41 protein-coding genes and 1 pseudogene are annotated in these 49,658 nt (G+C 60.9%); 22 read left to right on the top strand and 20 right to left on the bottom strand.

Annotation, left to right across the window (positions count from 1 at the left end; all coding sequences use genetic code 11):
- The 3 genes from AC11W3_RS21360 to iorA form a co-directional block, all read right to left on the bottom strand.
- Positions 1 to 1,241: phenylacetate--CoA ligase family protein (locus AC11W3_RS21360; protein ID WP_484093741.1), on the bottom strand; the 1,241-nt coding region annotated here is incomplete at its 3' end.
- A 449-nt stretch (positions 1,242 to 1,690) separates the two neighbouring features.
- A complete protein-coding gene (locus tag AC11W3_RS21365; protein WP_484091158.1) occupies positions 1,691 to 2,272 on the bottom strand; it encodes an indolepyruvate oxidoreductase subunit beta in 582 nt (193 codons plus the stop codon).
- Complete coding sequence (gene iorA / locus AC11W3_RS21370; RefSeq protein WP_484093742.1) at positions 2,269 to 4,023, bottom strand: indolepyruvate ferredoxin oxidoreductase subunit alpha; 1,755 nt, start codon at positions 4,021 to 4,023, stop codon at positions 2,269 to 2,271. Before iorA ends, AC11W3_RS21365 begins: the two co-directional genes overlap by 4 nt.
- A 389-nt stretch (positions 4,024 to 4,412) precedes the next feature.
- Between iorA and AC11W3_RS21375 the strand changes: the two genes are divergently transcribed.
- Both AC11W3_RS21375 and AC11W3_RS21380 read left to right on the top strand, forming a co-directional pair.
- Complete coding sequence (locus tag AC11W3_RS21375) at positions 4,413 to 4,748, top strand: phage holin family protein (RefSeq protein WP_484091156.1); 336 nt, start codon at positions 4,413 to 4,415, stop codon at positions 4,746 to 4,748.
- Positions 4,749 to 4,764: 16 nt separating this feature from the next.
- A complete protein-coding gene (locus tag AC11W3_RS21380; RefSeq protein ID WP_484093743.1) occupies positions 4,765 to 5,697 on the top strand; it encodes a DUF72 domain-containing protein in 933 nt (310 codons plus the stop codon).
- Positions 5,698 to 5,850: 153 nt separating this feature from the next.
- On the opposite strand, the gene AC11W3_RS21385 is transcribed toward AC11W3_RS21380, so the two are convergent.
- The 7 genes from AC11W3_RS21385 to AC11W3_RS21415 form a co-directional block, all read right to left on the bottom strand.
- Complete coding sequence (locus AC11W3_RS21385; protein WP_484091154.1) at positions 5,851 to 6,633, bottom strand: tRNA threonylcarbamoyladenosine dehydratase; 783 nt, start codon at positions 6,631 to 6,633, stop codon at positions 5,851 to 5,853.
- Positions 6,634 to 7,335: 702 nt separating this feature from the next.
- Complete coding sequence (gene cysE / locus AC11W3_RS21390; protein WP_484093744.1) at positions 7,336 to 8,163, bottom strand: serine O-acetyltransferase; 828 nt, start codon at positions 8,161 to 8,163, stop codon at positions 7,336 to 7,338.
- 103 nt (positions 8,164 to 8,266) lie between these two features.
- Positions 8,267 to 9,607: an MFS transporter gene (locus tag AC11W3_RS21395; protein WP_484091153.1), complete on the bottom strand. Its 1,341-nt coding sequence runs from the start codon at positions 9,605 to 9,607 to the stop codon at positions 8,267 to 8,269.
- 12 nt (positions 9,608 to 9,619) lie between these two features.
- Positions 9,620 to 11,131: a TolC family protein gene (locus AC11W3_RS21400; RefSeq protein WP_484091152.1), complete on the bottom strand. Its 1,512-nt coding sequence runs from the start codon at positions 11,129 to 11,131 to the stop codon at positions 9,620 to 9,622.
- Positions 11,128 to 12,357: an ABC transporter permease gene (locus AC11W3_RS21405; RefSeq protein WP_484091151.1), complete on the bottom strand. Its 1,230-nt coding sequence runs from the start codon at positions 12,355 to 12,357 to the stop codon at positions 11,128 to 11,130. The genes AC11W3_RS21400 and AC11W3_RS21405 overlap by 4 nt, the downstream gene beginning before the upstream one ends.
- On the bottom strand, positions 12,354 to 13,076 hold the full coding sequence (locus AC11W3_RS21410; protein WP_484091150.1) for an ABC transporter ATP-binding protein: 723 nt from the start codon (positions 13,074 to 13,076) through the stop codon (positions 12,354 to 12,356). Before AC11W3_RS21410 ends, AC11W3_RS21405 begins: the two co-directional genes overlap by 4 nt.
- A complete protein-coding gene (locus AC11W3_RS21415; RefSeq protein ID WP_484091149.1) occupies positions 13,077 to 14,345 on the bottom strand; it encodes an efflux RND transporter periplasmic adaptor subunit in 1,269 nt (422 codons plus the stop codon).
- A 368-nt stretch (positions 14,346 to 14,713) separates the two neighbouring features.
- Here AC11W3_RS21415 and AC11W3_RS21420 point away from each other — a divergent pair, with 368 nt between their 5' ends.
- Positions 14,714 to 15,652, top strand: a complete 939-nt coding sequence (locus AC11W3_RS21420; protein WP_484091148.1) for a phosphatase PAP2 family protein — start codon at positions 14,714 to 14,716, stop codon at positions 15,650 to 15,652.
- 591 nt (positions 15,653 to 16,243) lie between these two features.
- Here the strand turns inward: AC11W3_RS21420 and AC11W3_RS21425 are convergent.
- Positions 16,244 to 17,254, bottom strand: a complete 1,011-nt coding sequence (locus tag AC11W3_RS21425; RefSeq protein WP_484091147.1) for a transglutaminase-like domain-containing protein — start codon at positions 17,252 to 17,254, stop codon at positions 16,244 to 16,246.
- A 223-nt stretch (positions 17,255 to 17,477) separates the two neighbouring features.
- On the opposite strand from AC11W3_RS21425, the gene AC11W3_RS21430 reads away from it, so the two are divergent.
- Positions 17,478 to 18,404 carry a selenium metabolism-associated LysR family transcriptional regulator gene (locus AC11W3_RS21430; RefSeq protein WP_484093745.1) on the top strand — a complete coding sequence of 309 codons (927 nt, stop codon included), beginning with the start codon at positions 17,478 to 17,480 and terminating at the stop codon, positions 18,402 to 18,404.
- Between the two features lie 4 nt (positions 18,405 to 18,408).
- On the opposite strand, the pseudogene AC11W3_RS21435 reads toward AC11W3_RS21430, so the two are convergent.
- Positions 18,409 to 18,744 (bottom strand): annotated as a pseudogene (locus tag AC11W3_RS21435) (peptide chain release factor-like protein); the annotation flags it as partial.
- Between the two features lie 185 nt (positions 18,745 to 18,929).
- Here AC11W3_RS21435 and dmpI point away from each other — a divergent pair.
- From dmpI to AC11W3_RS21450, 3 genes are all read left to right on the top strand, one after another.
- A complete protein-coding gene (gene dmpI / locus AC11W3_RS21440) occupies positions 18,930 to 19,121 on the top strand; it encodes a 4-oxalocrotonate tautomerase DmpI (protein ID WP_484091145.1) in 192 nt (63 codons plus the stop codon).
- A gap of 21 nt (positions 19,122 to 19,142) precedes the next feature.
- Positions 19,143 to 19,715, top strand: coding sequence for a flavin reductase family protein (locus AC11W3_RS21445; RefSeq protein WP_484091144.1), 573 nt, complete (start codon positions 19,143 to 19,145; stop codon positions 19,713 to 19,715).
- Positions 19,716 to 19,833: 118 nt separating this feature from the next.
- A complete protein-coding gene (locus AC11W3_RS21450; protein ID WP_484091143.1) occupies positions 19,834 to 20,079 on the top strand; it encodes a hypothetical protein in 246 nt (81 codons plus the stop codon).
- Between the two features lie 48 nt (positions 20,080 to 20,127).
- Here AC11W3_RS21450 and AC11W3_RS21455 read toward each other — a convergent pair whose 3' ends face one another.
- Both AC11W3_RS21455 and AC11W3_RS21460 read right to left on the bottom strand, forming a co-directional pair.
- A complete protein-coding gene (locus AC11W3_RS21455) occupies positions 20,128 to 20,967 on the bottom strand; it encodes a glycine/sarcosine/betaine reductase selenoprotein B family protein (RefSeq protein ID WP_484091142.1) in 840 nt (279 codons plus the stop codon).
- 368 nt (positions 20,968 to 21,335) lie between these two features.
- A complete protein-coding gene (locus AC11W3_RS21460) occupies positions 21,336 to 22,232 on the bottom strand; it encodes a GerMN domain-containing protein (RefSeq protein WP_484091141.1) in 897 nt (298 codons plus the stop codon).
- A gap of 209 nt (positions 22,233 to 22,441) precedes the next feature.
- Here AC11W3_RS21460 and AC11W3_RS21465 point away from each other — a divergent pair, with 209 nt between their 5' ends.
- The 3 genes from AC11W3_RS21465 (at position 22,442) to AC11W3_RS21475 (ending at position 25,859) form a co-directional block, all read left to right on the top strand.
- Entirely contained in the window at positions 22,442 to 23,944 is a 1,503-nt protein-coding gene (locus AC11W3_RS21465) for an aldehyde dehydrogenase family protein (protein WP_484091140.1), read from the top strand.
- Positions 23,945 to 24,104: 160 nt separating this feature from the next.
- Complete coding sequence (locus AC11W3_RS21470; RefSeq protein ID WP_484091139.1) at positions 24,105 to 25,265, top strand: acyl-CoA dehydrogenase family protein; 1,161 nt, start codon at positions 24,105 to 24,107, stop codon at positions 25,263 to 25,265.
- Between the two features lie 15 nt (positions 25,266 to 25,280).
- On the top strand, positions 25,281 to 25,859 hold the full coding sequence (locus tag AC11W3_RS21475; RefSeq protein ID WP_484091138.1) for an acyl carrier protein phosphodiesterase: 579 nt from the start codon (positions 25,281 to 25,283) through the stop codon (positions 25,857 to 25,859).
- A gap of 98 nt (positions 25,860 to 25,957) precedes the next feature.
- Here AC11W3_RS21475 and AC11W3_RS21480 read toward each other — a convergent pair whose 3' ends face one another.
- Positions 25,958 to 26,263: a GYD domain-containing protein gene (locus tag AC11W3_RS21480; RefSeq protein ID WP_484091137.1), complete on the bottom strand. Its 306-nt coding sequence runs from the start codon at positions 26,261 to 26,263 to the stop codon at positions 25,958 to 25,960.
- 496 nt (positions 26,264 to 26,759) lie between these two features.
- Here AC11W3_RS21480 and ppsA point away from each other — a divergent pair, with 496 nt between their 5' ends.
- The 9 genes from ppsA to AC11W3_RS21525 all read left to right on the top strand — a co-directional run bounded on the left by ppsA (position 26,760) and on the right by AC11W3_RS21525 (position 38,612).
- A complete protein-coding gene (gene ppsA, locus AC11W3_RS21485; protein WP_484091136.1) occupies positions 26,760 to 29,195 on the top strand; it encodes a phosphoenolpyruvate synthase in 2,436 nt (811 codons plus the stop codon).
- Positions 29,196 to 29,272: 77 nt separating this feature from the next.
- A complete protein-coding gene (locus AC11W3_RS21490) occupies positions 29,273 to 29,527 on the top strand; it encodes an AbrB/MazE/SpoVT family DNA-binding domain-containing protein (protein WP_484091135.1) in 255 nt (84 codons plus the stop codon).
- Positions 29,521 to 29,844, top strand: coding sequence for a type II toxin-antitoxin system PemK/MazF family toxin (locus tag AC11W3_RS21495; RefSeq protein WP_484091239.1), 324 nt, complete (start codon positions 29,521 to 29,523; stop codon positions 29,842 to 29,844). Before AC11W3_RS21490 ends, AC11W3_RS21495 begins: the two co-directional genes overlap by 7 nt.
- Before the next feature lie 109 nt (positions 29,845 to 29,953).
- Positions 29,954 to 32,083, top strand: a complete 2,130-nt coding sequence (locus AC11W3_RS21500) for a sensor histidine kinase (RefSeq protein ID WP_484093746.1) — start codon at positions 29,954 to 29,956, stop codon at positions 32,081 to 32,083.
- A gap of 122 nt (positions 32,084 to 32,205) precedes the next feature.
- The gene (locus tag AC11W3_RS21505) at positions 32,206 to 35,601 is read left to right on the top strand and encodes a response regulator (RefSeq protein WP_484091133.1); all 3,396 of its coding nucleotides are present in this window, start codon (positions 32,206 to 32,208) and stop codon (positions 35,599 to 35,601) included.
- A gap of 11 nt (positions 35,602 to 35,612) precedes the next feature.
- Complete coding sequence (locus AC11W3_RS21510; protein ID WP_484093747.1) at positions 35,613 to 36,446, top strand: CheR family methyltransferase; 834 nt, start codon at positions 35,613 to 35,615, stop codon at positions 36,444 to 36,446.
- Positions 36,439 to 37,065, top strand: a complete 627-nt coding sequence (locus AC11W3_RS21515) for a chemotaxis protein CheB (RefSeq protein WP_484091131.1) — start codon at positions 36,439 to 36,441, stop codon at positions 37,063 to 37,065. The genes AC11W3_RS21510 and AC11W3_RS21515 overlap by 8 nt, the downstream gene beginning before the upstream one ends.
- On the top strand, positions 37,028 to 38,233 hold the full coding sequence (locus tag AC11W3_RS21520; RefSeq protein ID WP_484091130.1) for a response regulator: 1,206 nt from the start codon (positions 37,028 to 37,030) through the stop codon (positions 38,231 to 38,233). Before AC11W3_RS21515 ends, AC11W3_RS21520 begins: the two co-directional genes overlap by 38 nt.
- Position 38,234: 1 nt before the next feature.
- Positions 38,235 to 38,612: a response regulator gene (locus AC11W3_RS21525; RefSeq protein ID WP_484091129.1), complete on the top strand. Its 378-nt coding sequence runs from the start codon at positions 38,235 to 38,237 to the stop codon at positions 38,610 to 38,612.
- On the opposite strand, the gene AC11W3_RS21530 is transcribed toward AC11W3_RS21525, so the two are convergent.
- Positions 38,609 to 38,962, bottom strand: coding sequence for a hypothetical protein (locus AC11W3_RS21530; RefSeq protein ID WP_484091128.1), 354 nt, complete (start codon positions 38,960 to 38,962; stop codon positions 38,609 to 38,611). The genes AC11W3_RS21525 and AC11W3_RS21530 overlap by 4 nt on opposite strands.
- 195 nt (positions 38,963 to 39,157) lie before the next feature.
- Between AC11W3_RS21530 and AC11W3_RS21535 the strand changes: the two genes are divergently transcribed.
- Both AC11W3_RS21535 and AC11W3_RS21540 read left to right on the top strand, forming a co-directional pair.
- Complete coding sequence (locus tag AC11W3_RS21535; protein WP_484093749.1) at positions 39,158 to 40,132, top strand: zinc-dependent alcohol dehydrogenase family protein; 975 nt, start codon at positions 39,158 to 39,160, stop codon at positions 40,130 to 40,132.
- Between the two features lie 46 nt (positions 40,133 to 40,178).
- Entirely contained in the window at positions 40,179 to 40,412 is a 234-nt protein-coding gene (locus AC11W3_RS21540) for a hypothetical protein (RefSeq protein WP_484091127.1), read from the top strand.
- Here the strand turns inward: AC11W3_RS21540 and AC11W3_RS21545 are convergent.
- From AC11W3_RS21545 to cysD, 4 genes are read right to left on the bottom strand one after another with little or no spacing between them, the layout of a single operon-like run.
- The gene (locus AC11W3_RS21545; RefSeq protein WP_484091126.1) at positions 40,409 to 41,644 is read right to left on the bottom strand and encodes a BamA/TamA family outer membrane protein; all 1,236 of its coding nucleotides are present in this window, start codon (positions 41,642 to 41,644) and stop codon (positions 40,409 to 40,411) included. The two genes, AC11W3_RS21540 and AC11W3_RS21545, sit on opposite strands and share 4 nt — an antisense overlap.
- 34 nt (positions 41,645 to 41,678) lie before the next feature.
- Entirely contained in the window at positions 41,679 to 42,647 is a 969-nt protein-coding gene (locus AC11W3_RS21550) for a flippase-like domain-containing protein (RefSeq protein WP_484091125.1), read from the bottom strand.
- 43 nt (positions 42,648 to 42,690) lie between these two features.
- On the bottom strand, positions 42,691 to 43,989 hold the full coding sequence (locus tag AC11W3_RS21555) for a sulfotransferase family protein (protein ID WP_484091124.1): 1,299 nt from the start codon (positions 43,987 to 43,989) through the stop codon (positions 42,691 to 42,693).
- A gap of 31 nt (positions 43,990 to 44,020) precedes the next feature.
- Positions 44,021 to 44,818 (bottom strand): sulfate adenylyltransferase subunit CysD, encoded by a 798-nt coding sequence (gene cysD, locus AC11W3_RS21560; RefSeq protein WP_484091123.1) that lies wholly within the window; start codon positions 44,816 to 44,818, stop codon positions 44,021 to 44,023.
- 278 nt (positions 44,819 to 45,096) lie between these two features.
- Here cysD and gltB point away from each other — a divergent pair.
- Positions 45,097 to 49,658: glutamate synthase large subunit (gene gltB, locus AC11W3_RS21565; protein ID WP_484093748.1), on the top strand; the 4,562-nt coding region annotated here is incomplete at its 3' end.

Raw genomic sequence — 49,658 nt, forward strand, 5'->3', positions numbered from 1 at the left:
GGCTCAACCAGCCTGACGCGGCAGGTGACGCCCAGCATCTCCTTGATCTGCTTCTCGATCCGGGAGGAGAGCGCCTGGAGGTGCTTGACCTCGTCGGAGAAGATGTCCTCACCGACCTCGACCTGGATCTCCAGGGTGTCGAGGTTGTCCTTGCGGTCAACGATCAGCACGTAATGCGGCTCGACGCCCTCGACGCCCATGAGGATGGCCTCGATCTGTGACGGGAAGACGTTGACGCCGCGGATGATCAGCATGTCGTCGCTGCGGCCGCTCATGCGGGCGATGCGGGCGTGCGTCCTGCCGCAGACGCAGGGCTCGTAGGTGATGGAGGTGATGTCGCGGGTCCGGTAGCGGATCAGCGGGATCCCTTCCTTGGTGATGGTGGTGATGACCAGTTCGCCCTTCTCCCCCTCTCCCAGCACCTCGCCGGTGTCGGGGTTTATGATTTCGGGGATGAAGTGGTCTTCCCAGATGTGGAGACCCTTCTTCGCTTCACAGCACTCGATGGCGACACCCGGTCCCATGATCTCGGAGAGGCCGTAGATATCGACGGCGGAGATATTGAGCTTGGCTTCGATATCGGCGCGCATCGCCTCGGACCACGGCTCGGCGCCGAAGATGCCGACCCTGAGTTTCAGGTCCCTGAAGTCGATCCCTTCCTCCCGGGCAGCCTCCGCCATGAAGAGGGAGTAGGACGGGGTGCAGGTGAGGACGGTGGAACCGAAGTCCTGCATGATCATGATCTGTTTCTTGGTATTGCCGCCGGACATCGGGATAACGGAGGCACCCAGCCTCTCGGCACCGTAATGGGCGCCCAGACCGCCGGTAAAGAGGCCGTAGCCGTAGGAGTTGTGGATGATGTCGCCCTTGTGGACCCCGGCGGCCACGAACGAGCGGGCCATGAGCTCGCTCCAGGTTTCGATGTCCTTGTGGGTGTATCCTACCACGGTGGGTTTTCCGGTGGTCCCGGAGGAGGCGTGGATGCGGACGATATCCTCCATCGGCACCGCGAAGAGGCGGTACGGATAGGAGTCGCGCATATCCTGCTTGAAGGTGAAGGGAAGCCGGCGGAGGTCCTCAAGCGTCTTGATGGAATCGGCGGTGACACCGGCCTTGGCGAGAGATTCCCGGTAGAAAGGGACGCTGTCCTGTACGCGGGCAACCATGGCCTTAAGCCTCTTGAGCTGCAGTGCCTGGATAGCCTCCCGCGGCAGCGTCTCAAACTCCTCATTGAAGAACATGCTCGACTCCTGGAATCAGATTCTTAAAAAACTTAAAGCTTTACCACAGAGGACACAGGGTAACACAGAGGAAGATCAAAACTTGGTAAAGCTTTGCAAGCGACAACAGTCAGAGCCATCAACAAAAGACCTGATTAGTACCAATTTTCCGCCAGCTTCCAAAGCTGTCATTCCCGAAGCGATTCTGATCGGGAACCCAGCTCCTAAACGGCGTGAAATCTGGATCCCCGAAAAGGACATTCGGGGATGACAATCTCGTAGCGGAAGATTAGCGCTAATTAGTACAGAAGATGCCCCACCAGCGCCCCCCCCTTGTCAAAGGGAGATCCATCTCTCCCCCCCTTTGCTAAAGGGGGACTTAAAAGCAAAGTGGGAGTCGTCAAGGGTGTGCCGAAAGGCTTTCCTCTGTGTCCCTCTGTGCCCCTCTGTGGTGAGGCTGTTGATTCTCCTTAAGCCAGCGCTCTGCCAGCCTGGAATGCCTTGAGGTTGACCGCCAGCGCCTTCTTCGGGACCATGCGCTCGATCGCCTCCAGCCAGAACTTCTCCTCGATGTCGAGCCGCTTGGAGACCGCGCCAAGGAGCACCGTGTTGGCGGCGCGGGCGTTACCTGCATCGATGGCCACCTTCTGCCCGTCCACCAGGATGAAGTCAGGGAAACGCTGGCCGATCTTCTGGGCCAGATCGGCGGGATAGCTCTCCTGCCCCATCAGCACGGACGGCGGCGGAATGCAGAGGTCGTTGGCGATGACCGTGGCGCCCACCTTGAGTAGCGGCAGGGAACGGTAGCTCTCCATCAGTTCGAAGCCGAACAGGATGTCACCCTCCCCTTCAGGCACGATCGGAGAGAAGACTTCCTTTCCGTAACGGACGTGGGAAACGACGGAGCCGCCGCGCTGCGACATACCGTGGATCTCGCTCTTCTTGACGTCAAACCCGGCCAGCATGCAGGTCTCGGAGAGGATCTCGGCGGCGAGCAGGATTCCCTGACCACCTACGCCTACCAGGAGAATGTTGGTGATTTTGTCGCTCATTTCGCCCCCCCGATCGCATTGAACTTGCACAGCTGGCGGCAGACATCGCATCCGTTGCAAAGGAGCGGATCGATGTAGGCCTTGCCTTTCTTCCCTTCAGACGGAACCCACTCGATGGCGGGACAACCGATCTTGAGGCAGGCGCGGCAACCGGAGCAGGCATCGACCTCGACGGACAGGGTCTCGCCTTTGACGAAGACCCCTTCCCTCTTGATGAGGACGCAGGGCTTGTCGGTGATGATGACCGAGGTCTCTGGGCGCTCCATCTCCTCGGCGATCGCCCTCTCGCACTCCTCGAGGTCCTGCGGGTTGATCCCCCGCACATGCTTCACGCCGATGGCCTTGCACAGCATGTGCAGGTCGACGGCGTTGGCCGGGTCGTCCATCAGTGTATGGCCGGAACCGGGGTTGTCCTGGCGGCCGGTCATGGCGGTGATCCTGTTGTCGAGGATGATGACGGTGGCGGCGCCCTTGTTGTAGACCATGTCCATGAGGCCGTTGACGCCGGTATGGAGGAAGGTGGAGTCGCCGATGACGGCCACGACTTTCTTTCTCTCCTCAGGCGGAAGGACCTTGACGGCGCCGGTTGCCATGCCGATGGAGGCACCCATGCAGATGCAGGTATCCATGGCGGAGAGCGGCGGCATGAAGCCGAGCGTGTAGCAGCCGATATCGCCGGAAACGTAGGCCTTGAGCTTGTTCAGGGTGAAGAAGACGCCGCGATGCGGGCAGCCGGGGCACATATTGGGCGGGCGTCCCGGGAGCTTCTCGGGGGGGATCTGCTCGTTCTGGGGGAGATCGAACCCCTTCCTGATCCTGCCCGGGGTGAGTTCGCCGCACACGGAAAGGATGTCCTTGCCGCTCACCGCGATGCCGGCAGCTTTGATCTGGTCCTCGATGAAAGGATCGAGTTCCTCGACCACGTAGAGCTTCTCCACCTTGGAGGCGAAGTCGCGGATCAGGTCGAACGGCAGCGGAAAGACCATGCCGAGTTTCAGCACCGAGGCCTCGGGAAGGACTTCGCGGACATACTGGTAGCTGACCCCGGCGGTGATGATGCCGATCTTCCCGGAGCGCATCTCCACGCGGTTGATCGGCATGGAGCAGGCATCCTTCGACAGGGTGGCGGTCCGCTCCTCCACGATGTAGTGACGTCCGCGGGCGTTGCCGGGGAGCATCACGTACTTGGCGGGGTTCTTGACCAGTTTCGGCTCGGGGAGACCGGTCACCGGCTCGCTCAGCTCCACAATCGATTTGCTGTGGGAGATACGGGTTGTGGTGCGCAGCATGACCGGGGTGTCGTAACGCTCGGAGAGCTCGAAGGCGAGCTTGGTGAAGGTCAGGCACTCCCGGGAATCGGAGGGCTCGAGCATCGGCACCTTGGCGAACTTCGCGTAGTTGCGGTTATCCTGCTCGTTTTGCGAGGAGTGCAGCTCAGGATCGTCGGCAGTGATCAGCACCAGTCCGCCGTTGACGCCGGTGTAGGACAGGGTGAAGAGCGGATCGGCAGCCACGTTGACGCCGACATGCTTCATGGTGACGATGGCCCTGGCGCCGCCGAAAGAGGCGCCGATACCTACTTCGAGGGCGACCTTTTCGTTGGTGGCCCAGGAGGAGTTGATTTCGCGGTAGCGGATAGTGTTTTCGAGTATCTCTGTGGAAGGCGTTCCCGGATAAGCGCAGGCGACCTTGACTCCGGCCTCGTAAGCGCCCCGGGCAATGGCTTCATTGCCGGAAAGAATTTCCTTCATTTAGTACCTATTCCTTGGAGGATCATTTGTTGTCAGTCGTCGAAATATACTAGAGTTTCAAGCAACATGTCAACTGCTTTGTAGTACGGCGTCGGGCATGTTTACACTCTATCTAGCGGATTTGTCGTAGCTTTTACTGCCTCTCAAAGCCTAGAGCCTTGCCATGAAATAGTGATAATAGAAGAGAGTTTAAAGATTGGTAACTTCATTCTCGGGAAAACCGCAAGAAAGGAACGGGGGGCATTGACAGTTCAGCAGGCGCTGATTATCTTTCGGCTGCAGCCGGCGACGACAGCGCGACGACCTCTACCGCATGCTGACTGAATCGCAGGGGGCGTTTAAGGTATAATGGACCTTGCTACGGAAAGTCGCCAATCAGGAGGAAAAAGATGTCCTTCATCATACACTGGATCATACGTGCCCTGGCTATCGTCATCACCGCCTACCTGCTCCCGGGCATCCGGCTCAGCGGCTTCTTCGCGGCTCTCGTGACGGCCGTCGTGCTCGGGCTGATCAACACCTTCATCAAGCCTCTGCTTCTGATCCTCACGCTTCCGCTCAATATTCTTACCCTGGGACTTCTCACCCTGGTGATCAACGCCCTGCTCATCATGCTCACCAGCGCCGTCGTCCCCGGATTCCAGGTGGCGGGATTCTGGTGGGCGCTGCTCTTCAGCCTGGTGCTGGCGGTGATCAACTACGCGCTGGGCATGATCATGTTCTGAGCCGGTAAGCGACGCCATGCCCGGTGGAGTCATCCGCATCGGCACCTGTTCCTGGACGGAGAAAAGCCTCGTAGAGAGCGGCACATTCTACCCGCAGGAGGCCACGACACCCCACGAGCGCCTTAACTTCTACGCCAGCCACTTCGATACTGTCGAGGTCGACAGCAGCTATTACGCCATCCCCACCCGAAAAATGGCCCAGGCGTGGAGCGAGCGGACTCCGGAGAAGTTCCTCTTCCACGTCAAAGCATACGGAGCCCTGACCGGACACAGCATCAATCCCGAATTTCTCCCGGACGAGCTACGCGAGATGCTGCCGCCTTTCGAATCCGGAGAAGACGCCCTTCATGTCTCCGAGCACGCGGCTTTGCGTGCCATGGCGCAGGCCCTGGTGGCGGCACTGGAGCCGCTGAAAACGGCCCATAAGCTAGGCTTCATCATCTTCCAGTTCCCGCCCTGGTTCACCTGCAAGAACGCCAATAAGGATTACATCCTCTACTGCAAGGAACTGATGGAAGGGCTTCCGATCGCAGTCGAGTTCAGGCACGGCAGTTGGCTGACGCAGCAGCACGCGCCCGAGGTATTCGGATTCCTGAGGGAGCACAAGATAACCTTCGTCGCCTGCGATGAGCCGCAGTATGGCGATTTATCCACGGCTCCCTTTCGCCCGGAAGTGACGACATCCATGGCCTACCTGAGATTGCACGGCAGGGACCTGGAGAGCTGGGAGAATCGCGCAGATCCCCGCTTCGGTTACCTCTATAAACCGGATGAACTGAAGGCGCTCGCCATGGTAGCCACTCGGCTTTCAGCCCGGGCAAGGATGGTCTTCGTGATGTTCAACAACTGCCATGCGGGGAATGCAGTAAGGAATGCGCTACAGATGCGGGAATTACTGAAGGCGGAGGGGCTAACGGCAGGAATGCACCCTTCGACAGGCTCAGGGTGAACGGCGTACACGTTCCCCCCTCGTGAATGCAGCCAGGGCGTCCATGTCAAGCAGGGTGAAGATATCTCCCCATGTCAATCTCGGCCAGAACCTCCCCCCCTTGACAAAGGGGGGACAGGGGGGATTTGCTTTTGATTTTGCTTCTGTCGGAGATCAGGCAGCGATACTGCGCTCACCCAAAAGATCGTTGACCACCACCCCGGCCATGGTCAGCCCGAAGATGGAAGGAATATAGGAGACACTTCCCAGGATGACGCGGCGGTGCTCGCAGGAGAAGCGCTGATCATCCTTGTTGGGACAGATGCAGTCCCCCTTGCAGCCGCCATCCTTGATTTCCTGCTTCCGGTACTCCTCCATCGAGAAGACCACCTTGACCCCCTCGCTTATCCCCTGTTTTTTCAGGAGCTTCCTTACCGAGCGCGCCATCCGGCATTTGGTCGTCTGGGAAATATCAGCCACCCTGATCAGCGTAGGATCCAGCTTCGAGGCCGCTCCCATGCTGGAGATGATGGGAATGTTCCTCTCCTTGCAGGTACGGATCAGGTGCAGCTTGCTGGTGATGTGGTCGATGGCGTCGACGACATAGTCGTAATCGTCCTTCAACAGCAGTTCGCTGTTTTCGGCTTCGTAGAAATCCTGGTGGGCGATGATTTCGCTCTGCGGGCTGATCAGGCGCATCCGCTCGGCCATCACTTCCGCCTTGGCCTTGCCTACCGTGCCGTCCATGGCGTGAAGCTGGCGATTTACGTTGGTGAGGCAGATGTCGTCGAAATCGACGATGACCAGCCTGCCGATGCCTGCCCTGCAGAGAGCTTCAGCGGCGTAGCTGCCGACGCCTCCCAGTCCGAAGATGGCGACGGTGGAATTTTGCAGTTTGTTCAGTCCGGAAGGTCCGATGAGAAGTTCGGTACGGGAAAAGCGATGCAGACGTGACATGTAGATCCTTTTGCGTAGAGTTTTTGCCGGGCGCCCACCAGCGGCCGGCAGAACAGCAAAAGTATCGCACATCCGGGCTTGATCTTGGAAGAGGAAAGTGAGAGAAACCGTGAATGGTGAATGGTGAATGGTGAATGGTGAATGGTGAAGCGGGCCTGGCGTCCCCCCCTTGTCAAAGGGGGGACAGGGGGGATTTGCCGTAGCGGGAGACAGGAAAAGCTTTAGAACCATGTGCCACGGAGACACGGAGAACATCTGTGAAAACCTAAAACCTCATCGAACCAATAAAATCGCTACACCCTGACTTTACACAAAACTATTTACAGCCCCCTCATCTTGACCTACCAACCTCAATCAATGCACTCCGTTCGTGCTGAGCTGTCGAAGCACGCATATTACAGTCTTTGACAGCAAGCCCCCACCGCACTCGGTAGGTTCCTCCCACCCCTTCTCTTTCCCCTTTGCATTGCCTTTTTTAATTATCGCTAATCTTACGCTATGAGATTGTCATCCCCGAATGGCCTTATCGGGGATCCAGATTTCACGTCGTTAGGAGCTGGATTCCCGATCAGAATCGCTTCGGGAATGACAGTTTCGGAAGCTGGCGGAAGATTGGTACTGATCAGGTTGTCTTTCGACTTTCAATGCTTTTGGCCTTTGCCTTCTCAGATTTTCTCCGTGTCTCCGTGGCTAATGATTTTGTCAGATGCTGTAATCCCCCTCCAGTTGCTGGTCCATCTGCCTCGCCGGCTCCCCGGTCTTCGGGCGCCCAACCACCTTGGCCGGCACCCCCGCAACCGTCGTGTGCGGCGGCACTTCATTGAGAACCACGCTGCCCGCCGCAATTTTCGATCCCTCGCCGATCCTGATATTCCCCAGGATCTTCGCCCCCGCCCCGATCAGCACGCAGCGCCCGACCTTGGGATGGCGGTCACCACACTCCTTCCCCGTCCCTCCCAGCGTCACCTCGTGTAGCATCGACACCTCGTCAGCCACCACCGCTGTCTCACCAATGACCACACCGGTGCCGTGATCGATGAAAATCCCCTTTCCTATCGTTGCGGCGGGATGGATATCGACGGCAAAGATCTCGGATACCCGGTTCTGCAGGTAATAAGCCAGCGGCTTCCTCCCCCTGCCCCAGAGCCAGTGCGCTATCCGGTACGACTGGAGGGCGTGGAAACCCTTGTAGTGCAGGAAAGGTTGGGCGAGCCCCTGCGCGGCCGGATCTCGCTCCTGCACCGCGGACAGATCCCTTCTTACCGCCTCCCTTATCTCCTGTGACGAGTCGAGGGCCTCCGAAATGACGTCGCGCAGGGACATGGAGGAGAGATAGGGCGAGGCGAGCTTGGATGCGAGAAGGTAGGAGAGTGCATCTTCGAGGGAGTTGTGATTCAGGACGGCAGCGTAGAGGTAGCTGGCCAGCATGGCCTCTGCTTGCGCGAGGGCGAGCACTTCCTGATAAAGCTGTTGCCAAACCGGGTCTGTCCCACGCTTCGCATCGTCGGTCTCATAACGCACGCCGCACATATTTCACCTCCTACCGTTGCTCACTATCAACCGCTAAGTTTAGCGTCCTTCCTTCCGTAGGCAAACGGAAGCTGGGGCGACGGAAAAGGTAGAGCTGCTGCAATCACGGTTCTTTAGGCGGCACCGTGACTTCGGAGGCGGTCTGGATACCCTTGGCGACCTCCGGGATGATACCCAATCGGGCGTATATCGGTCGTACCTTCTCCCGCAAGGAAGGGAGCCGGTTGGAAAAGACCAGGGCTCCTGCCATGCAGGCGACTCCACCCACAAGGACGGTGTTGGGCGCGCCGATACGCCCGGCCACGGCACCGGCGAAGAGGGAGCCGAATGGTGTCATCCCCATGAAGGCCATGGTGAAGAAGCTCATCACGCGGCCGCGCTTGTCGTCGTCGACTATGGTCTGCAAAATGGTGTTGCTGGCGGCGACCTGGACCATGGCGCCGAAGCCTGCGGGAATCAGGAAGAGCAGCGAGAGCCACTGCGTTTTGGAGAAGGCGAAACCGGCGATGCCGCCGCCAAAGAGCGCGCACGACAGGACGATGAGCGTCCCGAGCCCGAGCACGGTGCGACGCGAGGCAAGATACACCGTCCCCACCAGCGCTCCGACCCCGGAAGAGGCCATCAGGAAACCGAAGGTGTGGGGACCTCCGTGCAACACGTCCTTGGCGAAGACCGGCATCAGCACCGCGTAGGGCATGCCCATCAGGCTGATCAGGGACAACAGCATCAATATGGCGCGGATGGGGGTGAACCTGAAGGCGTAACTGATTCCCTCCCGCATCTCGTAAAGGATGGAGCGGCGCTTTATCGAAACCTCGCGCGGGGCCACGCGCATCATGGCCAGCGAGATGAGGACGGCGAGATAGCTGATGCCGTTCAGCAAAAAGCAGCCACCCTCTCCCAGCACCGAGATGAGGATGCCGGCCACGGAAGGGCCGATGAGGCGGGCGGCGTTGACCATCGACGAATTGAGGGCGATGGCGTTGGCGAGGCGGTGCTTCTCCTCGACCATCTCGATCACGAAAGATTGACGGACGGGGATGTCGAAACCGTTGACCATCCCGAGCAAAAGGCTCAGCACGAGGATGTGCCAGACCTGGATGGTACCGGAGATGACGAAGTAGGAAAGGACGAAGGCCTGGATCATGGCCAGGCTTTGGGTGGCGAGGAGCAGCCGGCGGCGGTTGGTGCGGTCCGCCAGCACCCCTGCGAAGGGAGCTACCAGGAAGGTGGGGATCTGGCTGGTGAAGCCGACGGTACCCAAAAGGAGCGCCGAGCCTGTGAGGCGATAGACGAGCCAGCTCATGGCGACCTGCTGCATCCAGGTCCCGATCAGCGAGATACTCTGCCCGAAGAAGAAGAGCCGGTAGTTGCGATAGGACAGAGCCTGGAACAGCCCCTGGAAAGGACGGCCCCGGCCGTCATCACCGGTCTTCTGTTTCATGACGGCTCCTGGCTACTTCGCGGCCTGGTACAGGTGATCGGCAGCGGTGTCGGTGACCTTGATCCCCTGCCGGTCCAGAATCACCCCGGCCACCCGCCAAAGCTGGGTGATGGCGTTATTGTAGTCTACCACAGCCTGGATCTGGTTCCCCTCAGCCGTGACCAGGTCGTTCTCCACATCGAAGACGTCCTTGGTGGTGGCCAGCCCGACCTCGTTCTTCTTCCTGAAGGCCCGCAGCCTTTCCTCTGCGAACGCCCTGCCGCGGTTGGTGACGTCCAGCTGCTTGTAGCTCGAAGCCAGCAGCCTGATCGCCGCCTTGACGTCGTTTGTTATCGACGCCTCCAGGCTTTGCAGCTGGGTCTGGGACTGATCCAGGGCCAGCTTGCTCTTTATGTAGTCATTTTCCGCCGTCCGGTTGCCGATCGGATAGCTGAACTGGAGACCGACCCCCCAGACAGGGTCCTCGGCGCTGATCGTCTTCTCGTAGCTCCGGGTGAAGTCCTTTGCGAAACCGACGGTCCCCACATTGGCATTGAACGTCAGGTCGGGGAGGGTCCGGTTCCTCGCCACCCTCCGCTGCAGATCGTTGATCTTCACCGTCATCCGCTGGGCCGCCAGCTCCGGGCGGTTTTTCAGCGCCTGGGAGAGCACCTCCTCCTCCGCCACGGAATAGAGCTCCCTGGTCGGCTGACTGACTATGACGATCTCGCGCGCCGGGTCGAGCTGGAGGCTCAATCTCAGCACGTCCATCTGGTCCCTGACCGCCCGCTCGGCATCGATGACCGACTTCTCCCGGGTGGCCGAGCTGAACTCAGCGCTCAGGATCTCCATGGCGGGGAGAACCCCGGCCCTCACCCTCCCCCGGGTCTCCTCCAGGATCTTGTTGGCCAGGGCCAGCGCATTGCGCTGCACGGCCAGGTTCTCCTGAAGGTTGTACAGCTTGAAGTAGTCGTTGCGCACCTGTGCCACGGTATCGCTGAGCTTGGTCCGGAAGCGGTCCAGCGACCCTTCCTTGTTGAAGCGGGAGACCTCGATGTTCAGCTCGGTACTCTCCCTGCCGAAGTTCCTGAGCAGCGGCTGGCTGGCGGTCAGGTTGACCCCGCTCGAGTAGTAGCTGATGAAGTTGCTGAGCCAGCTGGCGGTCCCGTTGGCGCCGATGGTGCCGCCGGTGGGGAGGAGTTGGGTCGCGCCGACGTCGGCCGACCATTCGTCGACGGGAGCCGGTCGGAAGTTTGCGTTGCTGGGGTTGGTGGTCCGGTTGTAACTGAAGGCCGCGGTCAGCAGGGGATCGTAGATGCCGAGGCTGCGGCGGATTTCCGCCTCCCCGATGGCGGGGTTGAACAGCTCGACCTTGAGGTCGAGGTTCCTCTCGAAGGCGAGTCTGATGGCGTCGTTGAGTGTCAGGTTGAGCGGGGGGGCTTGCTGGGCGAAAAGCGGCACGGCGAAGCCGAGCAGCAGGCACAGGGTCACGGCGGCGGTCAGTCTGCTGGTTCTCTTCATGGTGATCCTTTCAACTCTTTTCATTCGTATCTCAGCGCCTCTATCGGGTTGAGCGAGGCGGCCTTCCTGGCCGGGTAGAAGCCGAAGAAGATCCCCACTGCGGCCGAAAAGGCGAAGGCGATAACCATGGTGTCGAGCGAGACCAGGGTCGGCCATCCCACCAGGACCGCAACCAGGCGGGCGCCGGAAACGCCGAGCAGCATCCCGATCACCCCGCCGCCGGTGGTCAAAAGCACCGCCTCGGTCAGAAACTGCAGCATGATGTCCCGCTTCTTGGCGCCGATGGCGATCCTGATGCCGATCTCGCGGGTGCGCTCGGTGACCGAGACCAGCATGATGTTCATGATGCCGATCCCGCCCACCAACAGTGAAATCGAGGCCACCGCGCCGAGGAGCATGGACATGACCTTGGAAGACTGCTCCGACACGGCCAACAGTTCCGAGAGGTTCCTGACCGTGTAGTCGACTTCGCGGGAGGGACCGACACGGTGGCGCTGGTTGAGAAGTGCGGTGACCTCCTCCTCCGCCTTGCCCAGCACGTCCGGCCCCTTGGCCTGTATCATGATGGCGCCTACCACGTTGGGAAACTGCCCCCCCAGGAGCTTGCGCTGGGCCGTCCTGAGCGGCACGTACACGACGTCGTCCTGATCCTGTCCCTGCGGCGACTGCCCCTTCCGGTCCAGGACGCCGATCACCGTGAACGGTATCTTCCTGATGCGGATGATCTTACCGACCGGGTCCGAAGCGCCGAACAGATTATCAGCGACCGTCTGCCCGATCAAGCAATTCTTCGCCGCCCCTTCCACGTCGGATTGCGAGATGTTGCGGCCTGAAACGATGGGCCAGTCCCGGACCGCGACCATCTCCGGCGTGACCCCGTTGATGACGGTGGACCAGTTCTGGTTGCCGTAGATGACTTGGCCGGAGCCCCGCACGGTGGGGGCGACCTCGGCGACTGACGGGCATTCCGCCTTGATCGCCTTCGCGTCGTCATAGGTGAGGGTCTGGGTGGCGCCGCTGCCGGTGCGCATCCCGCCGCTGGTGATCGATCCGGGGAGGACCAGCAGGAGGTTGGAGCCGATGCTGGAGATCTGGTCGGTGATCATCTTCCTCGCGCCGGCGCCGATGGCGACCATGGCGATGACGGCGGCGATGCCGATGATGATCCCCAGCATGGTCAGGAGGGCGCGCATCTTGTTGACCCGGAGGGCGCGCATGGCGATACGGAAGCTCTGCAGGAAGGTGGTCACAGTCCACCTCCCTCGTCGGTGGCGGCGCGCCTGGCGGTGTGGGGGGTGTCGCTGATCACCAGGCCGTCGCGGAAGATGATGTGCCTGCCGGTGAATTCAGCCACTTCGGGCTCGTGGGTGACCATGATGATGGTGATCCCCTGCTCATTGAGCTTCTGGAAAATGGTCATGATCTCGACCGTGGTCCTGGAGTCGAGGTTCCCCGTAGGCTCATCGGCCAGGATGATGGAGGGCTCGTTCACCAGTGCCCGGGCGATGGCTACGCGCTGCTGCTGGCCGCCGGAGAGCTGGTTCGAGTAGTGCCCCTCGCGCCCGACCAGCCCCACCCGCTCCAGCGCCGCCAAAGCCCGCGCCTTCCGGACGGCGGCGGGGACCCGTGCGTAGAGGAGCGGCAATTCGACGTTTTCGCGGGCGGTGGTCCTGGCCAGCAGGTTGAACCCCTGGAAAACGAAGCCAAGTTTCTTGTTCCTTATCTCGGCAAGCTCGTTGCCCGAAAGCTCCCCCACGTTGACCCCGTCCAGCAGGTAGTTGCCGCCGGTCGGGACGTCGAGGCACCCCAGGATGTTCATGCAGGTGGACTTGCCGCTTCCCGAGGCCCCCATGATGGAGACGAACTCGCCGGGGGCGACCGAAAAGGATACGCCCTTCATCGCCTCGACACGCTCCTCCCCCATGGTGTAGACCTTGGAGACATCCCTCAATGTGACCACCTCGCTCATCTAGAACCTCGGTCCCATCGGCGACGACATCCCCTTTTTCTTCTCCTGCGTCACCTGTTCGACGACCACCTCGTCATTTTCCTTGAGATCGCCGGAGACGAGTTCGACGAAGCTACCGTCGGAGATGCCGGTGGTGACAGAGACAGGGACGGGTTTCCCTTCCTTGAGGATATAGAGCTTCTGCCCTGCCCCTTTCCTGGCCATGGCCCTGGCGTCGCCTCCCTTGGCCCCCTGCACTCCGGTACCGCTGCCGGCAGTGTCCCGGTTCCCCGTGACTCCCTTGGCGCCCTTCCCGCTCCTGCCGTCCTTATCGCTCTTGCCGTCCTTCGGCTTGAACCGCAGGGCCGCGCTCGGAATCTTCAGCACATCGTCCTTGTTCAGGGTCTGCACCGAGACGTTTGCCGTCATCCCCGGTTTCAGCTTCAGATCCTTGTTGGTGACACCGATAACGACCACGTAGGTGACGACGTTCTGGGTGACGACCGGGGCATTCCTGATCTGGACGACCTTTCCGGTGAACTGCTGGTCGGGGTAGGCGTCGACCGTGAAGGTAGCGGTCTGGCCGAGTTTCAACCGGCTGATATCGGACTCGTCGACGCTCGTTTCGATCTGCATCTTGGTCATGTCCTGGGCTATGGTGAAAAGCGTCGGGGTCTGGAAGGAGGCGGCCACCGTCTGGCCGACATCGATGTTCCTCGACACCACGATGCCGTCGACGGGGGACCTGATGGTTGAGTAATTCAGGTTGGTCTCGGCCTGTTTGAGGGCGCCGCGGGTCTGGAGCAAGGTCGCCTCCGCCGCGGTGATCCCGGTGAGAGCAGTGTCGTAGGCGGTCTGCGAGACATCGAGATCGCTTTGGGAGATGATGCCCTGCTGCAGCAGCGGCCTGTTACGCGACAGGGTCCGTTTGGCATCCGCCAGGGTGACCCGCGCCTTGGCCAGCGCCGCCTCGGCGTTCAGAGTGTTGCCACGCGACTGCTGCACGGCGGACTGGAAGAGGGCCGGGTCGATCTGGGCGATCGGCTGCCCCTTCCTGACCGGGGAGTTGAAGTCCACGTAGAGCTTCGCGATTGTCCCGGAGACCTGGGTACCGACCTGGACGGTGACCACGGCGTTGAGGGTGCCGGTCGCCGAGACGGTAGAGAGAATGGATCCACGCTCCACCTTGACCGTCTTGTACTGCGCCTTGGGGGGCTGTTTAAAGTAATAGAACCCGGCTACTGAAAGCACTGCCAGAACGACTACCACCAGAGCTACGATTTTTTTCACCTGTCCACCTCTATGAGACATGCTGCTTGCCAGGAAGTAAGCTAACAGTAAAATGTGCAAAAAAAATGATTCGGCCAATATTTAAAATGCGTTAGTTTATCGGTCCTCCCACTACGGGTCAACGATAAAGATCAAGGACCACCACCTTTCGAAATCCCCGGCCATTGCCCCTGCCCGCCCCAGCCGCGCCCTTCCCCGTCACCTTCCAGTAGCTCCATAAAGTAATACTTCAGGTGTTAGCCGTAAATAACGGTTTTGGTGTTGTTTTTATTTCTGAGAGATATTATGATCCCGCTGCAGATTAAAAAGCCTGCGGGCGACAATCCATTAAAAGGGTGTCATGATCAAAATGATGAAAGCGTGTAAGCATGGTAAGTAAGGTAACCGCATCCCTCGCACTCCTTGGCGCAACTCTTTTCACCATTCCCGTCTACGCAGAACCCTCGACAGTCCCCCGGCCAGCTGCAGTTGGCACTCCCGGAGCACCGGCAAAGCCTGATTCCGTAGCCCCGGCGCCGGCAAAGCAGGAGCTGAAACTCGCGGCCGAGCCGGAGTCGAGTGATGTCGACACCCTCGACCTCAAATACGCCAAAAACTTCCTTGTCGACACCGGCAAGATCGTGGCGGCACCCATACACTGGGAGTCGGGGGACTGGCTCAAGGTCGGGATGGTGGTAGGTACCACCGGCGCGCTCATGCTGGTCGATGAGAAAATCAAGGACTTCGCACAGAGCCATCAAGGCGGGGTTGCCTCGAAATTCGCCATGATCGGCAACGACCAGGGGACTCCGCTCTACATCTTGCCGATGATGGGCGCCGTCTACGGTTACGGCGCCCTCACCGACGACCACAGGGCGCGGCGGGCAGCTTTGCTCGCTGTCGAAAGTTATGCGGTTTCCGGGATTTTCACCGAGGGCATCAAGACCTTGGGGGGGCGGCATCGCCCCAACACCGGAGCCTCCTCCACGACGTGGGACGGGCCTTCTCTGAAGAACGCCTCCTTCAGCTCCGGGCATACGGCGTCTGCTTTTTCGGTTGCCACAATCTTTGCCAATGAGTACCAGGACAACGCCTGGGTTCCCCCCGTTGCCTACGGTCTCGCCACCCTGACAGGTCTCTCCCGGATTTACAGCAACGAGCACTGGTCCTCCGACGTCTTCTTCGGCGGAGCGGTAGGGTACTTCACCAGCAAAGCCCTTTTGAGCTTCCACAAAGAAGACAAGAACCGGCTGCTCGGAAACCGTCTGATGGTGACGCCGTCCGTCAGCAAGGAGATGACCGGCGTTTCCATGAGCTACAAGTTCTAGCGTTCGTCTTCGTCGCAGTTACCAGTCAACCTCCTCATCACTCTTGAAGATCCTCTTCCATCCCTCCCCCCCGCGGGGAGGGCCACCATTCACCATTCACCATTCACCATTCACCATTCACCATTCACCATTCACCATTCACAACGGCTGCTTCCACGACGCCCCCTCCTTGTCAAAAGGGGGACAGGGGGGATTTGCCGTAGGAGCGGCATCGTTGCTGCGGTTCGCGCCCGGAGGGCGCTCCTACGAAAGGGAGAGCCGGCACCGCATGGCTTGCGTCCCTCACCCAGCCCTCCCGCGTGGAGAGGGTTATGCGGTCTCTGTTGGGAACGAGGTCAGTGGGTTGAATTTTTTCGTGCTTCGACAGGTTCAGCACGAACGGAGCGCACCCTCACCCTGCCCTTGTACTGTGAGCGGGGGGAGAGGGTTATGCGGTCTCGGTTGGAAAGGGGGGGCAGAGGATCGAATCTTTTCGCGCTTCGACAGGATCAGCACGAACGGAAACTCCCTCACCCCGGCCCTCTCCGGGGGGGAGAGGGGGCGGAGGAGGGAGTCTGAACGAGACTGCTGATTACTTACTTAGACTGCTGATTACTTCTCGCGGTAGGTGATCCGGTAGCTGAAGGTCTTGGGCTCGTACCAATCGATGACCTTGCCGCCCACCTCTGCATAGGGATAGCCAAAGGTGTTCAGCGGCGCACCGGCCTGCGGCGGATTGAGAATCACGTCGCGGCCGACGGCGATCTTGATGCGATAGGGATCGATGCCCCCCCAGAAGTAGTCGCGGTATTCGCGGGTTTTGGGATCCTTGAGGTCCAACTTCTCGACCAGCATGGCCTTCCGCACATCGGCGGGATCGATGGGAACCCAGCCGAAACCGGGGAGGAAGAACTCGACCCAGCAGTGCTGCCAGCCGGTGATATCCTCCTGGGACTTCTTCCCGAGGCGTATGCCAAAGATTTCCCGCGCGGGGACGCCGGCGGCCCTGGCCAGGGCAATATAGACGGAGGAAATATCGGTGCACTTGCCGCCGGGTTGCTTCAAGAGCTCGCAGACGTCGCCCTTGCCGCAGCCACGTGTTGCAGGATCACGGTACATGTTCTCACAGGTCCAGTCGTAGATCGCCTTTGCCTTGTCCAGAACGGTACGCTTGCCCTTGGTGATGGACTGGGCCAGCTTTTTAACCTCGCCGTCGGTGGGGCCCAAAGAAGTAGGCTTCAGGTACTCGGCGTAGTCGGCCGGATTCCAACGTGGCTCTTTGGTGGGCAAGTCACGCAGACGGATCTCCTCCCTCTTGACCTCGAAGGTGTAGGTCAGTTTGCGGCTGGCAGCGTTCTTGTCCCACTGGGCGTAGAGAATGGGCGTGCCACCGAACCTGTCGGTATAGACGGCGGAAGTGGCAAAGTCGCCGGAGACTTTGACATCGGTAACGGACTGGTCCCTGTCTGACACGGCGTAGGGAATCCACAACCTCGTCTCCTGTCCGGCATCCTGTTTAGTCAGGTCGACTTCGACAGTGACGACACCGCTCCTGCTCTTTGCCCATGCGGCTGGCACTACTCCCAGCGTCAGTGCTACAAAAAATAATAAGAAACGTCCCATTCAATACTCCTTTAAATTCCGATGCTGCATCAAGTTGACGTGGCTCTTTTCTGATACAGACACGGCGTATGATTAACTGTCGCTGTGGCTACAACTACTTCTTCCAACGAGAAAAGCCCCCCCCCAGAATAGCAATAACTATTAGCTAATTGACACAGGCTAGTCAAATTGATAAATTCGATCAATTCGATCCAGGCTATCGCTTTTTACAATGGAGCCAGCAATGAATCTGAAGCAACTGGAGGTTTTCATAAAGGTGGCCGAAAGCGGGAGCTTCTCGAAAGGTGCCGAGGCCACCTTCATCACCCAGTCGACTGTGAGCCAGCACATCTCTGCGCTGGAGGAGGAATTCGGCCTTAAGCTGCTGGATCGAACGGGTAAAGGGGCCTTGCCGACCGAGGCGGGAAAGCTGCTGCTCGACAGGGCTCGGCGCCTTTGTCAGGCTACCAGAGAGATCACCTGTGCGCTTGCGAGGTTCAAGGGGATCGAAGATGCCAATCTCAAGATCGCCGGAAGCAGCATCCCGGGAGAGTACATGATACCCGCCGCCCTCCCCCACCTGAACAGCAGATACCCGGGACTCACCATCAATGTTTGGCAAGGTGACAGTCGGGAGGTCCAGGAAAAGCTGCTGACAGAAGAGGTCGAGATCGGCGTGGTTGGTGGCCGCTTCGCCGATGAAACCCTTTGCTTCACTCAGTTCGCCACCGACGAGCTGGTACTGGTGGCTCCCGCGCCACACCGATGGTCCAAAGTGAAGGGGATCTGCAGCGACGAGTTGTTGAGCGAACCTCTGGTGCTGAGGGAACTTGGATCGGGAACCGGCAAGGCAGCCGCCGAGGCGCTCCGGAAGGCAGGTATAGAGCTTACCACCGGGAAGGCGCGGGTCGCGGCTCACCTCGGAAGCAACGAGGCCGTCAAGCGTGCGGTCATCGCGGGAATCGGTGTCTCTTTCGTTTCGTCGCTATCGGTACAGAGGGAACTGGCGCAGGGCGCGCTCATCCAGATACCGGTGGCCAATGTTGAAATCAGGCGGGATTTCTACCTCGCCAGCAGAAAAGGGAGGGAGCTTTCACCTGCGGCTGTAGCGTTCTGCGGGGTAATGAAGGAAGTGTATGGAGCTGGTGGGACGACAGTCGAGGGTGACTAGCCGATCAATCCATGGAGGTGGAGCGAAGTTTCTTCCTCTGCGATACCAGCTTCTTTTCAGTGAGCCTCTTTTCCTTGGCCTTGCGCGGCACCTTGGTGGCAACCCGTTTTTTCACCTTCATTTCCCGTCGCCGCAGCAACTCGGCCAGCCGTTCCAACGCCTTTTCCCGGTTCTGTAGCTGCGAGCGGCTTTCACTTGCCTGGGCCACGATCCCGGTCGGCAGATGACGGATCCGGACCGCGGAATCGGTGGTATTCCTGTGCTGTCCCCCCGGCCCCGATGCCCGGTAGTAATCGACCTTCAAATCTGTTTCCCTTATCTCCACCATATCCTGTCCTCCCGCAAAAGTGAGCGGAGTATAGCATAACCTCGCAGTTAATCGTGCGTGAGATTTTTCCGTCACCTTTCACCTTTCACCTTTCACCTTTCACCTTTCACCTTTCACCTTTCACGTTCCTTGAATTAGAGCTGATTATTTGTTAGAGTTCCCCGTCTATGACAGATGCAACTCTAGGAGGAATGAAGATGCCGGTAATAACTGTAGACATTGGGACTATCGAGACCGCTGAGAAAAAAGGTGAATTGATTAAAGCACTGACCGAAGCTGCCAGCGCTGCTACCCGGATACCGCAGGACAAGTTCATCGTGCTGATAAACGAGTTCAACAGAGATAATATCGGTATCGGCGGGAAAGCGCTGTCACAGCTTATGAAATAGACCTGGTTGCAAGGAGGAGTTATGAAGAAAAGCCTGGGAGCGTCGACGATCGCCATGCCCACACCTGTCTGGCTGGTTGGGACCTACGACAAGAACGGAAAAGCCAATATCGCCACCATCGCCTGGGGAGGAATCTGCTGCTCGGATCCCCCGGCGGTAGCGGTTTCTCTGCGGAAGTCCCGACACACCTACGAAGCCATCGTCGAGCGCAAAGCCTTCACCGTCAACGTGCCATCGCAGTCCTTTGTCAAGGCTGCCGATTACGCGGGCATCGCTTCGGGCCGCAATACGGATAAATTCGCCGCTGCGGGACTTACTCCGGTGAAGAGCGAACTGGTCGACGCACCGTACGTCGCCGAATTCCCCCTGGTCCTCGAATGCCGGCTGATCAAGACGGTCGAGATCGGGGTGCACATCCAGTTCATCGGAGAAATAGTCGACGTCAAGGCGGAGGAAGATGTCCTCAACGCCGGTGGCGATGCCGACGCATCCAAAGTCCTCCCCATCATCTATAACCCGGCGGACCGCAACTACTACGGGATCGGTGCGGTCATCGGCAAGGGATTCGATGTGGGGCGCGAACTTATGAAGTAGCCCGGCCAGAGCTGGCGGCTTTTTGTTCCTACGATATAATCGAAGCCGTGTCCCTACCTGCCCGCCGGAGACCGGCAGAGCAAGGTGCCGGGACGATTATCGAGGAACGGGGCCTGCCATGGACGATGACAAATTCAAGAAAGAGGTGCTGACCCGCCTGGACAAGATCGTTGCGCTGCTCTCAATTTCCTGCGCGGTTTCGAACGGTTCACTGGAGAAATCGAAAGCGGAGGCCGCTATTCGGCAGGTGGTGGGGTCAAGGCAGGGGGAGCCTACAGCCGCAACCCCGCCATTGGTCAATGACGAGATGCAGGAAAACTACATGATGGCGATGCAGCGATGGCAGACGGACAAGAATGCCTGACCGCGGTCAGGCAACACGTTGCACTAAAGGCTGACCGGCGCGCGCTGATCAGCCTTTATTTTCCATTCCCGGCCCCAGTTCCTTGAAGAGGTCCCAGTCGGGAGGCGCGTGCAGATCCCTCTTCCAGCGTAACTGCGCATCCCTGAGTGTCGCCGACTCCTTCGCCTCGAAGAGGAGCCGGAACGCCGAATAGAGCACGGCAAGCTGCTGATTCCTGTTTCCCGGCTCGCCGAGGGCATGGCCGAAGGGATAGCGGAGATAAAGCGCCCGCGCCGGATGGGCCCTCTCCGTTATCTCCCGGGCACTGGATAAGGCTACGGTAGGGATACCCACCGCTTCTATAACCCTGGCAACGTGCCCCACCGATCGGTTGCAGTACCCCCCGGCCGGCACCAGCAATGCATAACCGACTCCTGCACCAGCCATATCTTCGGCAATCGCCACCGCCGTTTCCTCCCGAAGCCTTTCCAGCCCTGCATCACAGAGATATCCCATCATGCTATAGGCCACCCGGTGAAGCCCGCCCAATGCACCAGCCTTGCAGAGTTCCTGCAGTCTTTGTATCGGCAGCACCAGGTTCAGATCGATCTCCGCGTCGGTGTGATCATAATACCCATGTGTTATGCAGAGATCTTCACGAGGTGTCAGAACCGGAATCTCACGCACCGTTGCATCCTCTCCCGTCATGATGTCAAAGGGAGGCTGAGTCTTGAGGTGGAGCCCCCCGGTGGTCACCACCGCCACCACTGCATCTCGCAGAGGAACCTTTGCCTCGGCCCAAGGGAGATCTTTCTTCAGCTGGCCCTTTTTCCCTCGCCGTCCGGCGAGAAGTGGCAGAGCAGAAAAAATCCTGCCCAGAATCCCGCTCTTTGACTTAGGTAATTCCATCGATGCTCCCTTGCCCCGTACGCTCCACCGCAACAGAATCCGTAAGTGCTGAGCTAGTCGGAGCACGCAAATACTATCAATCCGTTGGTGCCGAGCCTGTCGGAGCATGCAAATACTATCAATCCGTTCGTGCTGAGCTTGTCGAAGCACGCAAGAGGTTCGCGCCCAGGAGGGCGCTCCTACAGGGCGCCGCCGCGTGATGCATTCCGTTCGTGCTGAGTCTGTCGAAGCACGTAAATACTATCAATCCGTTGGTGCTGAGCTTGTCGAAGCACGCAAGAGGTTCGCGCCCAGGAGGGCGCTCCTACAAGGCGCCGCCGCGTGATGCATTACGTTCGTGCTGAGCCTGTCGAAGCACGCAAGTTATGCTAATCCTGGTGCACCTTGACATCCAGGGGCAATACATCCTCTCCGGCGGCACTCCTTCCGACACGGTCGACAACCCGCCAGCGCACCTTGATCCGTGTACCGGCCGAGAGTTTGGAAGGATCGGTCGGTTTCAGGACGGCGGCCATATCGAAGATTGAGTGGAAGACATCCCCTGCCAGCGGTTTCCCGTCGGGGGTGCTGAAAGTAAACTCCTTTATGTCGACGGGCCTGTCGAAGAGGGCGTCCACCTCCCCTACCGGCGCAACCGCGCTTTCCTTCATGGCTATGACATTGATAAGACGGGGAGGAGCAGGCTGCAGCACCATGGAGGCCGCGGCCGGCGGGAGACTTGAGGGAAAGAGATCACGCCCGTCACTGGTAATCCTGACGGAGGTGACACCCTGGAACTGCAACAAGGTCAAAGCGACCGCATTGTAGAGAGCCGCTCCTGTCGTCTTGTCAGCTGCCGCCGGAGCTAACTCCTTGCTGTAATCAGCGGTGGCCCTCCCGTTTTGCAGGGTAACAGATAACAGACGCACACCTTGGGGGAAGAGCTGCAGGAACCTGCCGCTGGAGGTCTTTTCATCCAAGCCGCCCACCTGCCGCTCCAGGGCCACCTTCTTCATTGTCGATTCATCGAAGGTGAAAAACGGGTAAGGGACCACCTTCCCGGGATTGTCGGCGGCAGGGAAGTAGATGATAAATGCGTAGCAGGTTCCCTTATCGGTGGTCGGCGCGGGGCCGAAGTACGTGACGTAGTCCTTTGTCGCGGAGATGCGGCTTGGCTGTGACTGGCGGGCCTCCTCCTTCTTCGAACAGCCGCTGGTAGAAATAAGGCAGAGCGATGTAATGAGCAAGAAGGATGTGCTGACAATACTGATCGATTTCAAGTCCATGCGGCTCCGTCCCCTGAAGTGCCTTTGGATATGGGGATATGGCCGCGGCCCTCACCCCTTCCCCTCTCCCGGAGGGCGAGGGGTTCCCTGCAACGACCTTTACAGCTTATCGTAAACCAAGGGCGGCCACCACCCTGGGTGCCCTCTCCCCTACCCGTTCGTTTCTCTTCTGGTATGATTTCACTCATGTCCCATTTGGGAGGTGAACGATGCCGGAAACAGTGAGGAATTTCATTGCGGGAACGTGGTGCGACTCGGGAGAAGGAAGAACTTTCGACAGTTACAATCCCGCTGACCTCGAGGAGGTGGTGGCGACGGCCCCACTGTCCGATCGGCGTGATGTGGACTGCGCAGTGGCCGCGGCACAGGAGGCGCTCCCGGCATGGCGCGGGCTTCCGGCTCCTCGACGGGCGGAGATCCTTTTCCGCGCGGCCGAACTCATCGAAAAGAACAAGGACAGGCTGGGAAACCTGGTGACCCGCGAGATGGGCAAGGTGATAGCGGAAGGGCTCGGTGACGTCCAGGAGGCAATAGACATCGGTTTCTACATGGCAGGCGAAGGGCGCAGGCTTCAGGGAGAGACCGTCCCATCGGAACTGCCGGACAAGGATTGCAAGAGCGTCCGTTTCCCGCTCGGCGTGGTGGCACTGGTCACACCCTGGAATTTCCCCATCGCCATTCCCTCCTGGAAAGCTTTCGCTGCGCTGATCTGCGGAAATACGGTGGTGCTGAAGCCGTCCTCGGATACACCTGCCTGTGCGGCGGCGCTGGTAGAGATGCTTGACGGTGCCGGCCTTCCTCCGGGGGTGATCAACCTGGTCTGCGGCCCGGGCTCCGAGGTCGGTGAATATCTGGTCACGCACCCCGATGTCGACGCGGCCTCTTTCACAGGCTCCAGTGCCGCTGGAGAAGCGCTGGAGAGGCGGGTTGCGGCCCTGCATCGCCCTATCGCGCTCGAGATGGGCGGAAAGAACGCGGTCATCGTCATGGACGACGCCGACCTGGAACTGGCGCTGGAAGGGGTGCTGTGGGGAGGATTCGGCACAACAGGCCAACGGTGCACGGCGGCAAGCCGGGTGGTGGTCCACGAAGGTGTCTACCAGCGCTTCGTCTCGTCCCTGGCTGAGCGCGCCGCAGCCCTCAGGCTTGGCAACGGGCTCAATCCGGACACCCAGGTGGGGCCGCTCGTCAACCAGGCGCAATTCCAGCGGGTTCTGAACTACATCGGCATCGGAAAGGAAGAAGGTGCCCGCCTGGTTACCGGCGGCAGCAGGGTGACCGAGGGCAACCTGGCGAACGGCTTCTACATGTCACCCACTGTATTCGCGGACGTAAAGCCGGCGATGAGAATCGCGCGGGAGGAGATCTTCGGACCGGTGGTCAGCGTGATTTCCTGCCAAAGCCTCGACGAGGCCATCCATATCGTCAATGATTCGAAGTACGGCCTCTCTTCAGCCATCTACAGCCGCAACGTCAACTCCACGGCCCACGCCGAGGCGGAACTCGAGACCGGCATCGTCTACATCAATGCCTCGACCATAGGAGCCGAGGTGCAGCTTCCTTTCGGCGGCTGGAGGCACTCCGGTTCGGGCCATCCGGAAGCAGGCGGCCGGGGCGGCGCCCTCGATTTCTTCAGCAAGGTCAAGGTCATCTACCGCGATTACAGCGGGAAACTGCAGAAGGCACAGATAGACAAAGATCAAGCACCGTAAGACGGAATTGCTCCGCCACTCTCGCCAGATGAAGCGGTTCCCTGACGACTCATGGCGGTGCGGTTCGCGCCCGGAAGGGCGCTCCTACGATTTCGGTCGCACTCTGGAGAATGCGGTAAGCAGCACGGTAGGGCGCTCCTACCATCACCCGAGGAACCCGATGTTCAAGGCCATCGATTACTATGACATCGAAAGCGAGCTGAGCCAGCAGGCGCGCCTGATACGCGACACGGTGCGCGACTTCGTGCAGCGGGAGTTTCTCCCCGTGATCAGGGAGCACTACCGCGCCGGAACCTTCCCGCTCCACCTTATCAGGCCGATGGGGAGACTGGGGCTTTTCGGCGCCAACCTTTCCGGATATGACCTCCCCGGCGTGGACAACATCTCCTACGGCTTGATGATGCAGGAACTCGAGCGCGGAGATTCGGGACTGAGGAGCCTGGTCTCCGTCCAGGGCGCCCTGGTCATGTATCCCATCCTTAAGTTCGGCAGCGAGGTCCAGAAGGCGCACTGGCTGCCGAAGATGGCCAGCGGCGAGGCGATCGGCTGCTTCGGGCTAACCGAGCACGACCACGGCTCAGACCCGGCCGGCATGACCACCCGCGCCGTCAGGGAGGGCAACGGATACAGGCTGAGCGGGGTCAAGATGTGGATAACGAACGGGACCATCGCCGATGTGGCTCTGGTCTGGGCCAAGCTGGACGGCGAGATCAGGGGCTTCCTGGTGGAACGTGGAACTGAAGGGTTCAGTGCCCGGGAAGTCCTTGGCAAACTCTCGCTGAGGGCATCGGTGACGGCGGAGCTGGTGCTGGACGGGGCGCTGGTGCCCGAAGAGAGCATCCTCCCCGAGGCCGTCGGTCTGAAAAGCGCCCTGAGCTGCCTCAACCAGGCTCGCTACGGCATCGCCTGGGGAGCTCTCGGGTCTGCCATGGCCTGTTTCGACGAGGCACTCTCCTACTGCCGGGAGCGGAAGGTATTCGGGAAGCCGGTGGCAGGGTTTCAGTTGACACAGGCAAAGTTTGCCGACATGCTGACGGCCATCACCCAGGCTCAGCTTCTGGCTCTGCAATTGGGGCGGCTGAAGGATTCCGGACGGCTCAGGCCTCAGCAGGTATGCCTGGCCAAAAGAAACAACGTGCGGATGGCGCTGGAGGTTGCCCGCACCACGCGGGGCATGCTGGGAGCCAATGGCATCAGCGACGAATACCAGTGCATGAGGCACATGTGCAACCTCGAATCGGTCGATACCTACGAGGGGAGTAACGAGGTCCACACCCTGATTCTCGGCCGCGACCTCACCGGCATCGATGCCTTCTCCTGAAGAAACAGGCAAACCTTGAACTATCTATTCCATCTCTATCTGTCAGGCAACGACCCCGATCTCATCACCGGCAACTTCATGGGCGACTTCGTGAAGGGCCGGCTCGACAACCGCTACCCTCCGCGCCTGCTCCGGGGGATACAACTCCACCGCGCCATCGACTCCTTCGCCCACACCGACCCCGCCTTCAACCGCAGCAGGCTCCGGATCGCCCAGAGCTTCGGCCTCTACCGCGGCATCCTGGTCGATCTCTTCTACGACCACTTCCTGGCCGCGAACTGGACTAAGTGGTCGAGCGAGCCGCTCCCGGAGTACCTAGGACGGGTCAGGGGGGTGATCGAAGCGAGGCGCCACCTTCTGCCGGAGCGTCTGCGGCAGATAGTGCCGATCATCTTCGAAGAGATGATCCCCTCCTATCTCGATCCTGAAGGGATCGGGATAGCTCTGACACGCATGTCGAGAAGGATTGTAAGGACAAACCCTCTGGCAGGGGGAGGAGTGGAGCTGGTCAAGAACTACGGAGAGTTGCGAAAGGACTTCCTGGAGTTTGTTCCGGCCGCCGTGAAATTTGCCGAGGATTACACCAACGGGTAGTCGCCCCTCGCTTTAAGTTCCCCCTCCCCTTGCGGGAGGGGGTCAGGGGGCGCTGGGTAGCTGCACCAGGGCCAAGGGAGCCTGAGCGCGCCTTGCTTCTACTTCTTCGAAAACTTGTGCAGAAGCTCCTTGTACCTGTCCCACTCAGTCGCGCTCCAGATCTCGGTGGAGGCATGTCCGAAAGAGCGGATGATGGTGCAGACCTCGAGGGCAGTCTCGTGGTCGGGGGCACGGAAGATGTCCAGGTAGTCACAAGGGCCGAGTATGGCCAGGTTCTGAACCCACTCAACTTTCGGGCATTTGCTGCGGATCTGCTGCATCACGTTGGTTTCAAGCTCTTCGAACGAGGCCGGCGAGCGCAGTGCCGTCGGGGAGAGGCGGGTAAGCATCACGAACGTTTGCATTTTGATTCCTCCTTTGACGCGAGATAGACGCTCCTGGAACAAAGGCCATTATAGCCACGGGCTGGACGATCGCAACAAACACCCCTTCCCTATTCCCATCCCGGTTGCCGTCAACTCCTCCCTTTAAACCAAAGTGCGTGCTTCGACAGGCTCAGCACGAACGGTAGCAGATGGTGTTACGTCCTCTCCTCAACGAAATGGGTACCGATACCCTTCCCCCTAACCGTCTCGAAAGGCAGCGTTGTCCGGTTAGCCACTTGCACCTGCCCATTTCTCCACAGTTCAAACTCCCCCTCGCCCTCCGGGAGAGGGGCGGGGTGAGGGAAGCATGGGGAGAGGGAGCAGTTTCGAAGGAATGTTGGGAAGGAAAAGAGGCAAAGCAAAAACCTAGCTCGGAAGGTGCGTTGAATGGCTGTACGAGCTGCCAAACTGGAATAACAGGATATACTGTGAAGATTATTGTGATCAGTGGATAGAGCCGGTACAGGAGAAGGAGATGACTGACAAAGGACGCTCACGCTATATCAGGTGGTTCAGCGAGATCTCAATTGCCGATGTGCCGCTGGTCGGTGGAAAGAATGCTTCTCTCGGAGAGATGTACCGCGAGCTCTCCTCATCCGGCATAAAGATCCCCAACGGCTTCGCAGTGACCGCCGATGCCTACCGCTATGTCATCGAGAACAGCGGAAAATTGCAGGAAATGCGGAAGATATTGAGGGAGATAGACAAGAGCGACCTCGAGGCCTTTGCGAGACAGGGACACCGGCTGCGCGAGATAGTGTACCAGGCCCCGCTGCCGCAGGATCTCACCGACGCCATCCTCCACGCCTACCGAAGGCTCTGCCAGGAGTACGGCGAGGATACCGACGTGGCGATCCGCAGCAGCGCCACGGCTGAGGACCTCCCCACGGCCTCCTTTGCAGGTCAGCAGGAAAGTTACCTGAATATCAGGGGATCCGCGCAGGTACTCGAGGCCTGCCGCCGCTGCTTCGCCTCGCTTTTCACCGACCGGGCCATATCCTACCGGATCGACCAGGGCTTCGACCACTTCCGGGTGGCGCTCTCCGTGGGGGTGATGAAGATGGTCCGCTCGGACCTCGCCGCCAGCGGCGTCATGTTCACCATCGACACCGAAACCGGTTTCCGGGACGTGGTGCTGATCAACGCCGCCTACGGCCTCGGCGAGAATGTCGTCCAGGGGGCGGTCAACCCCGACGAATTCTACGTATTCAAGCCGACCCTGAAGAACGGTTTCCGGCCGATCGTGGGAAAGAAGCTCGGCGAGAAGAAGATCAAGATGATCTACGGTCGCGGCGGCGCCAAGGTGGTGGTCCGCAACGTGGAGGTGCCGGAACAGGAGCGGAGGCTCTTCTGCCTGACCGATGCAGAGGTGCTGGAACTCGCCCGGGCAGCCATGACCATCGAGGATTATTACGCCAAAAAGGTGGGACACGACCAGCCGATGGACATCGAATGGGCCAAGGACGGCCTGAGCGGGGAGACCTTCATCGTCCAGGCGCGACCGGAGACGGTACAGTCGCAGAAACCCTCCGATTTCCTCGAGATCTACCACCTCGAGGGCAGGGGGGAACTCCTCTCCTGGGGGACCAGCGTGGGCGAGAAAATCGCCGCCGGACCGGCGCGGGTCATCACCGACGTCCATCGCCTCTCCGAATTCCGCAAGGGTGACATCCTACTGGCCGACACCACCACGCCCGACTGGGAGCCGATCATGAAACTCGCGGCGGCAGTGGTGACCAACCGGGGAGGACGGACCTGCCACGCCGCCATCGTGAGCCGCGAGCTCGGCATCCCCTCCATTGTCGGGACCGGAGACGCCACGGAGAAGATCAGGGACGGGCAGAAGATCACGGTGAGCTGCGCCGAAGGCGAGATCGGCAAGGTCTACGACACCCCCCTCCCCTTCCGCGTGGAGCGTATCCCCCTCACCGACCTGGCCCGTCCAAGGACCAAGATCATGATGAACCTGGGGAACCCGGACGAGGCATTCGCCCAGTCGAAGCTCCCCAACGACGGCGTGGGGCTGGCCAGGATGGAGTTCATCATCAACAACTACATCAAGATCCATCCCATGGCACTGGTGCATCCCGAGCGGATCGCGGACCCTGCGGAGCGGCAGGAGATCGAGCGTCTGATCACCGGTTACCATGACCGGGAAAGCTACTTCGTGGAACGCCTGGCCGGGGGCATAGCGACCATCGCCGCCGCCTTTTATCCCAAGCCGGTCGTGGTGCGGATGAGCGACTTCAAGACCAACGAGTACGCGCGCCTTCTGGGCGGAAGCGCCTTCGAGCCGGAGGAAGAGAACCCGATGATCGGCTTTCGCGGCGCATCCCGTTACTACAACGACAGGTACCGGGAAGGGTTCGCGCTGGAGTGCCGGGCCATCAAGCGGGTCAGGGAAGAGATGGGGCTCGTCAATGTCATTCCCATGATCCCCTTCTGCCGCACCGTCACCGAGGGGGAGAAGGTGCTGGCCGAGATGGAGAAGAACGGGCTGAAACGCGGCGAGAACAAGCTGCGGGTCTACGTGATGTGCGAGATCCCCAATAACGTGATCCAGATCGACGAGTTCAGCAGGCTCTTCGACGGCTTCTCCATCGGCTCCAACGACCTTACCCAGCTCACCCTGGGCGTGGACCGCGACTCCGCCCTGGTGGCCCAGGTCTTCGACGAACGCGACCCCGGGGTGATGAAACTGATCTCGCAGGTCATCGTGGGAGCCAAGAGGAACCTGCGCCACAGCGGCATCTGCGGCCAGGCCCCCAGCGACTATCCCGAGTTCGCCGCCTTCCTGGTGCTTAAGGGGATCGACTCAATCTCCCTCAATCCAGACTCACTGATGAAGATCACCCTCAAGGTCCTGGAGATGGAAAAGGGGTTGGACGCGGCCTCAATCGAAGAAGACTGAGGGAAGAAAGTATTTGACGGCCGGCGGCCAGGGTAATTACAATGTAGCCACCTAAGGAAATCCAGGAGGAAGGCTATATGAAGGCGAGCATAATACGCATTGGCAACTCACAGGGGATAAGGATTCCTAAAGTGCTACTCGAACAGAGCCGGCTCGGAACGGAGGTCGATATCGAGGTCGAAGGAGAGAGAATCGTCATTACCCCCGCCTCCAGTCCCCGACAGGGATGGGGAGAAAAATTCAGATTGATGGCCGAAAAAGGTGACGACAGCATGCTCGATGAGGATGTGGCAGGCAGGACTGAGTGGGAGGAGGACGAGTGGGTATGGTAGTCCAGCGCTTCGACGTCTACCTTGTCAACCTGGACCCGACCATCGGGAAGGAGATACAGAAGGTCAGGCCGTGCCTGATCATCTCCCCCGATGAAATGAACAACTACCTGGCCACAGTGATTGTGGCCCCGATGACAAGCAAGGGGAGAGACTACCCCACCCGCGTGCAGTCGAAACTAAAGGGCAAGGACGGACAGATAGTCCTGGACCAGATACGAACGGTCGACAAGTCACGGCTTGTGCAGAAGTGGGGCAGGGTCGACAAGAAGACACAGGTAAAGGTCCTGTCACTTCTGGCGGAGCTATTCGCAGCCTGAGATAGACAAATGCCGGGAGGCAGCTAGCTTCCTGGCAGCAGCAGTTGGAACTCCACCTAGAGAAGGTATCCGCGCAGTTTTCGAAAAACCACCGGAGGCACGGTGCGACATGAAGCATCCGGTCGATACTGACGAGAAGCTGAAAGGTGACGAAGCGGCTGAGCCCCGGCAGGATCACCCTCCCGATCAGCTGGTCGACGCCCTGAAACAGGCGCAGGAAATCGCGGAACTGACGGCCAGACTGAAAACGGCCAACGACGAACTGGAGCAGAAAACCGCCGAGCTCCGGGAGATGACCGGCAAGCTCCAGGAAAGAAACGCCGCCCACACCGGTCTCCAGCAAGCCCCCCGGCATTCCCCCCAGGAAATTCTGCAGTTGAAAGAGAGTGAGGAAAGGCTCCTCTTCGCGACGGCCGCGGCCGACATCGGAATGTGGCATTGGGATCTGGTGAAGGGCGAGCTGGAATGGAGCGACAGGTGCAAGGAACTCTTCGGCTACCCGGCCGATTACGTAATGACCTACCCCGCCTTCCTGGCGGCCATACACGAGGAAGACCGACAGCGGGTCGATGAAGCGGTCAGGCGGGCGTTGCAGGAGGACGTGGAGTACGGCGCCGAGATGAGGGTCAAGCTCCCGGATGGGGGATTGCGCTGGGTGCTCAGCAAGGGCCGCGCCTTCTTCAACGAGCAGGGAAGCCCCATCAGGATGCACGGCATCGCCATGGACGTGACGGAGCGCAAACTGGCCGAGGAAGAGATCCGCCTGTCCGAGCGCAGGTTCTACAAGATCTTTGACGCCGCTCCCGCGCTGCTGCTCATCTCGACCTTCGACGAAGGGACGATCCTCGACATCAACGAGGCTGCGCTCCAAGCCCTCGGCTACCGGCGCGAGGAGATCATCGGCCGCACCGTCTATGAAATCAGCCTGTGGGACGACCCCTCCCAACGCAGCAGGCTCATCGACGTTCTCAAGGAGTTAGGGGCGATCCGCAACCAGGAGTTCCGCTTCAGGGGGAAGACGGGCGAAATACTCGAGGGGCTCTACTCCGCCGAGGTGCTGGAAATAGAAGGGGTCCGTTGCATCCTGGCCCTGGTCAGGGACATCAGCGAAAACAAGCGGGCCGAAAGGGCCTTGATCAGGGCCAAGGAGGAATGGGAAAGGACCTTCGACAGCGTTCCCGACTTCATCGCCATTCTCGACAACGACAACAGGATCACCCGGGTCAACAGGGCCATGGCCCAGCGGCTCGGTCGCCCCCCGGAAGATCTCATCGGCCTCCACTGCTATACCGCCTTCCACGGAACGGATACCGCACCCGACTTCTGCCCTCACCTGAGGGCCGGCTCAGGCAGGCACGAGGAGATCTCCGAATTCTACGAGGCTAGCACCAAAGATTACTTCCTGGTCAGCTACACACCGCTCATCGCCCCCGACGGAAACACCATCGGCGTGGTCCACGTCGCCAGGGACATAACCGAGAGGAAACTGGCCGAACAGGAGATCGCCCGCCTCAACGCCGACCTTGCCGCTAGGGCTGCCCAGCTCGAGGGGCTCAACCAGGATCTCGAGGCCTTCAACTACACCGTGGCGCACGACCTGCGGCGCCCCTTGAACCTGATCTACGGCCATGCCCAGGCCATCCAGTACCACTGCGGCGACCGTCTCGAAGAGGCGTGTCTGGGCCACCTGCAGGATACCTACCAGGGGATCCTCCGCATGAGCCGGCTGATCGACTGCCTCCTCGACTTCTCCCGGTTGAGCCAGGTGCAGCTCCGCCGCGAAAGTGTCGACCTGTCGGCCATGGCGCATTCGGTGGCCATCGAGCTGCAAGGGAGCGAGCCGCGGCGCAAGGTCACCTTCCGCATCGCCGAAGGCGTCACGGTGGAGGGCGATCCCGATCTCTTGCGGATAGTCCTCGACAACCTCTTCGGAAACGCCTGGAAGTACACCTGCCGGCAGCCGGCCCCCCTGATCGAGTTCGGCACCGACGAGGCCGACGGCAGCCAGGCCTGCTTCATCCGGGACAACGGGATGGGGTTCGACATGGCGCAGGCCGGAAGGGTCTTCGCGCCTTTCCAGCGCCTCCACGGCGCGGAGGCCGGCAGCGGCTTCGGGATAGGGCTTGCCACCGTGGAGCGGATCATCAGGCGCCACGGAGGCAGGGTATGGGCCGAGGCGGAGCCAGACAAGGGGGCCACGTTCTACTTCACCGTCCCGTCCGGGTCATCATCGATGTGAGCTTCCCCGCTTGCAATCTCACCGGGGACTTAACTTCCGTCCCGGCTCCGGGTTAAAATCATCACTATGCGGCAACAGCTCCTCCCCGACCGGATCGGCCACCAACTTTCTCGAGGTCAGGAATGCTTCCCCTCACCCGGAAAACCGTCCTCACCATAGCCTTCGCGGCGGCCCTAGCCATTTTCATAGGCATGGGGTGGCTGGCCTACCTGAACATGGCGACGGTAAGGGAGTCGGATTATTGGCAGAATCGTTCCTATCTGGTGATTCACGAACTGCGCGACCTGCTGACGGAGCTGGTCGATGCAGAGACCGGCCAGCGCGGTTTCATCATAACCGGAAATGACGGCTACCTCACCCCCTACAATGACGCCCTCAGCAGGATCACCCGAACGCGTGGGACCCTGAGGAAGGTCACCGCGGACAATCCCTCGCATCAAAAGCGCCTGGATTTACTCGAGCCACTGATCGACCAGAAACTGGCCCAGATGGCCAAGGTGGTCGAAGCCAGAAGGGAAACCGGCTTCAACGCCGCCAGCGACATGGTGATGACCCACCTGGGCAAGAACCTCATGGACGGCATCCGCGGACTGGTCGCAGAGGCCGAGGCGGAAGAGACGCGGCTGCTGCAACGGAGAACGGCCGCCAAAGAGGCCGACCTGGCCAGAACCCTCCACGCCCTGGAAGCTGGAGGCATGATAGCTTTCACCATTCTGCTGATGGTCTTTGGCCTCCTCAACAGCGAGAACACCCAGCGCTCCAGGGCGGAGCTCGAACTTCGCTCCAGGAACGCGGAGCTGGAAAAGGCAGGGGAGCGGGAGCGCTCCCAGAACTGGGTCAAGACCGGCCTCAACGAGCTGAACGCCAGGCTGCTGGGGGACCGTCCCCTCAAGGAAATGGCGGCCGACGCCGTGAGGTGGCTGTCGGAGTACCTCAAGGTCGGCGTAGCCGCACTCTATCTCTTCGACGAGGAGAGCAAGACCCTCGGGATCGTTGCCAACTACGCCTTCACCCGGGACCGCGTCGTCGGGCGCACCATCGCCCTGGGAGAGGGTCTGGCGGGCGAGGCGGCCCGTGAGAAGCGCGCCATCTCCCTGACCGATGTTCCTGCCGATTATCTGGTGGTCTCCTCGGCCCTGGGGGAGGCCCCGCCGAGATTGGTGCTGGCCCAGCCCCTGCTGCATGGGCAGCGGCTGGTGGGAGTGATGGAACTCGGGACCCTCGGCGGTTTCGATGAGCTGGAGCTCGACTTTCTGAACCAGGCGGCGGAGGTGCTGGCAGCCGCGGTGACGGTCAATCTTACCCGGCAGAGGGTGGACGAACTCCTGCTGCAAAGCCGCGCCCAGGGGGAGGAACTGCGGGTCCAGCAGGAGGAACTGCAGCAGTCGAACGAGGAACTGGAGGAGCGGGCCGAGCTTCTGGAGCAGCAACGCGAACAGATCCAGGCCAAGAACCGCGAGATGGAGGAAGCCGGCCGCGAGATCGTGCGCAGGGCCAAGGAGGTCGAGGAGATAAGCCGCTACAGGTCCCAGTTCCTGGCCAACATGTCCCACGAACTGCGGACCCCGCTCAACAGCCTGATGATCCTCTCGGGACAGCTCAAGGACAACAAGGAAGGAAACCTCACCGCCAAACAGGTCGAATACGCAACGACCATAAACTCGGCCGGGGGAGAACTCCTGAATCTCATCAATGACATCCTCGACCTCTCCAAGGTGGAATCGGGGAGGCTCCAGTTCGTCTACGACGAGGTGAGCCCCGCCGAGCTTTGCCAGGAGCTGGCCTCATCCTTCCGTCACCTGGCCGAGCAAAAGGGAGTCGACTTCTCGACCGCCGTCGAAGAGGGTGTGGTGGAGAAAATCAGGCTGGACCGCCAGCGTACCCTCCAGGTGCTGAAGAACCTGATCTCCAACGCCTTGAAGTTCACCAGGAACGGCTCCGTGGCTCTGCGGGTCTACCAGCCCAAGCCGGAGGAGAACCCGATAGGCGTCGCAGCCGTGGCCTTCGAGGTCACCGACACGGGAATCGGCATCGCGGTCGACAAGCAGGAACTCATCTTCCAGGCCTTCCAGCAGGCCGACGGCTCCGTCAGCCGCAAGTACGGCGGGACCGGCCTGGGTCTCTCGATTTCCCGGGAACTGGCCCGCGCAATGGGCGGGGAGGTTCGGGTGGCGAGCGAGGAGGGGAAGGGAAGCGTCTTCACCGTTTACCTCCCGGTGGCGAGGGAGGCCGCCCCTTCGACCGTCGCGCCGACGACGCCCTCCGCTCCCCGGCCTCAGGGAAGCCGACCTCCGCAGCCCCCCCCTCCCCCGCTCGACGACCGTGAAGGCATCTACCCCGGCAGGCCCAGCATCCTCATCATCGAGGACGACCTCTCCTTCGTGAAGATCCTGATGGAGAGGGTCAGGGAGCGGGGGTTCGCGGCCGTGGTAGCCACAGAGGGCCGAAGCGGCCTGGAACTGGCGGAGCGCATTCTCCCCACCGCCATCCTTCTCGACGTCATGCTACCGAACCTGGACGGATGGGGCGTGATGCAGAAGTTGACCGACAACCTGCGAACCAGGCACATCCCGGTCTACTTCATCACCTCGCTGGAAGAGCGGCAGAAGGCCCTTTCCATGGGGGCCATAGGCTACATGACCAAGCCCGTCTCCAGCGACGAGCTCGACCGTGCCTTCTCCTCCATCGACGACGCCCTGGCCCGGACCACGAAGAGGCTGCTGGTGGTGGAGGACGACAAGGCCCAGGCCGCGGCGCTGGTCTCGCTTTTGGAGGGACGCGACATCTCCATCACCCTGGCCGAAACCGGGGAGGAGGCCGTAAAGCTCCTCTCGGCGGAGCGCGTCGACTGCATCGTGCTCGACCTGGGGCTGGCCGACATGTCGGGCTTCGACCTCCTCGAACACATCCGCAACCTGGAGGAGAGGAGGCGCATCCCGGTCATCATCCACACCGGCCGCGAGCTTTCGCCAGACGAGACCCAGCGGCTGCAGCGCTACGCGGAGACCATAATCATCAAGGGGGCCAAGAGCCCGGAGCGCCTCCTAAACGAGGTCACCCTTTTCCTGCACGTCCTGGAGAACAAGCTGCCACCCGAAAAACAGCGCATGATCCGCACCACCCTCGATACCGACACTGTCTTCAACGGGAAGAAGGTACTGCTGGTGGACGACGACATGCGCAACATCTTCTCCCTCTCCACAGTGCTGAGGGAAAAGGGGATGCAGGTGATCGAGGCGGAGAACGGCAAGGTGGCGCTGGAGAGGCTGGAGGAACACCCGGACGTGAACCTCGTCCTCATGGATGTGATGATGCCGGAAATGGATGGCTACGAGGCCACCCGGCTTATCCGCAACGATCAGCGTTTCGCCCGTCTCCCGATCATCGCCTTGACCGCCAAGGCCATGAAAGGGGACCGTGAGGCCGCCCTGAAAGCGGGGGCCAGCGATTACATAACCAAGCCGATCGATATGGAGCGGCTTTTGTCGCTCCTCAGGGTCTGGCTCTACAACCAGTGAAGCCTGCCGCCATGATGACCTATCATGATCACCTGCAGCACATCGAGATGGAACTCCTCCTGGACGGTATCGCCCGGGTCTACGGTTATGATTTCAGGGATTACGCCGAGGCCTCGCTGCGCCGCAGGATGAAGCAGTGGCTCTCCACTTCCGGCTTCACCACCTTTTCGCAGGCCCAGCCCCACATCCTGCGGGACCCGGCACTCTTCGAGGAGCTTTTGCGGGGGATAACCGTCAATGTCTCCGAGATGTTCAGGGACCCGGAAGTCTTCAGGACCATCAGGGAGGAGGTCGCGCAGCATCTGAGGACCTACCCCTTCGTGAAGATCTGGCATGCCGGCTGCGCCGGCGGCGAGGAAGCCTACTCCATGGCGATCCTGCTGGAGGAGGAGGGGCTCTCCGGGCGCTTCCGCATCTATGCCACAGACATCAACCAGGCGATGCTGAAGAAGGCCCGGGACGGGGTTTTCCCCCTGAGGGAGATGAAGCTCTTCACAGCCAACTACCAGAAAAGCGGCGGCAGGAGCTCCTTTTCCGACTACTACACGGCCGGTAACGACCAGGCGCAGCTGGCTCCCGGGCTGAATGAGCGCATCGTCTTCGCCTCACACAATCTGGCGGCGGATAACGAGTTCGGGGAGATGCAGATGGTGATGTGCCGCAACGTGCTGATCTACTTCAAGGAGCGCCTCAAGGAGCGCGCCCTGAAAATCTTCGATTCCGCCCTGGCTCCCGGGGGCTTTCTGTGCCTGGGAACCAAGGAGACCCTCGAAGGGCGTTCGCTGGCGCAGCGTTACCAGGAGATTGTCCCCAGGACACGCATCTACAGGAAGCGTTATGACTGACTCCCACACTCGCACCTTTAAGGTCATAGTGGTCGGCATTTCCACCGGGGGGATCGGGACACTGAAGCCGCTACTGGGCGCACTGCCGAACGATTTCCCCCTGCCGCTGATCGTGATCCAGCACATGAGCCGCGACTCCGGAGACCGGTTGGCGCTGCTGCTGGATCAGCAATGCGACATCCGCGTCAAGGAGGCCGACGAGCATGAGCTCCCCGTGGCGGGAACAGTCTATATCGCTCCCGCCAACTACCACCTCCTGGTGGAACCAGACGGTACACTCGGCCTCTCGACCGACGCCCCGGTCAACTTCGCCCGCCCTTCGGTCGACGTCCTCTTCGAGTCGGCGGCTGACGCCTACCGGGACGGTGTCATCGGGGTGGTCCTCACCGGGGCCGGGTTCGATGGCAGTGCCGGGCTGAAGAGGATCAAGGAAAGAGGGGGCGTCACGGTGGTCCAGGATCCCGAGGACGCCGCCGCGAGTTCGATGCCGAAACATGCTATCATTGCTGTGGGCCCAGATTACGTGCTGCCACTGGCCGCTCTCCCTCAGCTCTTCATACATCTAGCTGAAAGTGATCACTATGCCAAGCAACAGCAAAATTCCCGTCCTGATCGTTGATGACCGTGCCGAGAACCTGACCTCCCTGGAGGCGCTTCTCGATGACATGGAACTCGACCTGGTGAAGGCCCAGTCGGGGAACGAGGCCCTGCGCCAGACCCTGTACACCGACTTCGCCCTGGTGCTGCTCGATGTGCAGATGCCGGAAATGGACGGCTTCGAGACCGCCGAGCTGATGCGCCAGAACCCGAAGACGCGGCAGGTCCCCATCATCTTCGTCACCGCCGGGATGAAGGAGGAGTACCAACTCTTCAAGGGGTATCAGGCGGGGGCCGTCGATTACCTGATGAAGCCGATCGAGCCTGCCATCCTGAGAAGCAAGGTCAGGGTCTTCTGCGACCTTTTCGCGCAACGCCGTGAACTGAAGAACACCCAGGCCGAGTTGCAGATGCAAAACGAAAAGCTGGTGGAGACCTACCGGCGACTGGAGGAGGAGACCTCGCAGCGCCTGCGCGCGGTGGAGGAACTGCGGCAGAAGGACCGCATGATGATCCAACAGAACAGGACTGCGGCCATGGGGGAGATGCTCAACAACATCGCCCACCAGTGGCGCCAGCCCCTGAACGTGCTGGCCCTCAAGATCCAGGAGATCGCCTTTTTCTTCGACACGGGCAAAGTCGACAAGGATTTCCTGGATGCAGGCGTGGCCAAGGCCATGAACGTCCTTCGCCACCTGTCGCAGACCATCGACGACTTCAGGGAGTTCGCCTCGCCCGACAGGGAGAAGAAGCTCTTCTCCGTCCAGCAGGTGATAAGGAAGACCCTTTCGCTGGTGGAAGACAGCTTGGGGCAGCGGGGAATAACGGTCGAGGTCGATGTCCAGGGGGATCCGCAGATCAACGGCTTCCCCAACGAGTACCGGCAGGTGCTCCTCAACATCCTGATGAACGCCAAGGACGCCTTCGGAGAGCAGAAGGAGGATGCCCGGATCGCGGTACGTGCCTGGACGGAGGACGGCAGGGCGGTGGTCACCATCACCGATAACGCGGGCGGCGTAAGGGAAGAGATCATCGACAGGATCTTCGATGCCTACTACACCACGAAGGAGCTCGGCAAGGGGACCGGCATCGGACTCTTCATGTCCAAGAACATCATCGAGAACAACATGGGTGGACGGCTGACCGTGCGAAATGTCGGAGGCGGCGCCGAGTTCAGGATCGAGGTCTGAGATGAAGCTCTCCCTGCTCATCGTCGAAGACGACACCGAAGCCTGCGACATCATGCGCTCCCTGATAGCGCTGAAGATGCCCGATCTCGAGATCTATGTGGCGGAGAACGGCGCCAAGGGGCTGGAGTTGTGCAGGGAGCATCGACCGGAGATAGTGATCACCGACATAAACATGCCCGACATGAACGGTGTGCGGATGGTCGAGGAAATCAGGGACCTGAAGGGCGACACCAAGTTCATCATCATCACCGGCTACAGCAACAAACTCGGCGATTTCGGCAGCATCGAGATCCACGACTACTTCGTGAAGCCGACCGACTTCAGGAAGCTCATCGACTCGCTGGAGAGGGGGATCAGGGAGATAAGGGAGAGGGGTTAGACAAGATGCGGCCCCAGATCCTCCCGCGCCTCTCTCTCCTCCAGCGGCACCGCCTCGGCAGGAGGCTCGCCCCCGGGATAGGCCAGTAGGAAGAGGCTCCCATCCTCCCTGATCCGCCGGTACACGTTTTCCAGTCCCAACCCGTAGTGCGCGGCATACTCCTGCGGAGACACCATCTGGTACCCTTCGCGATAGAGTTCGTTCACGACCGTCGAATAGGCGACCATGGACTCAACCGTGACAATATTGCCACGGGGGCCGCTATTGGTGAACCAGCCGACATCGCTCCTTATGATGATCCGCTGCGCCGATCCCGCAATTGCCTCAACCTCCACCTTCTCTACCGTCATAGCACCCTCCCCTGTTGTCACCATCGGCGCGAAAAGAAATCAGTGCCAGTAACGCCGGCGTTCTGATACAATTTGTTGTCTTTCATGTTCTGACTCTGCTGCTGGTTCAATAATAGCAGACAATGCACAAGCCTTCAGGATACTCGGGATTCAGTCAGTCCTTGATCGGAGGGAAGTCTCAAGACTATGCGAGCCATGGTGTTTACTGGTAAAGGCAATCCGCTCACACTGGAAGATCTGCCGATCCCTGAACCGGGACCGGGGCAGGTACTCCTCCGGGTGGCCGCCTGCGGGATCTGCCGCACCGATCTTCATATAATCGACGGGGAACTTACCGAGCCGAAGCTGCCGCTCATCCCGGGCCACCAGATCGTCGGTCGGGTCGCGGCGCTGGGGAGCGGCTGCAGCGGGTTTTCCGAGGGTGACCGGGTCGGGGTTCCCTGGCTGGGCGGCACCTGCGGGAGATGCCCGGAGTGCAAGGAAGGAAGGGAGAACCTCTGCGATGACGCCCGCTTCACCGGCTATCATCAAAACGGCGGCTTTGCCGAGTACGCCGTCGCCGACCAGCGTTTCTGCTTCCCCATTCCCGAAGGGTATCCCGACCTGCAGGCGGCCCCGCTCCTTTGCGCGGGACTGATCGGCTACCGCTCGCTGTGCATGGCAGGGGGAGGGAGGAGGCTCGGCATCTACGGATTCGGGGCGGCGGCCCATATCGTCATCCAGGTAGCGCGCTGGCAGGGGCGCGAGGTTTACGCCTTCACCCGCTCCGGCGACCAGGCAGGGCAGTCCTTCGCCAGGGAGCTGGGAGCGGTCTGGACCGGGGACAGCATGTCTCCTCCTCCGGAGCCGCTCGATGCCGCCATCATCTTCGCCCCGGCCGGCGAACTCGTCCCCGCCGCCCTCAAGGCGGTCAGCAAGGGAGGTACCGTGGTCTGCGCCGGCATCCACATGAGCGACATCCCTCAGTTTCCCTATGAGCTTCTCTGGGGAGAGAGGGTGCTGCGCTCGGTTGCCAACCTCACCCGCAGGGACGGGGAAGAGTTCCTGGCCCTGGCCCCGAAAGTGCCGGTGCGGACCGAAGTCCAGGCCTTCCCGCTGGAGGAGGCGAACCGTGCCCTGGCGGCACTGAAGGCTGGTGAGATCAGGGGGGCGGGGGTTATTGTCATTTGAGCAAGCTTTGCCAAAGTCGACGCTTGATTCAGGGAGGAAACCGGACGTGAAACTACACACGGAAAAGAGGGTAACGGTTCAGTGCTACGCCGGTTACAGGGGTGACGAAAGGCCGACTTCGTTCGCCCTGGAGGGACGGACCCTTCTGGTTCAGGATGTCATCGACCGCTGGTACGACCCGGACTGCAACTATTTCAAGGTAGTAGCCGACGACGGCAGCGTCTATCTCCTGCGCCACGACCTGAACGGCGACCTCTGGGACCTGTTGGAAAACGTCTAGAAGGGATAACCCAATCCGACGAAGACCGCAGGGCCGTCCTTTCCAAAACCCACGTCGATCCGCCCCACTATGTTCGGCCGCACCACCGTTCTCAGGCCAATGCCTGGGTTGAACTGGAAGCTCTTGGAGGTCGCCTCCACCAGCGAGTGCATCACCGTCCCCAGGTCGACGAAGGGCGCCAGTTCCCAATCCGCCTTTACGTGAAAAATCTCCCACCGAAACAGTCTGACCCGCTCCTCCAGGTTCAGCAGCATGTAGCTCTTGTCGACGAACCTGTTCTGGCCGTAGCCCCTGAGGGTCGTCTCCCCGCCGAGGATAGCCTGCTCCAGGAAGGGGATGTCATGGCCCTCCGTCTGGAGGAAGGAAAAACGCACCACGGAAATGAAACGCGCCTCCCGGAAAGGATAGTAGCGTTTGGACTCGAACTCGTAGGTGCGGAAATCCGCGCTGCTGCCAAGGGCCTTCAGGCTGTTCTCGACGGAAAACCTGAGGTAAATGCCCTCGGTCGGCATGTCGGTCGAGTCGAGGGTCTTGTAGACCAGGGAGAGTTTCTGTCCGTGCATGTCGTACCCGTTCACCCCAGGTATCGATTCCGGAGGGAAAACGTCGGTGATGAAGGGTAACTTGGTGACCGCACCGCGGTCGATTTCGACATGTTTGTATCGCTCCCCGAACAGGAGTTCGAACTCGTCGGTGACGCGTCCACCGAAGGCCACGCTGAACCCGGCCTCCTTGTTGGTATAGTTGGTCTCGTTTTCCTTGGACGACTTGGATTGAAACCCGAAGAACCTGGCAGAGCCGTCGGCGAAGTCGAAAGCGTTCAGGTAAAGCTCGTAGCGCTCGCCGAGGAACCTCTCGTCGTGGTAGCGAAGCCGGTACTCCTTGTTGATGGTGGTGGCCTGCGAAAGGTTGACCTTGATTCTTCGCTCCCGGGTGGGGTAAAAGGCGCCGTAAAGGGTGTTGGTGACGCCGAAGTACTGGTTGAAATTGATCTGCGGCACGACGAGGGTGCTGACTTCGTCACTGGCGTTATGGAGCAGGAAGGCGACCAGGCCTCCAGAGGTGATCCCTTCATTCGGGCTCGAAGCTATCACCGGCAAAGGTATCGCTACGGTCTTGGTAGGATCGTCAAATGTGTCGTTTGAGACGGGGTAAGGAAGGTACTTTCTCGGGATCTGGTAGGTGCAGCCGCCGAGGAAGACCAGCATCATCACGCATATCGCTCTGCGCATGAAACCCTGTGAGTGCATCGCGGTTAAGTGCAAATCACTTTTCCCTTGCCACGAACAGCAGCCCCAGGAGCAGCCAAAAGCCCTCCCGGAAGCGCCGCAGAATGCTGAATCCCGCCCCGAGGGTGGCGCCCAGTTTGAATCCGAGGGAGAGCAGGATGTTGCCGCCGTCCTGAACACCGAGGGAGGCGGGGATCATGAAGCCGAGTCCGGCGACCAGTTGCGAGAGGGCGTCGAGACAGAGGGCGAGATCGAAGGTTATCGGGTGCCCCAGCAGCCAGAAGATTAGATAGACCTCGACGGCTTGCACCAGCCAGCCGAGGAAGAAAAAGAAGAGAGAAAGGAGCACCGCCCTCCCCCGCTCCCGATAAAAATTGACCAGGAACTCGTCCAGGCTCGCCAGTTCTGCTTCCTTCGCCACCAGCACGGCCGGGCACATTCCCACCCGCTTCAGGATCTTGAGAAAGGCGCCGCAGGGGTTCCGCAACTGCACCAGCATGAATCCCGTCCCCGCGGCGGCCAGGGCAATGGTGCCGAGGCACGAGAAGACGGCCAGCCGCGGCGGGATGCCTGGCAGGGTCATCGGGATCATGGTCAAGCCGATCAGGATGTACAGGACCAGGCTCAGCACAGTCAGCGCCTTGTGGATGACCAGGGATGCCGTCGCTTCCTGCCACGGCACCCCATCGGCCTGGAGGCGCAGGGCCTTGAATGGCTCTCCACCGAGTGAAGCGGCCGGGGTCAGCTGGTTGAGGGACTCGCCGGCCAGACGCAGAGAAAAGAGGCGGCAGATACCGGGGCGGCCGGGAGTCCGCGCCAGGAGGGCGCGCCACGACAGGGTCCAGAAGTAGCAGGTCAGGCCGTAGGGGACCAACAGCAGGGGCCAGTAGCGTTTGGCCTGCAGAAAGGAGTGGGTGAGACCGGACCAGTCGATGCGTCTTAGCATCAGGTACAGGGCGACCGACGCCACTCCGAGAAGGAACAGGTTGATGCGTCGCATCGTCATGGAGGCAGGCTCTCGTTTGGCATTCGCCATGTCCCGGGAAGATTCAGCCATCAGAGGTGACCTTGAAGTAGTCGGTGTACTCCTGGAAGTTGCGCCTCTCCATCGCCGGGTCGAGGCCGAACTGCTCCAGGGAGTAGCGGTGCGCACCGTTCTTGTCCTTGGGGTTGCGGGCGATGAAGCTCCGCATCGCCTCGCCGGCCTCGGGCGTCAGCTCACGCCGGAAATGACGGTAGACCTCCTCGACCACCCCCATCGGATCCCTCAGCAGGTCGTGATAACCGACATCGAAGAAGCGGTTCTCGTATTCCCCTGAGGAGCGCATGCGGGTCACCAGCCGGGCGCTGTCCGCCCAGCGCTTGCTGACCTCTTCGCCCAGCACCTTGAGGTCGATGGGACCGGTGAACGGTGCCCGCAGCACGTGGGCGAAGCTCGCGCAGGACGGCAGGACCTTCAGCGGGTCGCGATGGGTCAGCACGATCTGGGCGTCGGGGTAGACCTCGAAGAGGGCGGGAAGGGCCATCAGGTGGCTGGGCGCCTTGAGCACCCAGTGCTGACCGGGGCAGCGCCACTGCAGGTGCTGCAGGAAGCGACGGTGGCACTCGTAGGCCGGCCGCTTGTCCTGCTCGTCGTGCCACTTCCGGTAGGAGGTGACGTAGTACATCGATTCGAAGACGTAGCTCAGGAAGGAATGATCGGTCATGGCGATGCATTCCTGCGGAAGCCTGGCCTCGATCGTGTGGCACTTGTGGAAGTCCGGCATCAGGATGTCTATCCAGGCCAGTTCCCTGCGGGTGCGGTCGATGCGGGGATCGATGTCGTAGCTGGCCTTCTCCGGCGGCGGGGACGGGTGCATGACCTCCCAGACCTGGGGAGCCCGGCTGGCGGGGTCCTGGGACAGGAGGGCGTGCAGGAAGGTGGTGCCGCTTCTGGGGAGCCCCGTTATGAAGATGGGCCTTTCGATCCGCTGCCGGGCGATCTCCGGGAATTCCTTCCGGTCCCGCTGCATGCACAACTTGTTGGAGAGCATGCGCATCATCTCGGAGTACGCCGTGATGCGGCCGAGCAGGTTCAGGTTGGCGTCCTGCTCGAAGGAGCGAAGGAGTATCTCGAGGGGGGTCAGGAACCCGCTCTCCCCGAAGTCATCGAGCCCGGTCGCCCGGCGGCTTTTCTCCAGCAGGAAATCCCGGTCGAGCTTGAGGATGGAGCGGCCGTCGTTAAAGGCGAGCCGTCCCACCCTGTTGAGCCCCCTGATCATCCCTGAGCCCACGGTCGCCAGAAGCTTCGCGGGGTGAACCGCCCCCTGTTCATCATCGCTGCCGTGAATGATCTCGCCTTGTCTCACTGGACTCTCCCGCAGCGCTGCAGAAATGGCCTCACATGTATCCGTCTTTCCTGAGCTTTTCCATGCCACGATTGCCGTCCTGGGCCCTCCCGCTGCGCTCCGCCACCTTGGTTTTGCGCAGCTCCTCGATGATGCCAGCCACGTCCCTGGCGGACGAGCGGATCTGCGCCGTGCACGGGGCGCAACCGAGACTGCGGTAGCGCATACCTTCGCCGCGCTCGAAGTAGAGGGGGATGACAGGGATGGCTTCCCTTTCGATGTACTCCCAGATGTTGACCTCGTTCCAATCGAGGAGGGGGTGGATGCGCAGATGGGTGCCAGGCTCGAACCTGGTCTTGAACTGGTCCCAGAGTTCGGGAGGCTGCTCCCGGAAGTCCCAGTCGTTGTTCCGGTCCCTCGGCGAGAAGTAGCGTTCCTTGGCCCGCGTCCCCTCCTCGTCCGAACGCACCCCCACGATGACCCCCGTGTATCCCTTGTCCTCCAGCACCTGCTTCAGGGCCTCGGTCTTCAATGCGCTGCAGCACTCGAAGGTCCCACGGGTGTGGTTCATCCCCTCCTCGAGCGCCTTCCGGTTCTGCCCCACCACCAGGGTAAGTCCCCACTCCTGGACGGTGCTGTCGCGATAGGTGATCATCTCCGGGATCTTGTAGGAGGTGTCGATGTGGACCAGGGGAATCGGGCAGTGCCCGAAAAAAGCCTTGCGCACCAGCCAGAGCAGCACGGTGGAGTCCTTCCCCATCGACCAGAGCATGCACAGGTTGCTGAAGTTCTTGTAAGCCTCGCGCAGGATGTAAATCGAGCGGGCTTCCAGTTCGTCGAGCTGCGTCATCATTCATCTCCCTGACTAAAAGCTCGGAGCCCTGCGAAATCATTAGACCTATATTATATGGGCATTCTGGATTTGCAACTGCGGCGGAGACGATTTTGTCAGGCGATTCCTGGCTCTGGTGGCAATTTTCCGGCCGCGGCCGGGAGATAGCGGCAGCGGTTTTTGCAGGCGTTCATTGGAATGTCGCCTGGCCGTGATATCCTTTCTGTCATTGTTGCCACCGGATATCCCCGGGAATCCGCTCAGCGGGAAAGGTCGCAAGTCGAAAAGGGTGCGAGATGACAAAGGTCGAAACTGTTAAGAAACCGGGGCTTTTCGATCCGCAGTTGCAGCACGGCGGCTGCGGCGTCGGTTTCGTCGTCAACCTCAAGGGAGAGAAATCACATGGGATCGTGGAGCAGTCTCTCGATCTGCTGGTGAAGCTCGACCACCGCGGGGGATGCGGCTGCGAACCCAATACCGGGGACGGCGCGGGAATAATGATCTCGATTCCCGACGCATTCCTGCGCGGGGTCACCTCGCCGCTGGGCATCGACCTCCCCTCGCCCTCCGAGTATGCCGTGGGCATGATCTTCACCTCGAAGGATGAATCGGAGCGGGAGCGGGCCAGGGAGGCCATGGAGGAGATCGTCGACCAGGAGGGGCAGCGACTTCTCGGCTGGCGCGACATTCCCACCGACAACACCGACCTCGGAAAGACCGCACTGGCGGCGGAACCGTTCATGCGGCAGCTCTTCATCGGGCGCGGTCAAGGCTGCCCGGACCGGCAGAGCTTCGAGCGCAGACTCTACCTGATCAGGAAGCGCTCGGTGATGGAGATCAGGCGCAGCGGCATCGATCCCTACTGGTACATCTCCAGCCTCTCCAGCCGCACCATGGTCTACAAGGGGATGCTCACCACCACCCAGCTGAAGGGTTACTACCCCGACCTGCACGACCGCTCCCTGGAGACCCCGCTGGCCCTGGTGCACTCCCGCTTCTCCACCAACACCCTCCCCATCTGGGACCGCTCCCATCCGTACCGGCTCCTGGCCCACAACGGCGAGATCAACACCCTGCGCGGCAACATCAACTGGATGCATGCCCGCCAGGCCTCCCTGGCGAGCGAGGTCTTCGGGGACGAAATCAGCAAGCTCCATCCGATCATAAACACCAACGGCTCCGACTCCGCCATGTTCGACAACTGTCTCGAGCTGCTGGTCATGGCGGGAAGGCCGCTGCCGCATGCCGTGATGATGATGATCCCCGAGCCGTGGGAGAACCATGAGTCGATGAGCCCTGAGCTCAAGGCTTTTTACCGCTACCATGCCTGCCTGATGGAGCCCTGGGACGGACCCGCCGCCCTGTGCTTTACCGACGGACGTTACCTCGGCGCGGTGCTGGACCGTAACGGTCTGCGCCCCTTGCGCTACTACGTCACTTCCGACGGCTACGTGGTGATGGCCTCGGAGGCCGGCGTCCTCGAGGTCGAGCCTGGCCGTGTCATCCAGAAGGGACGCGTCCAGCCGGGACACATGTTCCTGGTCGACCTGGATGAGGGGCGGATCGTTCCCGACGGGGAGATCAAGCGCCAGCTGGCCTCGTACCGGCCCTACGGGCAATGGCTGGAGGAAAACCAGCTGGCGCTCGCGGAGCTCCCGGCCTCTCCTCCCGGGCGCCGCCGCGAACCGGTCCCGCTGATCCAGAGGCAGCAGGCCTTCGGCTACAGCTACGAGGACCTGCGGATGATTCTCGAACCGATGGCGCGCGACGCCCTGCAGCCGATCGGCTCCATGGGTACCGACACGCCGCTGGCCGTCCTCTCCGACCGCCCCCAGCTCCTCTACAACTACTTCAAGCAGCTCTTCGCCCAGGTCACCAACCCGCCGATCGACCCCATCCGCGAGGAACTGATCACCTCGACCACCACCTTCCTGGGGAGTGAGGGGAACCTCCTCGCCCCCGGGCCGGAAGCCGCGCGCCTGATCGCCCTCGAGCACCCCATCCTGACCGACCGCGACCTGGAGAAACTCAGGAACATCCGGAAGCCGGGATTCAGCTCGTGCACCCTCCCCCTCCTCTTCTACCGCGGCAAAAGGGTAGGACGCCTGGAAAGGGCCCTCGGGGCCCTCTTCGAGGCGGCCGATGCCGCCATCGGCAAGGGGCACAACATCCTCATCCTCTCCGATCGCGGGGTCAACGCCAGAAAGGCCGCCATCCCCGCCCTCCTGGCACTATCGGGGCTGCATCATCATCTGATCCGCTCCGGCAGGCGCACCGGCGTCTCCCTGGTGCTCGAATCGGGAGAGCCCCGGGACGTCCACCATTTCGCCACCCTGATCGGCTACGGCGCCAGCGCCATCAACCCCTACCTCGCCTTCGAATCGCTGGATGACCTGATCAGGGAAGGGATGCTGAGGGAGATCGACTATGCCGCAGCCGAGAAGAACTTCATCAAGGCTTCGGTCAAGGGAGTGGTCAAGACCATGGCCAAGATGGGGATCTCGACCGTGCAGAGCTATTGTGGGGCGCAGATATTCGAGGCGGTGGGGATCCACAGCTCGGTCATCGAGCGCTACTTCACCTGGACGCCGTCACGCATCGAGGGGGTGACGCTCGGTGAGATCGAGGGGGAACTTCTCCAGCGCCACGGGGAGGCCTTCGCGGAAAGGGCCGCGCCTCCCCCTACCCTCGCCCCGGGGGGGGAATACCAGTGGCGTGCCGAGGGCGAGGAACATCTTTTCAACCCCCTCTCGATCCACGCCCTCCAGAAGGCCACCCGCGGCAACGACTACGCGCACTTCAAGGTCTTCTCGAACCTTATCAACGAGCAGTCGGTGAAGCACTGCACCCTGCGGGGTCTCTTCACCTTCCTGGAGAGGGAGCCGGTTCCCATCGAGGAGGTGGAGCCGGTGGAAAAGATCGTGCGGCGTTTCAAGACCGGCGCCATGTCGTACGGCTCCATCAGCCAGGAGGCGCACGAGACGCTGGCCATCGCCATGAACCGCATCGGGGGGATGTCCAACACCGGTGAAGGCGGCGAGGACCCGGATCGCTACGGCTGGACCAACGAGATGGGCGACTCCAAAAACAGCGCCATCAAGCAGGTCGCCTCGGCCCGCTTCGGGGTCACCAGCCTCTATCTCTCGCAGGCACGGGAGATCCAGATCAAGATGGCGCAGGGGGCGAAGCCCGGCGAAGGCGGAGAACTGCCGGGCCTGAAGGTCTATCCCTGGATCGCCCGGACCCGCCACACCACACCCGGCGTAGGCCTGATATCCCCACCCCCCCATCATGACATCTACTCGATAGAGGACCTAGCGGAGTTGATCCACGACTTGAAGAATGCCAACAGAAACGCGCGGATCAGCGTCAAATTGGTATCCGAGGCAGGCGTCGGCACCGTGGCGGCCGGTGTCGCCAAGGCCCACGCCGACCTGGTGCTGATCAGCGGCTACGACGGGGGCACCGGAGCCTCTCCCCTTTCGAGCATCAGACATGCGGGACTCCCTTGGGAGCTCGGACTCGCGGAGACGCACCAGGCACTCATCGCCAGCGGCCTGAGGAGCCGGATCGTGGTGGAGACGGACGGCCAGTTGAAGACCGGGCGCGACGTCGCTGTTGCCGCTCTTCTGGGGGCCGAGGAATTCGGCTTCGCCACCGCGCCGCTGGTGACGCTCGGCTGCGTCATGATGCGCGCCTGCCACCTGAACACCTGCCCCGTCGGCGTGGCCACCCAGGACCCGCGCCTGCGGGCGAAGTTCACCGGGAAACCGGAGTACGTGGTCAACTTCATGAAGTTCGTGGCCCAGGAGCTGCGCGAGATCATGGCGGAGCTTGGTTTCCGCACCCTGGACCAGATGATCGGGCGCACCGACGTCCTGGAGCCGCGGGCGGCGGTAGAGCACTGGAAGGCCAAGGGGCTCGACCTGGCTCCCCTTCTGTATCAGCCGCTTCTGGACCCGGAGGTGCACCGCTACTGCGTCCACAAACAGGATCACAACCTCGAAGAGTCGTATGACCTGACACACCTTCTGCAACTATGCCGGCCGGCGATCGAGCGGGGTGAACGGGTGAGAGCCGAGCTCGAAATCAAGAACGTGCACCGCGTCGTCGGGACCATCGTGGGGAACGAGATCACCAAAAGGTACGGAGCAGCCGGCCTGCCGGAAGACACGGTACAACTGCGCTTCAAAGGGAGCGCGGGGCAGAGCTTCGGAGCCTTCATCCCCGGGGGAGTCACCCTTGAACTGGAAGGCGACGCCAACGACTACCTTGGCAAGGGGCTGTCAGGAGGGAAGATCGTGGTTTACCCCCCCGATGATTCGCTCTTTCTGGCGGAGGAGAACATCATCACCGGCAACGTCGCCTGCTATGGAGCGACCAGCGGCGAGGTGTATATCCGCGGCATGGCCGGGGAGCGTTTCTGTGTCAGGAACTCCGGGGCGACCGCCGTGGTCGAGGCGGTCGGCGATCATGGCTGCGAATACATGACGGGGGGTACCGTGGTGGTGCTGGGGCCGACGGGGCGCAATTTCGCGGCCGGGATGAGTGGCGGAGTGGCATACGTCCTTGATGAAGCGGAAAGGTTCGCACGGCATTGCAACCAGCAGATGGTACACCTGGAGAAGCCAGGCGGACAAGAGGCCCGGGAACTGAAGAGCCTGATCGAGCGTCACACGGCGCTGACGGGGAGCGCACGGGCTGCGGCCGTTCTGGCCCATTGGGAGCAATGCCTGCCAAGGTTCGTGAAGGTGATGCCGAAGGATTACAAGCGGGTGCTGGAGGCGATGGCAAAGGCCAGGGAGGCTGGACTCTCCGGAGATGAAGCCATGGAGACAGCCTTCGAGGAGAACGTGCA

This window comes from Geomonas sp., from assembly GCF_056994735.1.

Coding starts and splice junctions, on each gene's coding strand:
- AC11W3_RS21495 (WP_484091239.1), top strand. CDS start 29,521: ATGGTAGTCCAGCGCTTCGACGTCTACCTTGTCAACCTGGACCCGACC.
- dmpI (WP_484091145.1), top strand. CDS start 18,930: ATGCCGGTAATAACTGTAGACATTGGGACTATCGAGACCGCTGAGAAA.
- AC11W3_RS21395 (WP_484091153.1), bottom strand. CDS start 9,607: ATGAAACAGAAGACCGGTGATGACGGCCGGGGCCGTCCTTTCCAGGGG.
- AC11W3_RS21470 (WP_484091139.1), top strand. CDS start 24,105: ATGTTCAAGGCCATCGATTACTATGACATCGAAAGCGAGCTGAGCCAG.
- AC11W3_RS21510 (WP_484093747.1), top strand. CDS start 35,613: ATGATGACCTATCATGATCACCTGCAGCACATCGAGATGGAACTCCTC.
- cysD (WP_484091123.1), bottom strand. CDS start 44,818: ATGACGCAGCTCGACGAACTGGAAGCCCGCTCGATTTACATCCTGCGC.
- AC11W3_RS21520 (WP_484091130.1), top strand. CDS start 37,028: ATGCCAAGCAACAGCAAAATTCCCGTCCTGATCGTTGATGACCGTGCC.
- AC11W3_RS21425 (WP_484091147.1), bottom strand. CDS start 17,254: ATGGGACGTTTCTTATTATTTTTTGTAGCACTGACGCTGGGAGTAGTG.
- AC11W3_RS21530 (WP_484091128.1), bottom strand. CDS start 38,962: ATGACGGTAGAGAAGGTGGAGGTTGAGGCAATTGCGGGATCGGCGCAG.
- AC11W3_RS21450 (WP_484091143.1), top strand. CDS start 19,834: ATGGACGATGACAAATTCAAGAAAGAGGTGCTGACCCGCCTGGACAAG.
- AC11W3_RS21480 (WP_484091137.1), bottom strand. CDS start 26,263: ATGCAAACGTTCGTGATGCTTACCCGCCTCTCCCCGACGGCACTGCGC.
- AC11W3_RS21460 (WP_484091141.1), bottom strand. CDS start 22,232: ATGGACTTGAAATCGATCAGTATTGTCAGCACATCCTTCTTGCTCATT.
- AC11W3_RS21385 (WP_484091154.1), bottom strand. CDS start 6,633: ATGTCACGTCTGCATCGCTTTTCCCGTACCGAACTTCTCATCGGACCT.
- ppsA (WP_484091136.1), top strand. CDS start 26,760: ATGACTGACAAAGGACGCTCACGCTATATCAGGTGGTTCAGCGAGATC.
- AC11W3_RS21535 (WP_484093749.1), top strand. CDS start 39,158: ATGGTGTTTACTGGTAAAGGCAATCCGCTCACACTGGAAGATCTGCCG.
- AC11W3_RS21545 (WP_484091126.1), bottom strand. CDS start 41,644: ATGCGCAGAGCGATATGCGTGATGATGCTGGTCTTCCTCGGCGGCTGC.
- iorA (WP_484093742.1), bottom strand. CDS start 4,023: ATGAAGGAAATTCTTTCCGGCAATGAAGCCATTGCCCGGGGCGCTTAC.
- AC11W3_RS21550 (WP_484091125.1), bottom strand. CDS start 42,647: ATGACGATGCGACGCATCAACCTGTTCCTTCTCGGAGTGGCGTCGGTC.
- AC11W3_RS21400 (WP_484091152.1), bottom strand. CDS start 11,131: ATGAAAAGAGTTGAAAGGATCACCATGAAGAGAACCAGCAGACTGACC.
- AC11W3_RS21515 (WP_484091131.1), top strand. CDS start 36,439: ATGACTGACTCCCACACTCGCACCTTTAAGGTCATAGTGGTCGGCATT.
- AC11W3_RS21365 (WP_484091158.1), bottom strand. CDS start 2,272: ATGAGCGACAAAATCACCAACATTCTCCTGGTAGGCGTAGGTGGTCAG.
- cysE (WP_484093744.1), bottom strand. CDS start 8,163: ATGTGCGGCGTGCGTTATGAGACCGACGATGCGAAGCGTGGGACAGAC.
- AC11W3_RS21465 (WP_484091140.1), top strand. CDS start 22,442: ATGCCGGAAACAGTGAGGAATTTCATTGCGGGAACGTGGTGCGACTCG.
- AC11W3_RS21455 (WP_484091142.1), bottom strand. CDS start 20,967: ATGGAATTACCTAAGTCAAAGAGCGGGATTCTGGGCAGGATTTTTTCT.
- AC11W3_RS21490 (WP_484091135.1), top strand. CDS start 29,273: ATGAAGGCGAGCATAATACGCATTGGCAACTCACAGGGGATAAGGATT.
- AC11W3_RS21410 (WP_484091150.1), bottom strand. CDS start 13,076: ATGAGCGAGGTGGTCACATTGAGGGATGTCTCCAAGGTCTACACCATG.
- AC11W3_RS21445 (WP_484091144.1), top strand. CDS start 19,143: ATGAAGAAAAGCCTGGGAGCGTCGACGATCGCCATGCCCACACCTGTC.
- AC11W3_RS21380 (WP_484093743.1), top strand. CDS start 4,765: ATGCCCGGTGGAGTCATCCGCATCGGCACCTGTTCCTGGACGGAGAAA.
- AC11W3_RS21420 (WP_484091148.1), top strand. CDS start 14,714: ATGGTAAGTAAGGTAACCGCATCCCTCGCACTCCTTGGCGCAACTCTT.
- AC11W3_RS21505 (WP_484091133.1), top strand. CDS start 32,206: ATGCTTCCCCTCACCCGGAAAACCGTCCTCACCATAGCCTTCGCGGCG.
- AC11W3_RS21525 (WP_484091129.1), top strand. CDS start 38,235: ATGAAGCTCTCCCTGCTCATCGTCGAAGACGACACCGAAGCCTGCGAC.
- AC11W3_RS21430 (WP_484093745.1), top strand. CDS start 17,478: ATGAATCTGAAGCAACTGGAGGTTTTCATAAAGGTGGCCGAAAGCGGG.
- AC11W3_RS21500 (WP_484093746.1), top strand. CDS start 29,954: ATGAAGCATCCGGTCGATACTGACGAGAAGCTGAAAGGTGACGAAGCG.
- AC11W3_RS21375 (WP_484091156.1), top strand. CDS start 4,413: ATGTCCTTCATCATACACTGGATCATACGTGCCCTGGCTATCGTCATC.